Source organism: Daejeonella sp. AP26, assembly GCF_056680515.1.
The window spans coordinates 2420226-2477896 of sequence record NZ_CM155286.1; the positions used below are offsets into that span (position 1 = coordinate 2420226).

Sequence of the window (57671 nt, forward strand, 5' to 3'; positions counted from 1 at the left end):
TTCACGAAAGGTGGTTGGCGTTATTCCAGTATGTTTCTTAAAATAGCGGCTGAAGTAATTTTCATCATCAAAATTCAGCTCTGCAGCTATTTCCTTCATGCTTTTATAGGTGAGATGAATTAACTTCTTCGCTTCCAGGATCACTCTTTCCTGGATAAGCTCGGAGGGAGATCTCATAAACTGAATTTTACATTGCTTGGAGAATGAATTAGGAGAAATTCCCAACTGCTCCGCATAGAATGAAGGTTGACGCTCTTTGTTAAAATGAGTCTCCAATAAGTTCTTAAATCTCATGATTGGATTATTGATATTTTCATTGGCAATGGTATCAAGATCAGCTATTTTAATCTTACTGCTCAATGCCAGCACCAATTGCAGGTAAGCCCGAACGACTGCCTGTGAATAGCTATCTGCGTGACTTACCTCTTTAGACAGTTTATCAAAAAGAACTCGTATCTCAAAAAATTCATCCTCATTCAATGCAATAAATGGCTGCAGATATATGTTATTAAATAACAACCCATTGCAGGCGACTTCCTTTTTATGATACTCTATGCAGTAAAAATCACCATGGAATTGAAGGGTTAGAATGTCAAATGGCTCGTTAGCGTTAAAGCGTACAAACTGATACGGGGTAGTGAACAACAGGATCTTTCCGCTGACATCATATTCGGTCAGGTCAATCTTTACGGTTCCCGTTCCCTCAAAGAGAAATATGTTATAAAATGGATCAGACTCCCGCAGATTGATAGTATCCGTGTGATTGGTAAGAATACTGCAACTTCCCTGTGATTCGCCTTGGTTCATTATGTTATAACTTTAGTCTTTACCTGTAATAGGTATCAATACAAACATCACAAAATAATTATTAACCTTTGTTTTAATTAGAGATGAGGGAAGTTTAACCATCAATTTCCTTCCAGTTCTTTAATAATCCGGCAATTCAGTTTAACACAAATTTAGCTGTCTTCTGAACGCTGAAAGCTAATAGCTCTATTTCAAATTGACATTAATCAATGTCCTTTCTTGACTTAACTCATCGCCCCAGGCCTGCGGTTTTCGGCACCTTTGTATACGCTCAAAGCTACCGTGTTGCAGCTTCAACAATAACGGGGCAAATATAGATAGCTTATGAGTTCTTTAACGCGACATCAGGACGCTCCTGTTGCTCGCAGATTATTCTTACATAAAACCCAATTATCATGAGAAAATAGGAAAATAAGGTAGCCATTATTACAGGCGCTGCTGGCAGTATAGGTAAAATAACAGCGAAGCTATTTTTAGCCCAGGGCGCAAAAGTGTTGCTGGTAGACTTGAAAGAAGACGCATTGAAGGAAGCTGTGGAAGAACTGGGTAGTCCGGATGTGAGATACACCGCAGCGGATGTTACCAGCGCTGCTGACGTACAGCGGTATGTTGCGGAAGCGGTAAAAGCCTTTGGAAAGATTGACATATTCTTTAATAATGCCGGTATTGAGGGCGTAGTCAAACCAGTAGTAGACTATCCCGAAGACGTTTTTGACAAAGTAATTGCAGTTAACGTGAAAGGTGTATGGCTGGGTAATAAGTATGTTCTGCCGCAGATGAATGATGGCGGAAGCATAATCATGACCTCATCAGTAGCCGGTATTGCAGGTAGTCCGAACGTGAGCGCCTATATAGCCAGGAAGCATGCGGTGGTGGGCATAATGCGAAATCTGGCCATTGAAGCGGCGCCCATGAAGGTTAGAGTTAACACAATTAATCCCTCTCCGGTTGATAACCGGATGATGCGTTCACTCGAAGCAGGTTATGCGCCTGGCGGAGCTGAAGCAATCAAGAAGGAGTTTGAAAAAGCTATTCCACTTGGCCGATATGCGGATCCTGAGGAGATCGCACAGCTCGTACTTTTCCTTGCAGGCGATGATAGCAGGTTCATTACCGGTACTACCCAGGTTATTGATGGTGGTATGAATGCCTAGCAAAATAGAATATGCAAGCAGACTAAAAGATAGATTATGGGAACTTCCGGATGCAGTTTGTGCATTCGGAGCTTCCCTTTTTTTGCGCAAATATTGGTAAATGAATCTTTTTAGCCTTTTCGTTTTTAAAAATTCACTATCGGCGAACAGGTTAAAAGAGAAATTATTCTTCGAAGCATCAAACTTGTTAATTAAAAAGCTGTACTTATCTTGCTGCGCCGCTGTGAAGAAAGACGTGCATCGGTTTACAGGAAAATAAATAACAAGAATTAAAAATATGGCTTCAGGATTTTTTGCTTTATTAGATGACATTTCGGCTTTGGTAAAAGCAAGCGCAGCCAGTTTGGATGATGTTCCAGCCCAGGTGGCAAAAACCACCGGCAAGGTGTCTGGCATTGTGATCGACGATACCGCCGTTACGCCCAAGTATGTTGTAGGCCTCGATCCATCGAGGGAACTTTCTATTATTTTCCGGATTGCCAAAAAGTCCCTGATAAATAAACTGCTTTTCCTAAGCCCGGGCGCCTTATTACTTGGCTTCTTTGCCCCCTGGGCTATTACGCCGATATTAATGTTAGGCGGTGCTTATTTATGTTTCGAGGGTTACGAAAAGGTGCATTCTATGTTTACCAGGCACCCCGATGTAAAAGTTGAAAGTGAAGAAATAAAAAACATTACCCCCGAGGAGCTGGAAGAGGAACGTGTTACAGGTGCAGTGCGAACAGATATTATTTTGTCGGCAGAAATTATTGCCATTGCATATAGCCAGGTGAGCCATCAACCTTTGCTTAACCAGATTGTAGTGCTGCTGGCTGTGGCGGTTTTTATTACAGTGGCCGTATATGGTTTTGTTGGCCTCATCGTTAAAGCAGATGATATTGGGGTGCACCTGGCGCAGGATAAATTCCACCCTGCTACGCAGAAATTTGGCCGGGGCCTGGTATTATCTATGCCACACTTGTTACGTTACCTGAGTTATGTAGGTACAGCTGCCATGCTTTGGGTAGGTGCTGAAATTATTGCCCACGGTATTCCGTTTACCAGTCATCTGCTTCATGATCTGGAAGAAGGTTTAGCCCACATGCCAGCGGTTGCCTGGCTTGGCAAAGTGATAGCTTGTGCTATCGGCGGATTGATCGTAGGTTTTGTGGTAGAGAAAGTTGTGTTACTTATGAAAAAACTGTTTGGTAAGAAACATTAGAACGCGATCGGGCGATGCTGTTGTTCAGCCTTCAGTCAATGGTTTGTGTCCTTCAATAGCCCTTAAAGTCGCGACATGGTTTGTTATAGTATGATAGTAAAATCCTCTAACAAATTTGATGGTAGTTTATCGGTGAAGATCTTTTCTTGCTAAGCAGCCGAACCACCTCCGCCCTGAAGGGCCAGCGGAGGAAAGCAGCGGTGAGCGGCAATAGAAGGTAGAAACTTGGAAACTATCTGGATAAATCAGAGTTTATCCTTAGATGGAATTCAACCATCGTTCATAACTGAAAACCATTCATAGACGTTATCCTCAGCTGAGGAGGTGGCTGCTTCTATCAGCAGACGGAGGTGGTTTTCTGCCTTTTAAAAGAGATCAAGTTACCACCCCTGTTTTATCCTTCACCAATGATTTTAAAACCCGTGTAATAACCTATAACATTTCCTTCTCAAAGATCGTCTGCACCTGCCGGATCTGCTCAGCATAGATCGTTTTATTCCGGGTACCGAAATAAAGCGTGTTCTCAATAACCTTCCTGCCTTGCCACAATATTTTAATACCCCCGGATTCCCTTTCGTTTTTTGACAGGAAATCCGGAATGACCGCCAGGCCTGACCTGCCGCTGATACACCGCAGAATAGAACTCATATTAGGTACGATGAAATTCGGTTTAAAGTCGGGGCGTTTATTGAAATTCATATGCCAGAACCTGCGCAGGTGTTCCATATCGCCCGCAGTGCCATACCAGGTCTGAAGCTTCAGCCAGTCTTGTAACCCCGGCAGGTCTTCATCCTTTAGTAATGCTGCAAAATCCTTTGTATCAGTCTCTGCACCTGCGACCAAAACAATCTTTTCCTTAAAGAACGGCTTATAGACCAGGCCCTTATAGTCACCTTTTTGCGGCGTGATAATCAGGTCCAGAATCCCGCTATCGAGGTCATTCAACATTTGCGGATAGTCGCCGAACTTGATGATCACATTGAATGGCAGGGTGGGCAGGTAGGGCTCAAGTGTGAACTGAAAGGTCTCGAAACACATACCAATACTGATCGTTGGCACATCCTTTTCCGTGGTTCGGTGGAAATGTTGTTCAGCTTCCTGCAGCTTAATGATTGGTTCCTGGATATAATTATAAAGGATTTTTCCTCTTTCGGTGGCCACCATCTTTCGTGAAGACCGGTCAAAGAGTTTGAACCCTACGTAAGACTCCAGAGAACTGAGATGCAGACTGACGCCCGGCTGCGATACAAACAGGGATTCGGCAGCACCGGTTAGCGATCCGGTTTCATAAATCGCTTTAAATGTTCTGAACCATTCTAAGTTGACCATGATCTATCTATTATAATTATGATACAAAGCTATGATTTAAGTTATTTTAATAAGACTTCATCCGACCTTAAATTTGTGCTTAATCAAATGATATAAATACAATGGAAAATAAAAAAATATTTATCATCAACGGCGGACAGGTGTTTGGACACTCAGGAGGCCGTTTTAATAAAACGATCTTTGATAAGACGCAGGAGTTCTTTAATGACCACGAAGGCTTTGCGATCAGAGCTACCGATATCAACGAGGAATACGATCCTGAAAAGGAAGTAGAAAACTATGTATGGGCTGATGTGATTATTTACCACACCCCAATATGGTGGTTTCAGGTTCCCCACGGCTTAAAGAAATACATCGACGTGGTATTTACGGAAGGTCATAAAAAAGGAATTTATCATAGCGACGGTCGCTCATCACTGAATCCGGCTATTAACTACGGAACCGGCGGTATGCTGCACGGCAAAAAGTACCTGGTCACTTCTTCCTGGAATGCTCCTGCTACTGCTTTCACCCTGCCCGGCGAGTTTTTTAACGAGCGAAGTGTGGATGACGGCGCTTTGTTCGGATTTCACAAAATGAATGCCTTTACCGGTATGACTCCGCTGGAGAGCATCCATTTCCATGATGTCGAGAAGAACCCGAGTGTGGACACTAATCTCGAGCGCTACCAGGAACATCTTAACAACTTGTTTATTGTTAAGATGTTCAGCGAAAGCGAGCTGGCCTTTTGCAATCAGGAGCTATAAGCTACTGATAAAACGCATGCTTGGTTGCTCACAAATTTGGCAAACTCGCTAATTAAATGGCTTCGGCGTATAATCATTGATCATCTCGCTACAAATCGCAAATCTGAATGGCTTTTTGAAAAGACGAGATTTTGTCCTTGTTCACAGGAATAAACTCCTGAGCTATAAATCCGGTAAAACCTGTGGCAAGGATGGCTCTTACAATAGCAGGGTAAAACAACTCCTGACTATCATCGATCTCATGACGCCCAGGAACACCGGCTGCATGATAATGTGCATAATAGTGATGATTTGCCTGAATAGTACGAATAACATCTCCTTCGTCAATTTGCATGTGATAGATATCGTAGAGCAATTTAAAATTCTCACTGCCCAAACGCTTGCATAATTCCACGCCCCATTTCGAGTTGTCGCACTGATAGTCCGGGTGATCAATCTTACTATTTAGTAACTCCATCACCAGCACCACATTATGCTGCCGGGCGAGAGGCAAAATTTGTTGCAAGCCTTCTATACAATTTTGTAAGCCGGTTTCATCATCCATTCCGCGCCGATTTCCGCTAAAGCAGATCAAATTCCTATATCCCGCTTCGGCGACCTTTATGATCATGTCAGAATAATTTCTAACTAAAGTCGGATGATTAGCCTTTGTATTCCAACCATCAACCAGGTTTATCTCAGCTCCGTTGCACATCGACGAATAGAGTCCGTACTTTTTAAGAACAGGCCAGTCTTTGGGGCCCACGAGATCGATAGCCGTCATTCCTATTCGTTTCGCCTCTTTGCAAAGTTGATCAATAGGCATTTCGTCCAGGCACCACCGGCACACAGAGTGATTTACATTACCTTTCAAACTTCCTTCAATTTTATCATTGGCCATAGTATGCGACGTTAACTTTTCGGCCCCGGTAAGAGCCACCGCACCGACCATCCCTTTTATAATAGTTCTTCTATTTAATACATTCATATGTAAACACAACCAGGATTATTGTAATAGTTCTACGCTTAAGATCGATCGGGCTTAAGTCGCCTGGAATTAACTTTGCCCCGCCAACTCAAAGCCTGTGCCCTCACCGTTTGGAAAGCCAATCGAAAACATTCTCATCACCGAATATAGTTGTTGATAATTATAAAAGAATACAGAAAGAATAAATTCACCGTTACGGAGAACGATACAAAACCTGTTTATTCATGAGAATGTTTCTGATAAGGAGATGCAATTCTGCGCATAATCAGATGATGTCCTGCTCTTGCACAAAAGCTGCATTTAGCGTGATAGAAAATCTAACCTGTTGAAATAAGGGATTATAAGCCGGAATAGCGGGTCTTTAAGCTAACTTTAAAAAAAATCTCTATGACACCAATAAAAAATGTTAAACCGCTAAGTGCGGAAGCTTTGTTCGACCTGTTAAAAAAGGAGTTTGCCGACTATATTAACGGTAAACTGAATTCCAACCTTACTATTGAGTATGGCCATGTATACGATGTGATCAATGTTTTATTTCCGGAAGTTATTGAAGGCAATGCCTTTACAATAATTGTATCTGACGATGAGATCACTTTATCGAATAATGCCGTTGATTCAGACTATAATACAGAATTACTGGAACAGAACCTAGGGGATTTCCTGACTGAAAAGGCAGGATAAGTATCAAATCAGCCCCTGTAAATCTTATTTCAGGGGCTTTTGTTTTGAGCTCAGGCATCTTTATAGCTTTTTGTTTAAATAGCTAGCGGTATTTATTAACCTGCTGTATATCTCATACGACTATGAAATGTAGTTTTGAAATGAAATCAATAAAATAACAAGACTACACGGCAGTGACAATTGCTGTGGCTCTTTAAAATGGAGCGCTTAGATCTCAAAAAAACATGGTTTGAATACAAACCGTGATGTGGTTATGAAGTTATATTAAAAACTAGAACTTATGGAAGCAGTAAGAACAACAGCCGAAGGAGTGATTGCCGTTGAATCAAAAGAGGTAAAGGCTTTTGGTACAGAGGCGGCAGAGGCCTCCCTTAACCAGTTAAACATTCATCGCCGGACGCCCAAATCACACGATGTTGAAATTGAAATTATGTATTGCGGTGTTTGCCACTCAGACCTTCACACAGCAAAAAACGAATGGCACGGTACTGTCTACCCCTGCGTACCAGGACATGAGATCGTTGGTAAAGTTGTAAGTGTTGGTGATCATGTTACCAAATTTAAAGCAGGTGATTTGGCGGCTGTAGGCTGTATGGTAGATAGCTGCCGTGAATGCGACTACTGTAAAGAAGGCTTAGAACAATACTGTGAAGAAGGGAATACCGGAACCTATAATTCCCCGGATAAGTTTCTTGGCACCCAAACCTATGGGGGATACTCAGAAAGCATTGTCGTTAATGAAAACTATGTTTTACGCGTGCCCGAGAACCTTGACCTGGCGGCTACTGCTCCATTATTGTGTGCGGGGATAACAACCTATTCTCCTCTGAAGCATTGGAATGTAGGTCCCGGCAAAAAGGTCGGTATCGTGGGCATTGGAGGTTTGGGGCACATGGGTGTTAAGATCGCCAAAGCGATGGGTGCGGAAGTTATCGTATTTACAACTTCGCTTTCAAAGTTTGAAGATGCAAAAAGGCTTGGCGCAGACGATGTGGTACTCTCGAAAGATAAAGAGCAAATGAAGCGTTATGCAGGTAAACTTCATTTTGTTCTGGACGCCGTTTCCGCACAACACGACATCAATGCATACCTGAACCTGTTAAGGGTCGATGGCTCCCTGGCTTTAGTAGGCGCACCCGAACATCCACTTCCCGTGGCTGCATTTAGCCTGATCCCCTACCGCAGAAGCTTTGCCGGTTCGATGATTGGTGGCATTGCCGAAACACAGGAGATGCTGGATTTCTGTGGTAAACATGGTATCGTTTCCGATATAGAGATGATCAACATTCAGCAAATCAATGAAGCCTATGAGCGATTACTGAAGGGAGATGTTAAGTACCGGTTTGTGATTGACATGGCATCACTCAAGAACCCAAAACGTGAATAAGGAAACAACAGGATCGGTTCAAACCAATCAGTAAGTGCTTAAAGATCGATTTAGGAGAGCCGTACGTTTAGACTGAAAACTCTCCTATTTCAACACAATTGATAACTGACCACATTCAGTTCAATAAGGTCTTTGACTTATTACCGGGGAGGATCATTGTAAGGAATATAGTTTTGCCATTTCCAGGGAGTATACTTATCTGCGATAGCGATTTCGAGAAGCTCTTTGAACATGCTTTCACTGTTATCACTGTTGGTCATAATCACTATACCGGTGCCTGTTTCAGGGAAAATGATCGAGTAATGTTGAAATCCGTTTCCATGCCCTTCTTTAAAGGCGCCCCAGCCGTAAGGTGACTTCAGTAATCCCCAACCCAGGCCATAGCTTAACGAAATGCCGTCGTTAGCACTTGTGTCCCTGCGAGACAGGGAGCCCATTTGGCTCACAGAACGCAAGCGGAACTGTGGATGGAACATTTCCTGCCGCGACTCCTTTTTAAGCGCCTTACCCTCTAACAAAGCTTGGATAAAATTAGCATAATCGTCAAGCGTCGTCTCGAGCGTGCTAGCCGAACGAGCCTCATTGTCTTTGTCTTTTTCATAACTCTTCCCTTCCTCATTATAACCGAGCGCATAGTCGGCCTCAAACTTTGGCAGCCAGATGTAGGCCGAATTTTTCATATTAAACGGGACAAAGATCTTTTCGTCCATAAGATGTTCCAGCGACTTTCCGGTGAGCTTCTCAATTACAGTCTGCAGGTAAACCATCCCTTCTCCTGAATAACTATACCTGCTGCCCGGAGGAAACGTGATAGTTAGTTTCCCGTCCGGATTATCCCAGCGCCAGTTCGGAAATCCCGTTGTATGATCCAGACACATCCTGGCGGTGATCTTTTTGTGAAGCGTATCGGTCCGCAGATCACTATAATTATCCTGCCACTTGGTTTTCTGGGGATATTCATAAATGGGTTTCGGTAAATAGCTTTGCAGGGGCTTATCGAGTGCAAGGACACCCTCTTCTACCAGCTTCATCACAAGCACGGCAAATACTGCTTTACTCAAAGACGCGCCATACACATTCATCGAGGTGCGAAGAGGTACATTGGCATCGTTAGCAATACCAAATGCCTGTTTGTAAACCACTTTGTTTTTGTTGAAGATTGCCAGTTCAAGTCCCTTCACTTTTGCCTTCTCCATTAAGAATACGATCTTACTCTTAAGAGAATCAGGGCTGATCGAACTTCCATCCAGTCTTTTTATCTGCTGGCCTGCTGCTATTGGCGGGAATAGTAAGATGACAAGCGCAATAAACGCCAGCGCAACTGCAGCTTTTACTTTGTCTTCGTGTCCCATTTATTAAATTATGAGATGAATATAATTATGGCGCCTCTTATCATTCGCTCCATGAAGATAGTGTTTGTTGGGTGTTATTACATTCCCCTTCTATCAATTCAATAATTAATGGATGCGGAAGATTCAATAGTATAATGTTTCTCCGACTAATCTCCTTTCGATCTAACAGTTTTATCAAACCATTCATATAAATTCATGTAATAATTTCAATGGTTATTGGTCGTGAAAGCCTGCCGTTTCTAAGTAATAAAGGCAATAGAGTGTGGCCAATCATTTCAAAAGATTACTGTTTCTTAATATGCAGCTAATAAGCAAAGGGTTTTTTTGCTGAACATATTCTAACCTGATCCAATTGATATCGAGGATCGCTATTTATTAATCTATGCACAAGCCTGCAAACAATTGCTTACTTACTATTGCTTTTTGCGCCGTTATGTTCAGCTTTAATGTGACAAGCCTTAAAGCTCAGAATGTAGCCAACACTTCTAAACCCGGTAAAGTTCTTTTGCCTAACGGATGGTCTTTAAGTCCGGCTGGCCGGTCTTTGCCACTGGGCGACCTACCCTTAAATATCCAGATTTCAAATTCCCAAAAACTGATGGCTGTAAGCAATAACGGCCAGAGCAAACACAGTATTCAGTTAATTGATCCCAGAACAGAAAAAATCCTGCACGAACAGCCTATCAAGAAGGCCTGGTACGGCTTGAAATTTAGTGCGGATGAGCAGAAGTTGTACGTTTCAGGCGCCAATGACAATATTATTTTAATCTACCCTATTAAAGATAACAAACTTGCCGCCGCCGATACCCTTGTTCTGGGTAAAGCATGGCCTAATAAAATCGGTCCAACCGGTATTGAGGTAGATGATAAGGGCGGACGACTGTATACCGTTACCAAGGAAGACAATTCCCTGTATGTTTTTGATCTTAAAACAAAAAATCTGATCAACAAAACCACCCTGGGTCATGAAGCTTACGATTGCCTGTTGTCACCAGATAAAAGCATGCTTTACATATCCCTATGGGGCGGCGATAAAGTTGCTATATATGATGCCAGGACATTAAAACTCGTCAGAGAGATTGCTACAGAAAGCCATCCTAACGAATTGATTCAAAGTAAAAACGGTAAATTTCTGTTTGTAGCTAACGCGAACGACAATTCAGTATCAGTGATTGACACACGCACTCAGAAAGTGATCGAGGTTATTTCAACGGCTCTCTACCCAACAAAATTAACCGGCAGTACCACCAACGGCCTGGCTTTATCTGCTGATGAGAAAACGCTGTATATCGCCAATGCCAACAATAATTGCCTGGCTGTTTTCAATGTATCTACTCCAGGTAAAAGCACTTCAAAAGGATTTATTCCAACAGGCTGGTATCCCACCAATGTTCGCACCGCCGGTAAGAAAATCTTTGTATCTAACGGTAAAGGCTTTACTTCGATGGCCAATCCGAATGGACCTCAGCCCATTAAGAAAACAGATAATAGCGGTACACACACTGGCATAACCGAACAAAAGGAAGTACAATATATAGGAAGTTTATTTAAAGGTACGCTGTCGGTTATTGATGAGCCTAATGAAACCCAACTGGAAGAATTTTCTAAGCAGGTTTACAGTAATACCCCATACAATAAAGCTCTTGAAACAAAGACAAAAGGTGCAGAAGGCAACCCGATCCCTAATATCCAGGGAGGAAAATCACCAATAAAGCATGTGTTTTATGTGATTAAGGAAAACCGCACCTACGACCAGGTTTTGGGTGATATGAAGGAGGGAAATGGCGATTCTACGTTATGCATTTTTCCGGAAAGAGTTACCCCTAATCACCATGCACTTGCCCGAGAATTTGTATTGCTTGACAATTTTTATGTAGACGCCGAGGTTAGCGCCGACGGACATAACTGGAGTATGGCTGCGTACGCAACTGATTATACTGAGAAAACATGGCCAACCAGCTACGGTGGACGCGGCGGCACGTATGATTACGAAGGAAGCCGTAAAATTGCTTATCCCCGTGATGGTTATATTTGGGACTATTGTCAGCGCGCCGGTGTGAGTTACCGCAGCTACGGCGAGTTTACAAGCAATGGAAAAGCCACCACCAAATCATTGGAGGGACACATCTCATTGAAATATCCTTCCTACAACCTGGATATAAAAGATGTCGACCGCATAAGCATTTTTAAAGCCGATTTTGATTCCCTGCTTGCCATCAACTCGGTACCGCAGTTCAATACGATCCGTATCGGAAATGATCACACCAGCGGACAAAGGATAGGGAAGATTAGTCCGACAGCCGCAGTGGCCGACAATGACCTTGCCCTGGGTCAATTGGTAGAACACATTTCCAATAGCAGTATTTGGAACGAGTCGGCCATTTTTGTTCTTGAAGACGATGCTCAGAACGGTCCTGACCACGTGGATGCTCACCGATCCCCTGCTTTTGTAATAAGCCCCTACACCAAACGCAACTCGGTTAACAGTACCATGTATTCAACTTCCGGCATGCTCCGCACAATGGAACTAATTCTTGGCCTGCCCCCAATGAGTCAGTATGACGCAGCGGCGGTTCCAATGTCTGACGTTTTCACATCAACTGCTAATTTGAAGCCCTACAAAGTAATACCTGCTAACGTAGATCTCGAACAACGTAATGTGGTATTGAACAAAAGTGCAGAACGCTCGGAGAAATGGAATTTCGCCAGAGAAGATGCTGCACCTGACCTTGACTTGAATGAGGTCGTTTGGAAGTCAGTCAAAGGCGAAGATTCAGTTATGCCGGCACCACGAAGAAGCGGGTTTGTTAAACTGGAGGCTAAAAAAAACGAGGAAGAGGATTAAACCCTGCTGAATGTCTTTTAAATAAATCCGGGTTATTTACTAACCCGGATTTTTCAATTGTCGTCAAGACAGATTAAAACTAACTATCAATGAAACGTTTTTTACTCGTGCTGCTCTGCTCCTGCTTTGTTTTATCCGTAACTGCGCAAACCCTTAGGGGAAGAATCTATAATGAACGGACAGGAGACTCCATGGCGGGTTCCACGGTTGTTCTTGAAGGATCACAGATACGTAAAACTCTTTCAGACGCTAACGCGAACTTCGCTTTCACAGGTCTGTCAACGGGTAAATATATTTTAAAAGTTAGTCATGTCGGGTTTGAAACCTTCCTGGCCAAACTTGAGGTAAACGCCGCCGGGTTAAATTTCGATGTGCAGCTCAAAAGCATTTTCAGACAGCTTTCAGAAATACAGGTAGTGTCGGCTTCGAGGAGACAAACCACATCTTCAAATTTACCTTATGCCCTCAGCGTTGCCCATGACCCATCCCAATCAGCCACCTTGCCCCGCTCAACCCCTGAGGCGTTAACTAATGTTCCGGGCGTATTCGTTCAAAAGACCAATCATGGTGGCGGATCTCCATTCATCAGGGGCCTGACAGGGAATCAAACACTGATTATGATTGATGGCATCCGCATGAACAATTCTACTTTCCGTTATGGTCCGAATCAATATCTTAATACCATCGACCCTTTCACCATTCAGAAGATGGAAGTGCTGAGGGGAAGTGGCTCTGTCCAATATGGTTCTGACGCTATCGGTGGCGTGATACAGGTTCTCACAAAAGAAGCTGCCTTCACAGATCAAAAAGAATATAGCGGTAAACTAATGGGCAAGTATTGGAACTCCGATATGGAGAAATCCGGGAGCGGTGATTTTAATATGACAGGTCCCAAAATGGCCCTCATAGGCATCCTGAGTGTTAAGGATTTCGGCGACCTGGTAGGGGGTGATACGACCGGCAGGCAATCACCCTCCGGCTATACAGAAGCTGACGCTTACCTGAAAGCGCGGTGGAAACTCTCGGAAACATCCGAGCTTACGTTGGCAAACCAGTTTGTACAACAACGAAATGTGGATGTATATCACAAAGTAAAACTTGAGAATTATTCGCTGAACGAAATGGGAATACAAACAAGGAACCTGGCATACCTTAAATTTATGACCAGGAGCCAAAATCCTATTTTTCAGCAATTGAATATCAACGCTTCTTTTAACCACAGCCTCGAAGAAAGAAACAGCAGGAAAAATGCCAGCGTTACTTCAGGCCATGAAAGAGATATAGTAAATACATCGAATTTATCTGCCGAACTGTTTTCTCAGTTAAACTCTAACTGGACAGCAAATAGCGGTGCCGAAGTATATCGGGATAGAATAAACAGCAGCCGCGAAAGTATCAACAGCCAGGACGGAACACGGCAGAATCTGCGTGGATTATACCCCGACGGTTCCTCCTATTTAAACGCATCTGTTTATAGCATTCACCATTTAACTTATGGACGATTCAATATAGAGGCCGGGGCCCGGTACAACTGGCTAAAGGCATCTGTAAGTGATAAGGAATTGGGAAATATTGATGTAAATCCCGCGGCTTTTGTTTTCAATGCGGGGATTAGCTATAACCTCAAAAATCATCACATTTATACATCTTTTAACAGTGGTTACCGCGCTCCGAACATTGACGACATGGGTACTTTAGGAATTGTTGATTTCCGGTATGAACTACCCTCCTACTCCTTAAAACCCGAGAAAAGTTATAATACAGAAGCAGGATATAAGTATGCTTCAGATAACTGGAATGCGGGTGCAGCTTTGTATTACAACAAACTGAGTAATCTGATTACCAGAATCCAGACCGGGGAAGAAATTAACGGTTATAAAGTCTACATGAAAGAAAATACCGGGAAGGCTCTAATTAAAGGAATTGAAGGATACATCGAATGGCAGGCTAACAACCGTTTGTCGTTTAACGGATTTATTTCTTTTAACCATGGAGAAAATATTTCCGGTTTAGAGCCCCTCAGAAGGATTCCTCCATTAAACGGCAACTTTGCTGTAAACTACAAATGGACGTCCTTCTATGCGAACGCTGAAATTGCCTGGGCAGATGATCAGACCCGTCTGGCTAAGGGAGACATTGATGACAACCGAATACCCACGGGAGGTACTCCCGGCTGGAGGGTTTTAAATCTATATTCCGGGTATAATTTTAAGCCTTTCCAGTTGAGATTAAGTGCTCAAAACCTATTTAACCAGGATTACCGCACTCATGGCAGCGGTATCAACTCTACCGGCAGGAGTTTATGGATGAGCTTGCAGTATGAGTTTTAATACGGTTTGCTGGTCCGGCTGTTTTATTGTCACAAGGGTTTACGTCATTTCGACGGCCCCTTGGGAGGAGATATCTCACATATCTTAAAAAACCAGGTTGATTTTAATCGGGTATTTATCTAACTATTCCGACGTCTTTAGCAATTACAGAACGAAAGGTTCTCTGCGAGAGCCCCTGCTGATACAGATTTTCCCGGCCAGATGTACCTACCGCATATTAGCACCCTTGCTTTATCACTGTTGTGCTCTCTTCGCAAACTCGTGGCCCGGAAGGGAGATTTCTCCTCCAAGGGTCGTCGAAATGACGGGTTAGAAACTAATTCAATATGTTAATAAACACGGTGCTCACTCCGCAAACTACCGGCCCGGAAGGGAGATTTCTCCTCCAAGGGTCGTCGAAATGACGGGTTAGAAACTAATTCAATATGTTAATAAACACGGTGCTCACTCCGCAAACTCGTGGCCCGGAAGAGAGATTTCTCCTCCAAGGGTCGTCGAAATGACGGGTTAGAAACTAATTCAATATGTTAAGCAATTAATAAACACGGTGCTCACTCCGCAAACTCGTGGCCCGGAAGGGAGATTTCTCCTCCAAGGGTCGTCGAAATGACGGTTTAGAAACCAACTAATTCAATATGTCAAGCAATTAATGAACACGGTGCTCACTCCGCAAGCTACCGGCCCGGAAGGGAGATTTCTCCTCCAAGGGTCGTCGAAATGACGGGTTAGAAACTAATTCAATATGTTAATAAACACGGTGCTCACTCCGCAAACTACCGGCCCGGAAGGGAGATTTCTCCTCCAAGGGTCGTCGAAATGACGGGTTAGAAATCCAACTAATTCAATATATTAAGCAATTAATGAACGCGGTACTCTCTTCGCGAACTACCGGCCCGGAAGGGAGATTTCTCTTCCAAGAGTCGTCGAAATGACGGCTTAGAAATCCAACTAATTCAATATGTTAAGGAATTAATGAACACGGTACTCTCTTCGCGAACTACCGGCCCGGAAGGGGGATTTCTCCTCGAAGGGTCGTCGAAATGACGGGTTAGAAATCTAACTAATTTAATATGTTAAACAATTAATGAACACGGTACTCTCTTTGCGAACTATCGGCCCGGAAGGGAGATTTCTCCTCCAAGAGTCGTCGAAATGACGGGTTAGAAATCCAAGTAATTCAATATGTTAAGCAATTAATGAACGCGGTGCTCACTCCGCAAACTCGTGGCCCGGAAGGGGGATTTCTCCTCGAAGGGTCGTCGAAATGACGGGTTAGAAATGCTTGTCAAGAGGAAGCGCTGCTAGCTCCGAGGAGCTCCGTGTTTATAGAGATATGATATATACCGCCTTAGCTCCGGAGCTTCCTGATTTTTAACATTATCCCAAGCCGGGGAAATTTCATTAAAAACCATCATTGTATGTTAATCCTCACTTAACATCGCTTCTCTAGGTTTACCGCCTGAATACAACGTCTGGGTTTGTTTGAAATTCATGCACCTGGCTTGTATTCCTGGATTACTTTATTTAAAAACCATGATGAATTTGTTTAAAACTACACTTAGCCTGACACTCCTATCGGTTTTTTCTATCTGCTCTATTAATGCCGCGGCGCAGATTCGTGAAAACACCAAAAAAACGATTAACCTTCCCGACATTCCCGGGTACCAAACTTTAAAGTGTGACTTTCATATGCATACGGTTTTTTCAGACGGCCATGTATGGCCTTCTTTCCGGGTTAACGAGGCGGTTCGCGATGGTCTTGATGCTATTTCTATTACAGAGCATATTGATTACGAGGGTTTCCCGGATGAGATAAAGAAAGACTACAATAAAACGTACGAAATTGCATCGCAGGCAGCGAAGAATAAAAACCTTATTATAATTCCCGGAGTAGAGATTTCGCCACGGGTACCTCCTTATCATCATAACGCACTTTTTGTTAAGGATGCAAATAAACTCCCTATCGACTATATGAAAAGCGGTAAAAAGCAGTTTGTGATGAAAGATAATTTGACACGTGAACAGCTGATGGCACCCTTCGCGGAAGCAAAAAAGCAGGACGCATTTGTTTTCTATAATCACCCCAGCTATGCATGGTGGGATAGAAAAGATACAACGGTATTTACAGACTTTCACCACGAGCTGTTGAGCAAAAATATCCTTGCCGGAGTAGAGGTTGTCAATTCAGGAAATTATAATATCCTGGCTCACGGCCTCGCGATGAAGTATAACCTGACCATGTTTGGCAATACAGATGAGCACTATGACAATTCTCCTCGTTATGCAGATACCCACCGTCCCATGACCCTGGTATTCGCTAAAGAACGTTCCGCTGAGGGAATCAGGGAAGCCTTGATTGCACGCCGGACAGCAGTTTACTTTGATGATTTCCTGATAGCCCGGCAGCAGGAAGCGGAAGCTTTCTTTAAATCTGCCGTCCAGGTATCCTCTCAAAGAAAGAATCGGAAAGGTGAACACATTCTTGAGGTTAAGCTATACAACAACAGTGATATCCCGTTTAAAATAAAAGCCGCAGCAGATTACGATATCGAAAAATACCCCCTGGGTCAAATGGTATTAGCAGCGCGTGACACCACTACCCTTGTATTAAAAGCAATGTGGAAGTATCCTGAAGCGACACCCTTAAGAGTTGAAGTATCTAATATTATCGTCTCGACGACTGAAGCGTTCAAGACGGTTTTTAATGTTTCAACCGGAACCAGGGAAAATTAGGATCGATTGCAAAAACTGGATGTCTTTCAGACAATTGGAATCGCAAAAACCAGCAGATCGGTAGGGCACATCAAATTGCATCTCAAACTTAATAGTTCCTTAATCAGAATATCAGGTTTGAGTAATATCCCAACAGTTCCTTTGCGTTGTCTAAAGCGGGTTAGCTTTCACAAAAAATATAAGAATGTTTTCCAAATAATCTTGAGGAAGGAGGATAGCCCTAATGTTATAATTTGAATTTCCAGTCAAACAAGGCTTAAAATTAATCAGGAACGTGCGACCGTTCCTGATTCACAGCAATAAGCCGTCAGATTAACAAAATGATCGTTCAGAACAATTTATTAAATCCGTAATAAATGTATAAAAATAATACCAAACAAGCCGGTAATTCACCCTTTGCGGGCGTATCAAAGCTGGCAGCATTCAAAAAAATCGCAGTAGGTATATTGCTCACCGGCAGCTTTCAAACCTATGCTGCTACTTTTTCAGAAACAGGAATTCCAGGATCGGTTGAGAAAAACACCTATCCTCCCTTTGTCACCGCAGCACAAACAGTGGTCACAGGAAAGGTAACCGATGAGAACAGGGAGCCCTTACCCGGTGTGACCGTTAATATTAAAAACTCAAGTGTCGGAACAGTAACTGACATGGACGGAAACTATAAAATAAGTATATCAGGAGATGGTGGAATTCTTGTTTTCAGCATGATTGGCTATTCAACGGTTGAAAGACCGGTCTCCGGCACTACCTTGAATGTAAATCTGGTTCCAAGTTTTAATAGCTTGTCAGAGGTGGTCGTAGTTGGGTATGGTACTCAAAAGAAAGCCAATCTTACTGGTGCTGTTGCGCAAGTCACTTCTGAAGTACTGCAAAACCGGCCCTCCCCCAATTTGACCCGCATGCTGCAGGGTACTCTTCCCAATCTGAATTTGAAGATGGTTGACGGCAGCCCTACACGTGGCGCCTCCTATAATGTTCGTGGTACCACATCTATTGGTGCCGGCGGAAGTGCGCTGGTTCTGATTGATGGAGTGGAGGGCGATCCGAATTTAATAAATCCGAATGATGTGGAGAGTGTATCTGTTTTAAAGGATGCATCTTCTGCCGCCATCTATGGTTCCAGGGCGGCCTTTGGAGTGGTATTGATCACCACCAAGTCGCCAACCAAAGGGAAAGTGAAAGTAGAATTCAACTCAAACTACTCCCTTAACCAGCGTACAGTAACGCCCAAAGTTGTTACTAATGGCTATGAGTGGGCAAAAAACTTTGATGAAGCTTTCAATGCCTGGTATGACTATAATTCTCATCCAATTTCGGTAAATAACATCTATCCTTTCTCACTGGAATACCTTGATGCTTTGAAACAACACAACGAAGATCCAAGCCTACCAGAGACCGTATTTAATGAATCTAAAGGCCGATACGAATATTTCGGTAACACCGACTGGTATTCACTTTTATATAAAGACCAAATGCCAACCACGGAACAAGCTTTAAGTGTTTCGGGAGGTTCAGATAACGTGAACTATTACGTGTCTGGACGTTATTACTTTCAGGACGGAATTTTTAATCATAACACTGATAAGTTTAATAAATACAATGTAAGGGCAAAAGGTGACGTAAAAGTTGCTCCCTGGCTTAATATCCAGAACAATTTTGAGCTGTCAAACTATACCTATTCCTACCCAATGTTTGCGGACGGAGATGGTAACCCATGGCGACAATTTGAACACCAGGCCTACCCTATGGCGGTAATGAATAATCCGGATGGCTCCTATACCCATACCGGAGTATATTCCGGAATCGGTTCCTACATGGAAGGCAATAACGAGTCGAATCAGGCAAATGTATTTTTCAGGAATACTGCGGGATTTACTGCCAAACCGTGGAAAAACTTCTTAACGCTGAAAGGTGATATTACCTATTCCAAACGCAACGAAGAGGAAAGCAGAACCAACAACTATATCAACTATAGCAATGCTCCGGATCAGACTTCAAGATTCGGAAGAAGCCTGTTAAGACAATTCAACGATAACACCAATTACCTGGCGGGGAATTTTACTGCTGCTTACGAGGCCAAGTTCGGCAGCAAACATGATGTAAAAGGATTAGTGGGATACAATGTAGAATCTTCTAAATACGAGATTTTCAATGCCAGCCGCGATGGTATCCTTTTAGAAGATAAACCTGATTTCAACCTGATGGATGGCTTAAACTATACCATTACAGGAGGTGGAAATGAATGGTCATATGTAGGGCTGTTTTACCGTTTGAACTATGCGTTCAATGACCGTTACCTGGTAGAACTAAATGGCCGGTACGATGGTTCATCGAAATTCCCGGTTAACCAGCGTTACGGCTTCTTCCCTTCGGTGTCTGCCGGATGGAGAATATCTGAAGAGTCATTTATGGACGGCAGCAACTCCTGGTTGGATAACCTGAAATTGAGGGCCTCCTATGGTTCATTGGGTAACGGTAACGTGGCTCCCTACCGCTATTTAGAACAAATGGGTGTAAGCAAAGCCGGCGTGATACTCGAAGGTGTTCAGAAAAACTACACACAACTTCCGGGTGTGATCCCTGATGGATTAACATGGGAGCGCTCAACAACTCTCGACTTCGGTTTAGACCTTAACCTGCTGAATAATCGTTTCGAGCTAAACTTTGATTGGTACAATCGCAAAACCCAGGATATGTTTACAGCCGGACAACCATTACCCGCGACATTTGGAGCAGCAGTGCCTTTTGGAAACTATGCCGACCTTTCAACAAAAGGATGGGAAGTGACACTAGCCTGGCGCGATAAAAGCACCTTGTTCGGCAGACCATTCGAGTACGGTATCAATGGTTCATTATGGGACAGCAAATCTTTTATTACGCGCTTTAACAATCCGACCGGTACGTTAGGGTCAACTTACTACGTAGGACATGAAGTTGGCGAGATCTGGGGCTATGAGACCTTAGGTTTATTTCAGTCAGAAGCTGAGATTGCAACACATGCCAACCAGGATTTTCTTCAAAACTCCAACAACCGAACCTGGTTACCGGGTGATTTAAAGTTTGCTGATAAGAATGGTGATAATGTTATAAACGCAGGCGACAATACGATTTTCAATCCTGGTGACCGCAGTATTATTGGCAATAGCTCTCCACGCTATCAATTCGGGTTCAATTTATCCGGAAGATGGAACGGCATCGGCCTCTCCGCTTTCTTCCAGGGCGTGGCTAAACGCGACTGGTACTTTGGCTCTGAAGCAGGCCTGTTTTACGGACCTTATAACAGGCCCTACGGCTATCAGCCGCTTACCATGATCGAAGACCTGTGGTCAGAACAAAATCCTGACAGCTATTTTCCAAGATTCAGAGGCTATACAGCTCTTAATACCAGTCGCTCCTTAGGTGCTCCGCAGACCAGGTATCTGCAGGATGCAAGCTATTTGCGTCTGAAGACCCTTACGCTAGACTACGATGTACCCAAAAAGTGGTTAAACAGATTTGATGTTGCACGTGCTTCCATATTTGTTTCCTCTCAGAACCTGCTCACTTTGTCAGGATTGTTTAAGCATACCGAAAACTTTGACCCCGAAGTACTTGAAAACTCGATTGGCGATTTAACCAATGGCAGCGGACAAGGCTACGCTTATCCAATGATGAAAACGACTACCATCGGTCTGAATCTTACATTTTAAATATTAGAATGATGAACATGAAATTTAGTAATAAAAATATAATATCCATCCTGGCAATAGGCGCCACCCTCACATTGGGTGCCTGTAAGAAAGATTTTTTGAACAAGGAACCTTTCGACAAACTGGTGCCTAACTCCTTTTTCAATACCGAGAAAGATCTGGAGCTTTACACCACTTCATTCTATCAACGAATGCTTCCCACAGGGTTAGCAGTTGTACAAGCCGATGAAATGGGCGAATATACTTCAAAGAGCAACTCGTCGAGCTTTATTGCTGGGTCTTTCACTTCCGTTAACCAGGGAAGCTGGTCGTTTACTAATCTTAGAAACATCAATTATTTCCTGGAGAAGTTTGATAACCCGGCTATAAGCCAGGAAGCCAGAAATCACCACGAGGGCCTGGCCCGTTTTTTCAGGGCTTACTTTTATTTCGACAAGGTGCAGACCTACGGCGATGTGCCCTGGTATTCGAAGGCGATGAGTGTTGATGATCCTGACCTGTATAAGCCAAGAGATCCCCGGACATTGGTGATGGACTCTGTACTGGCGGATCTTAACTTTGCAACCGAGAATATTCGGGACGTAAAGGATAATTCCTCTTCTACAGTAACCCGGCAGGTAGCACTTGCATTTAAATCAAGGGTCTGTTTATTCGAAGGTACCTTTCGTAAATATCATCCCAGCCTGAGCTTAACAGGTACCGCTAATAAATGGCTTGAAGAATCAGCTGATGCAGCGAAAAAAGTCATGGATGCCGGGAAGTATAGTGTCTATAGTACCGGCAAACCTGCCGCTGACTACAGGGCACTGTTCACGAGCGAAAACCCCGTTTCAAATGAAATAATGTGGTCTGTAGTTTATAATAATGCTTTCAGAAAGTGGCATGAGGTTACCTGGAAGTTTAACAGCGCTACTTTTGGTTCCCGCTGGGGGTTAAACAAGCAGTTTATCAATACCTATTTGAATAAAGACGGCTCCCGGTTTACAGATATCGCCGGATATGATACAATCCAGTTTGTGAGAGAAGTGAAGGACAGGGATCCCCGCCTATCGCAAACCATTCGAACATTGGGATATAAAAGAAGCGACGGCAGTGCCGCTCCTGCAAACTTCGGATATACTTTTACCGGGTACCACATATATAAGTTCAGTTTAGATGATAAACGCCTGGATGGGGTTACAGAATCAAACAACTCTATTTCCCTGGTCCGTTATGCCGAGGTACTATTGAATTATGCGGAAGCAAAAGCTGAGTTGGGGCAAATGGACGCCACTGTGTGGGGACAAACAATTGGCATGCTGCGCGCCCGTGCCGGAATCAATAATGCACAGCCGGTTTCAGCAGATGCCTACCTGCAGCAAGTTTACTTTCCTGAAATCAGTGATCCCTTCCTATTGGAGGTCCGTAGAGAAAGAGGGATAGAACTTGCCTATGAAGGTTTCCGTTTCGAAGACCTGCTCCGCTGGAAAAAAGGGCACTTGCTGGAAATGCAGTGGAAAGGGATTTACGTTCCCGCCAAAAATCTTCCTATGGATCTTGACGGTAATAACACGCCCGATGTAGCCTTTGTGGATGCTATTCCAGCCAGCAAAATACCCGGCGTGGTATATTATGTGGTAGATGGCAAAGCCGCCCGCCTAACCGAAGGATCGAAAGGCCATATCACCTGGAGAGATGATGAAAACAGAAAGTTCGACGATAAGAAATATTTCAAACCGATCTCTAATGCGGATATCGTAATCAACCCGGCTTTAACCCAGAACCCTGGCTGGGAATAAATAATATTCTTTACAGCTTACTTAGTAACAAAAAGGCACTCTTGGAGTGCTTTTTTTGTTACAATAGTAAATGCTGGTCGCCTTTCTAATATCATCCCGTAAGAGCTTTTAAAGGATTTATCACAACAATATTTCCCTCCATTTATTCAACCTTAATAATCGTCGCCTGCCTTGCTATAATGCTCCACTTTCCATTTACATTTTGCCAGACGTTGGTAAATCGGCGGGTTACCAATTTGCCTGCATTGTGCTGCTTACCCTGAGGTTTGATCTTTTCTTCACCCATCACAACCGCTACATTATCATGGAAAGTGATCTTTTCAATAGTTCTTTCAAACGACTGATACTTCAGATTACCGGTTCGTAACGCAGCTTTCGTTCCTTCAACATTTCCAACAAAGTTTTGAGGTGTATTTATTACCATCCCTGGAGACCATAATCCATTAAATAAGGCCGTTGAATCACTGTTCATAACCGCCTTTCTTTCTATGTCTTCCAGTCGTCTTATTTCCGACTCCCTGGCGTCCTGGGCAGCCACCTCCTTTGGGATGTATATCATGAACAGGAAAATGGCGAGTAGTGTTACTGTTGTCTTCATAATCTTATAGTCTAATGGTTAGAGGTAAGCAACTTACAGATCCAGGCACCCTTATGTGCGGTTATTATTTTGTCCGTCACGGACAAATCTCGTTGGTATGGCGTGCAACTACCTGCCATTCATTTGTTGTTCTGTCCACCGAACATCTGCCGCCGGGTTCGATTTTGTTAGGGGAATACAGCATAATCAGGTTAACAGAATGCGGAATTTTGCATAGGCTGAGTATAAGTTTTCCATAAGTTACTGTTTTAAAATAACTTACGCAATTATGAAACATCCCCGAGCCAACGTTTCAATACAAATCTAAAAGGTTTAAGGAGCCCGCGAAAGCATAAGCAAGACCAGCTTATGTCAAGTTGATTAAATCGTTATTCGAGCACGATTTTGAAAGCAGAGCGAATTAACGATCAGCCAGTAACCTCACTATTCATTCAACCGGGATGGAAAACCAAAAAGTAGGCCTCCGCCAGTATTGTTATTTGCGCCCATCTTCCCACCGTGACGTTTGATAATTTCGTTTGATACATATATCCAATTCCCAGCCCCGAGGTCTTAAGGTTATCCTTATCAGCACGGTAATACCGGGTGAAAATAAATCTGACCCGATCGGGCAAATTATTTATTTACGATATAAGGCGACCTAATGTATCCGGTTTCTCAGCAATCTAGACTTTTACTTCGTGAGGTAAGGTAAACCAGAAAGTAGAACCTTCGCCCACCACGCTCTCCACTCCGATTTCTCCACCATGTTTTTTGATGATTTCAGACGAGATATACAGGCCAAGACCAAGTCCGGAACCTTGCTTCTCACCTTTCTCAACCTGGTAGTAGCGGTCGAAAAGGTGTGGAATGTCAGCAGTGGGAATTCCATTTCCACGATCTGTTACCGAAATCTTCGTTTTATGTTCCAATGGTTCCACCGCAATGATAATCTCTTCAGAATCAGGAGCATACTTCACCGCATTGTTCACCAGGTTAACCAGTATCTGGTCAATCTTATGGCGATCGGCAAATACTACCGTAGACAAGTCTCCTGAATGAGAAACGTAATGCTTGCGGCCAAGCCGGACGTAATTACAGCAGCCGTCGATTACATGAGATAGCTGAAAATTGATCCGGTGAAGGTGAAGTTCGCCACGCTCGTACTTCGACGTATTCAATAAATCTTCCACCAGGTGAATTAATTTACCAGTATATAACTGCGCTTCCGCAGCCAGGTTGGTTATTTTCTCAGTGATGGTCAACTCTTTTTTCAACATCCGGTTTAACAGCTGCAACACGGCCTTCAGACTGGTGATCGGGGATTTAAGTTCGTGACTGGCAATACTTAGAAATTCTTCTTTATGCAGGCGCAGGGCTCGTTTTTCGGTGATGTCTTCGATAACAGTATACCCCAGGGAATCACCCGCGTCAGGGAATAGTATAGAAGTCACGTTAACCCAGATAGTTGAGCCATCCTTTTTGATCAGTATGGTTTCCAAAGAAAAGGAAGGTGTGGCCTCCTCCCACAATTTCTTTTGCAAACCCATCCAGCGCTCATGATGGTCTGCTGGGGAATAATCAAGGATCTTTGTTCCTAAAAGATCATCTTTAGATTCGTAGCCGAGCAGCGAAACCATTGAAGGATTGACCTGAATGATCTTTAAATCAGGCGAGATGACCTTGTTGCCTAATTTAGACAACTCAAAGATGGTACGGAAACGGACCTGGCTTTCCTCATATGCCTCCTGGTCTTCATCCCGGTTTCCGCCGGATTTCAATTGCTGGATTTCTTTCCTCAGGGCAGAGTTTTCATCTTTTAAAGTATTAATAATTGAAGTATTATTAATTAGTTCCTTCTCTTCTTTAGCTTGCATATTTCAAGTTATCATCGTTCCCTATTCCATTAGCCGGCCTCAATTAATTTTCTAGGAAAAGTAATTATAGCTGCGCCGGATATACTTGCATATTAGGCAAGTATGAAGCCATTTCAAACTAAGTGGCGACAAGTATAAAATTATTCTCCGGTATTTATTCTTTACTACTGTCATAAATATTAATGATTTTGATGGTCGGAGAGCATTCCCAGCAACCTATCGGAAAACTATCAAGGCCTTCAGAGTTATCTTATTTAATTCATCCTTGCCCGGTGTCAAAGCCGACCAGATTAAACAGGCCAGGTAACCCGACGAACCAGATCTTCTGGTCAATTACTTCAATGAGGAAAATTGTTATAGTCAATAATCTCAGTTTCTAATTACTTTGTGAGCGAGATTATGATTTCGAAAAATGATCTTTGCATCAAGCAATAAAACATGAGCGAAAACAAAAACAAAGCTGACATTTTCGAAAGGATGCTTGCCGGCGGAATCATCCGGAATGATGACCCTCAAATGCCTAAAGCCTGGAAGATTGTGGCCAGAACCATAAAATTATCCGCAGCGCTTAATGTTGCTACAGACATCACCCAAATCAGGGAACGTTTAAGTGAAATTACCGGAAGTCAGATCGATAGAAGCACCATCATATTTGCCCCTTTCTACACCAATTTCGGTAAACATATAAAGATTGGTCAAAAAGTATTTATCAATCATGCCTGCAGCTTTCTGGATATGGGCGGAATAACCATTGAAGATGATGTGCAGATCGGACCAAGGGTTAACCTGGTTACCGAAAACCACCCGGTAGATCCCGCTCGGAGAAAAGACCTTGATTTGAAATCAATCCTCATCAAAAGAAATGCATGGATAGGTGCAGGAGCCACTATACTTCCTGGCGTAAGTATCGGCGAAAATGCAATTGTGGCGGCGGGGGCAGTGGTTAACAGAGATGTTCCTGACAATATAATTGTCGGTGGTGTTCCCGCCAAAATAATACGGTCAATTGAGAAAGAGACCTGGCATTAAGCGGCAGGCGTATTTTTCGTAAAAATGCTGCTCTGGCGATCGTTTGGAATTTATTCATCAAAGTCAATCATTTACCTGCCGGTAAATTACCGATGCCCCATGTATAAATCAGTTCTCGGGTTATACAACTGTGGGAAACGCACTACTCGATTTCACTAAAACTCTCACCTTCAGTTTGTTAATTGTTATTTATGAAAATAAGCGGGGATATCATGCCAAAATCAAAGACCACCGTACTTATTCACGGAAATTTTGTGAATAACACCAGTTGGACAGAATGGAAACGCTACTATGAGCAGAAGGGTTATAAAGTGCTTACGCCTGCAAACCCCGGACACGAGGGTAGTCCTGCTGAGCTTAGAAAAAGCGTTCATCCCGACCTTGTTAAAACCTGGTTCATTGCTGTTGTAAACAACATCAGTAAATTAATAGATACCCTCACTGAAAAGCCATTGATTATTGGACACTCCATGGCCTGAATGGCGACGCTGAAATTAGTAGAAACGGGAAAGCAACAGCTGGCGTAAGCATTGATGGAGCACCACCGAAAAATGTATTTCCTTATATTTCAGACTGGTATGAAAATCTGTGATCCTGTCCACATCTAATAATTTTTGAAGCCATACACCGCGGCTAACTCATAGACGTCCGATTGTACCGCTTTGTTTAATTCTCCCATAACCTTTGCCAGATCGTCAGGTTCCACCACCGCCCTCAGGCGTTATGATAACATGTGAACTGATCTTAGGATGGAATGGCGAAGCTAAAAGGCAAAATATCAGCCCTGATCCTTTAAAAAAGCTTTAAACTCCGTTCCCTTACCTGGTGTTGAAAATACTTCTATGTAACCCTGATCTTTTTCGATCATCCTTTTTATCAGACTTAAGCCGAGGCCGGAACCTGTCGATTGATCGGTTAGCCTTTTGAAGGGTTTAAAAAGCTTGCTCATGTTTTTAGTCAGGTCAATACCTATCCCATTATCCCTAACGCTTAGTACAGTATAGCTCTTTTCTCTCCGGCTGTTAATTTCGATAAGCAAAGGTTTTTCTAACTGACGATATTTAATGGCATTGGTGAGAAGATTACTTAAAAAACTATCGATGTGAGCGGTAAAATAAGCAATTTCCGGTGCATCACTGAAATCCACATTAATTTCTCCGCCTATTTCCATTAACATATCCCGATATTCTAACAGAACCACTTCCAGGCGTTCATTCAGGTTAACAAGTTCGACTTTGTCGGAACGGTCCTTATTAGTATCAACCAGGGTGGTTAAACCCTTCAATAGTTCTCTCAGTTTTCCGGACGACTTTTTAATCTTTAACATAAAGTCAAGCTGCTTTTCAGGAGACTTTTCCTTCAAAGCCATTTCCGAGAGCAAACTGATGGTTGTTAGCGGAGTTCTGAAATCATGTGACACCACATTTACAAATTCATCCAGCTCCTGGTTTAAAAATTCAAGTTCTTCAACTTTCCTTTTTAACATATTTTCTGAATTGATCTTTTGTGTCACATCGTTAAGCAGCAAAAGATAATGCGGCGAGTTTTCCTCCAAAACCATCTGAGAAATATTGATCTCTAGAAAGTGGTCATTAACCTTGATGATCTCGTGCAATGGGATACTATTATCTTCCGAGACGGAAGGAAATCTTTCAGGCGGAAGCTGGTCGGCAAACAGATCATTAAAAGTAACCTTGCCCAGTCGGTTTAGCTGCAGGTTAAACATTTGCTTAGCCTTGAAATTGGAATCGATCACCACCCGGTCTTTATCAAAAATGATCGCGCCGATCGGAGCGTTCTGAAGAAAAACACCCAAATTCCGAAACGAAACCTGCCGCGATTCCGGTGCAGGGTAAACTTGTTGTTTACTGATCCGTGTAAAGCTTTTTCGCTGGTTAGTCCGTAAAATGGCTGTATTTAGAACAGCCGTAATGTCCTTATCTATATGATACGAAACGGAGACTACATTTTTACCAATATTAAATGCAAATTGTATGGCCTGTTTTACTTTGTGAAATTGTTCGGGAAATATGAGCACGACAATCGATATCTGCCCGTTTTGCTGGCTGGCCCGTTGGATCTGCCGCACCGGATCGATGACATAGGGACCTATTAAAAAGACGTCACCATCCTCCAGTTCCTTCTGGTTTACATCTGAACTAAGTTGCAATATCTCAATAAAGTCTAAAGAAGCATTGGAATGCAGGTTCTCGATGGTTTTCACCAGTTCCCCGAAACCAATATGTAATATTTTCGACACCGGCGATCTCCTGTTAATCTGAAAAAATAGGTTGATCCAATATCACCCGGCCAATCCAGGTATATAGCAGGTCGGAGGTAGGCGACATCACATGCGAGGCCCTGGCATCCCGTAAAAGCATTCCCAAATGCGAATTGTTTTTATAGCCAATACCGCCCGTTAAAGTCATAACTTCATTTACAACCGTTACACAACATCCGGCTACCTCGGCTTTGGCACTTAAAATGCCTAAAAGCGCATTGGGGGCATTTTTGTCGTAGGCTTTAGCAGCGTAATAAATCAGTCTCCTGGTTCTTTCCACATTTGACCAAAGTGTTCCCAGCCGGTGCTGAAGCAGCGAAACCTGTGAGAGCGAGCTGCCATTATGGGCATAATTTCGTTTCGATAGGGTGGCTTTGGCTTCGATAAGAGCAGCTTCGGCTATACCCAGATAAGTTCCGGCCATAGACATCAAGAAATACGGAGCTACCACATTGAATACATACCATAACTGATCTCCCTTATTGCCCAGGATTTGTCTCCCCGGAATATGAACATCATTTAAATGCAGGGTTTTAGATGAGTTTCCCCGCATTCCCAAGCCATCCCATTCCGCACCCCATGCTATTCCGGGAGCATCTGCGTCAATAATAACGCAGGAAAACTGGTCGGGTTCTGCTTCCGCGCTGGCTCCTAAAGTAGAAACCACATATGAATCTGCATGCCCGCCATTGGTAACGAAGCTTTTAACACCGCTCACCAAAAACTCTTCCTCGGTTAAGGCAATTAATGGCGTCTGGGGAAAATAAAAATGAGCACCCGTACCTGCTTCGCTCAATGCGAGCGTAGTAACATGTTCGCCGGCAGCAATCGCTTCCAGGTATTCCTTCTGTTGCCATGCTGTAGCTTTTGCTGCAATTACGGCCGAGCCTACGCAGTGCATGCCAAAACATAATCCCGCCGAAGAATAAGATTTGCCAAGTTCTTCACAGATTCTAACCTGCGCGAATAAACCCTGCCCCAGGCCTCCATAAGCTTCAGGCACCACCAGTCCGGTTAGCTTGCTCTGTTTTAAGGCCTCCATCGTTTCTTTCACCCAGGTGCCGTTTTTATCTGCGGTAAGAGCTTCGTTAGCCGCAACATTCCTGGCAATATCGGAAGCTGTGTTTACCAGGGTGTTAAAATTCATTCTGTAGATATAGTTAATGATTTTGGAAAACGGATAGAATATTTTAAAAAGTAAATACAACCCTCTTCAAATGTTGTTTCAACTTTTCAAAACAAACCTTTTGCATAAATCAGGCCATGAAAAAATGGGAGTTAAGAATGAGGAGTTGGGAAAAGGGATTAAGTCGCCCAAACATAGGACGATCGACAATTCGCAGTATCTGATTGAGTTCTTTGAATTAAAGCTATGACAGATAAAGCGATCACAGTCGTTGCAGAGCCCATGATTTATAGTCCACCCTTAATTAAATTTAATTAAATCTTATAAAATATGCAATTGAATTCCTTAAAAGTTCTCGTTTTCTTATACTCAAGTTTATCGAATTTCGAAACCTTAAGTGTTGGCAGCTAATAGTCTTCTGAAGTGCGTGCGGGGGCATCCAAACGTTCAGAAACCAATTCATTGCCAGACAGACAGCACTTTTATGTTGGCGCACCTGACGTCACCTCTCTTCCGCATCGTTTGTTGGGGGATATACTGGCCAAGCCAACCTACTAATTTCCATAGCAAGAAACGCAGCGGCGGGCGTTCATTCAATTTTGTCTATTGTTTTTTATAGGCATGAATGGTCTCCCTCCCGTCGTCATTGCTTAATTTTTTGTCTGCAGAAACTGAGCAAAGCGACCTCTTGAGTGCCTTAAAACAAACAGAAAATAACGAAAAAACTAAGCGCAGAGTTCTCCTGAATGCCTTTAAAAAACTAACTAAAACAATGAAGAAAAAGTAAGACCTGCGGTAGCGAATGAAGAAGATAATTTACAGACCCAAATTTTCTTACGCATTACCCGAAGCAGCTTTCATCGGTTGGAGATTGCCACGGCTCCTTCCGCTCTCGGCGATATACCAAAACCTGGATGTTCTTCAGAAATCCCGAAGCCTCGCAATGATGGCATTATGATAGGCTATCGTTCGAATCGCAGGGTCCCCTGCGAGAGACCCTGTTAAAACAGAGCAGTAGTGCGTTTAAGCTAATACCAATGGGAAGTACAAGTATTTCACTAAACAGAATTAAATAAGTTGATTGGTATACTGCCTTCATAAAAAAAGAAATAACCCGATAAAAGAGGAACCCTAACTACTATATAAGGCCTTCAGAAAACCTCTCCGTTCCGCTCTCTTCCGCATTGTTTGTTGCGGTCGGCACAGGCCAAGCCAACTTACTGACTTCAGAAGCAACAAACGCAGCGGCGGGGTTTTTGGTTACTTTTTTTCCTGAAGAAAAAAGTGACACCCGCGGTAGCGGCTGAAGAAGATAATTCACTGACTTAAGTTCTTTTTTCTACTGCCTGGAAAGCAGCAGGACCTATAGAAACAAGACGTCTCATTTCCCGTTAGGAACGGTACTGCAAGAAGAGAATAGAATGTCAAGCATTGATTAAAGTCGGGCTCATAGCCGCCCGATGGCCTATTTCTTTTCCCTTGATGGAAAAGAAACAAAAGATCAAGGCTTCACAGCCTGGAGCTAAAAGTCCCAAAAACAGCTATCTGCAATTTGAAGCCGTGGGAGTGGAAGAAGAAGTTCTACCGTTTCTGCACCACTTCGCCAAATTGCTTTTTGCAGTAGTAGAATTGAAAAGTTTCTGCATGCAGTTTTCAGAACTTTCTTAACGCTCCATTCTGTGATGCCGGAGAGGAGACAGTTACAAGCCAGAAGGCCTTTTCAAATCTTGAAAAGACACCGAAAGTTGGAGCTTATGGCTTTTTGATTTTGTACGATCTTCTTCGAACGTCCTGGCCTACTAAGTTGATTGTTATACTGCATTCATAAGAAAAGAAATAACCCGATAAATGAGGAACCCTAGCTGCTATATAAAGCCCACTGACAACCTCTCCGTTCACCTATTTCTCCGCATCGTTTGTTGCGGGATGTACTGACCAAGCCAACCCACTAACTTCCATAGCAAGAAACGCAGCGGCGGGGTTTTTTGCTTACTTTTTTTTCCTGAAGAAAAAAAGTAAGACCCGCGGTAGCGAAAAGAGAAGATAATTCACTGACTTAAGTTTTTTGTTTCCAGCAGAACAAAACGCACTACCCCTATAAAACTTAGAAGAAGCTTTTTATCGGTTGGAGATTGCCACGGCTCATTCCTCTCCACTATCGGCGATATATTAGAACCTTTATATCCTTTAGAGACCTCGAAGCCTCGCAATGACGGCGTGATGATAGGCCATCGTACCAAAAAATCCGACTTTTGTCCAGTCGGGGTCTCCCGCAGGGGACCCTGACTGCCAACCGATCACTTTCCTGGCAATCGGAAGGCAGGGTCCTCTGCCAGAGACCCTGCTAAGACAGACCCTAACCCTCACTCACACCCACAACATTATCATCCCTCCTCACATCAATCATCAGCGAGTTCGGATCAATACCACCGAGCGCAGGCTTTCGGGGAACCGTTACTTTGATAATCTGCTCACCCGAGCGGATGCGGTGCATTCGCAGATAAAGTGGCTTGTCTAACCCCTTGCCTTCCTCATACAGACCGACTTCCAGCCAGTCATTCATCGGCACTTCCTTTTCAGCACCCGTAGGATCAACAACCACCTTTTGAGCCTGCACCTTCATCGTCACCTCCCACGTGCCTGCTTTAGTTCGCTCTGCCGTCATTTTCTTTGTTTTGAGGCGCCAGTACGTATTCTTCTCAAACAGGTCGTCCAGCAGGTATTTGAGGGAGTCAGGGGTCACCTTTTGGATCTCCTGGTAGAGATCAGGGGTAGTCGGCAGAGGCAGCTCTCCTGAGCTGTGTTTTTCGAGCAGACGCCGAAGCGCGCCATTAACCTTGTCTTTACCGATGTACTTACTCAGGGCATACATGGCGAGTCCGCCCTTGCGGTAGTACAGAAAAGAATCATTCGCCCTGATCAGGGAAGGTGTCGCGAGTGAGCGCGGCATTTCATAGGAGGAATGCAGATAGTTTACGTACTGCTGCAAATGACCGGCACCATATTCCTTTTCCAGAACCTGCATGCCGGAATAAACGGAAAGTCCCTCGATCAGAACGCCGGCTCCTTCTACGTTTGCCGGACTTAACCTGGCGAGTCCCCACCACTGGTGGGCCACCTCATGAGCTAAAATATAGTACGGAAGATCAAAGCCCGTCGGACTGTCATCGGGCGTCATTAGCGAATATGTTTCTCCGTAATAGATCATGCCCGCATCCGCACTTGCACCACCCGTGTTACCTGCCCGCTCTATCACCGTGAAATACTCGTAGGGGTACGGACCAAATTGCTCCGTAAAATACGTCAACGACGCTTTCACGCTCCGGAGTATCCGGTCGATATTTGCAGCATGATCCGGATGATAGTAAAGCCTGATCGCAACCTTATTCCACCTGCTTTCCTGGACCGCATATTTCGCTGAAAGAATGGAATACTCGCCCCCGATGGGAGCATTGGTTTTATAGTGGAAGTAGCGACGGTTGGAATGGGTCCAGCTCTTTTGCAAAATGCCCGGTGCAACGGCAACTTCATCATTTGCGGTACCGACAATGGCTTCAAAGGTAACCTGATCGGTACTGAGGGGCTTTTTTCGCGCAACAGAATCATCAAGAGAACGTATCGCAGGACGGGCAGCCAGCTTATACTTTTTCCGAACGACCGCATCATTGAGTTCCCGGTAGCTTTGGTAGCCAATGGATGGCATCAAATCATAATTTGAGAATACAGTGCCATTCCTGACCACCAACGGGTTTGTGCCGTTATGTTCGAATCCCTCCTGCTTATAGCGAACCACAAAGTTTAATTGCAGTGAGTCTCCCGGCAGCAGTGCCTGCTCCAATTTATAGATGTTATGACTTAGTTTTTCGTCTGTCACTACAGTCGATGCAGGCCGGTTAAACTTCACGTCAGCAGGCGCTATGCCCGAAAGACTGCTCAGATGTATGGAATCTATGGATACCCTATGCCTGTTTACAAGTGTATAAGCTGCCCGGATCTCTGCTTCCTGCCGCTCCGGATAGATCTCCACGTGCAGCTTCGTAGCCGTCAGTTGGGGTTGCAGGGTATTCCGGTACCGGCCGTAAAGTCGTTCGTATTCAGCCTTCCGCTCATTGATTTCGGAACCCGTCTCGTACTCGTTCAGCACATTGGTATTATAGAATATGAAGCTGCCCATGGTCAGTATCAGCACGGAGGCTATAATTGCAAGTCCGATTGTTGAGCTGGTGAAACGGCGCTTTACTAACTGAAGCCGGTATTTCAAACTCTGCTCTCTTCCCCGTACCCAGAGCAACCTTGCCCCCACCGCAAGCAGTAAAGCCCATGCAATCCAGTACGCTTTAAACCAGAGCCACGGTCCTATTGTAGTTCCGAAGCCACGCATGTCGGTGTACCACCATCCGGGGTCTTTCCCAAAAACGAGCATACTGTGCTCGACCTGGAACGTGGACGGAAAGGCCATAAAGCCGAAAACCAGGAGCACCACCAGGTGAGCTATAGCTTTTTGATTGACCAATACGTGTACCACAAAAACGAGAACGGCAAAGAGCAGGTAGTTTACGAGCTGAAGTCCGAAGAGAGCTTTCATATACAGGCCGATCTCCAGATTATCATAGTCCAGGCCCAGCTGCATCGCCACACCTCCTGCCATCACCAGGGCCATCCATACCATGATGATCAGCCCTAATCCCAGGAACTTACCTGTTAAGAGTACCCAATCCGGTACCGGGGTGGCATCAGTCAGATCACTCACGCGCGCATCCCGTTCACTCCAGACCAGCTCTCCAGCGAAGTACATGATGAGCAGCGGAATAACCACCCATTGGCTACCAATGTTCCCTACCGAGGGAGTCAGGAAGGATATAACCTGCTGCGTAGTTGGAAGCAAGGGAATGCCAAACTGCGTCATGATCCGGGAGCCAAACACCGCAGAGACGATGGCAATAATAGCCACCAGCGTAAGTCCTACCGGGTTGCGGACTATCTTGCCAAAGGATGCCCATGCAATCCGAAGCGTCTGCCGAAATCCGGTTGCAAAGCCGAAGCTGCGCTGAACCTGGGGAATAGCGATTGCCTTTGATCTCAATACTACAGTGTCCGCAGTCGTTTGAGCCTGTAAGCTGGACCGCCGTTTAAAGCGGGACCACCAGCTGTTCGTTACCGGATTCGCAAAGTTAAAACGGAGGTAGGTAAGCCACAGGCACCCGATGGCAACACTAAGCCACAAGATTCGATTCCAAAGGAACATTCCTTCCAGCGTAATTAGTCGTGTGTTTTTTTCTGTTGGCGTCCATGTTCCCAGTTCGCTGCTAACTATACCGGCAACACCTATCGGATCCAGTAATTTAACAAGGTCCCAGTTACCGAAGAGCTTCGCCACCGTCACCGCGATAACCTGGGCGACAATGGCCAACAGCAGGCTGGCCAGGTAACTGGCCATCACCTGGCGGCTAAGCGTTGCAAAGGTGAATTGCAGGGCTGTTGCCAGGAAAACAGTCGGTAATGCTATCAGGAAGTAGACATTCAGGTAAGGCACTACCCTGAACGGCCCTAATTCACCCTCACCCATCCCCGGCATGTAGAAGGAAAGAAGAATACCCACGGGCAATGCAAGTATCAAAAGCGCATTCACCGCAAAGGCTGCAAGAAATCGTCCGCCCAGGTAGTCAAGCTTGCTAACCGGAGTGATGTAGGTAAGGGGATGCATACGCGTCCTCAAGTCGCGTGCCGCTGCTTCCCCGGCTATGGCGGCGCCCATCACCAGCCAGATCAGGCCGCCAATAACCGTAATCCCTATGATGTGAAATGTATTGTTAACGATCACTCCATCACCCGGTGTGATGAGCACGCCCATACCCAGTGTAAATAATAACAGGACTGCTAAATAAAGCCAGGTGGAGATGCTCCCTATGTGATAGGCGAACTCAAAGCGAAAGATGGTCCAGAGCTTCATCATACAACCGCAGGCTTATAATTTCCCATATGACCTGCCATGGTGCTGAAATAGACATCTTCCAGGTCAGGGACCACGGGTTCAAAGCCATTGCCGGGATTTTCTTCACTGTAGATATGGACTACTGTTTTACCGCTTAGCAGTTTGTTTGAGATGATCTTATGCTCGCGCTCCAAATCTGTCAGCATACTTTTCTCAACAATGCGGCGCCAGATCATTCCTTGCAGTGACTCCACTGCTTTTAAAGGCTCAGCTTCCTGCAGGATCTGCCCCTTATTGATGATCGCCATCCGGGTGCAGAGCTCGCTCACATCTTCTACAATATGAGTAGACAGGATCACGACGCTGTTCTCACCCAGTTCGCTCAACAGGTTGAGAAAACGCACCCGTTCAGCAGGATCCAGCCCTGCGGTCGGCTCATCCACGATCATCAGAGTGGGATTTCCCAGCATGGCCACTGCCACGCCAAAACGCTGCTTCATACCACCCGAGAAGCCGCCAAGTTTCTGCCTGCGCACGTCCCAAAGGTTGGTTTGTCTCAGTAAGGCTTCTACCACTTCTTTTCTGGAAGCCCGGTTGGTGATGCCTTTAAGCACGGCGAAGTAATCGAGCAGGTCTTCGGCCTTTGCTTTAGGGTAGAGCCCAAACTCCTGCGGCAGGTAGCCCAGCGTCTGGCGCACCTCCTCTTTCTGGTTGAGCAGGTCCAATACGGTGCCTGTCGAAGTATCCAGGTGAATACTTCCGCTATCCGGTTCCTGCAAGGTGGCCAGAATCCGCATCAGCGTAGATTTACCGGCACCGTTAGGTCCCAGCAGGCCGTACATGCCATTCGGAATAGTGAGCGTCACGTCCCGTAGCGCCTGAACACCGTTGGGATATATTTTGGAGATATTGGTAATTGTTAGTGCCATAGAATATCAGTGAATACTGACGCTAATGTAATATATGGTACTATGTATTGCAAGCTATTGAATGAATTATCGACGAAAGCGCCTTTTTTATCTATGAACCCGTTGATAGTTCAAATTCAGCAAAGGCGCCTAACATTCTGACTGGGGCTGGGAACATTGGTACAGGGCTGCATTCGATTTAAGCCGGTAGCTAACCAGGATATAAAATTCGTACGTCAAAGAACTATCGATTCCATTTTGAGGTGGAATCTTTAAACCAGGTTTCAAAAAACCTCCCAACACCGCTTTAGACTCCCAGACCTCCTTTCTGTCAAAGCCACCAAATGCTAAAGCAATCCATTAATTAGAGGCAATGCTTCCTCTCAAATAAATATGAAATACCATTCTAGCTAATTACCGGGGATGGTATGAGTTGGTAGGTCGGAAGATATACGCAGGAATTTATAACAACACTGACTGAACACCGGATACCTCCGATGAAACAGCTCTGCGATACCCTACCTTAACCTGTTCCTGAATTCTCGCGGTGCAATCCCTAATATTTTTCTGACATACCGGGTAAAAAACGACCGGCTTGAAAAATTCATTTCGTCTGCAATCTCAGAAATGTTCAGATTTTTGTTCCGTAGCAAAAGAGTTAACCTCTCTCTGACGTAACGCTGTATCCATCCGGATGCGGTGATACCGGTATTCTGCTTGCATACATAATTCAAATACTTAGCGGTAATATGTAGCCGCCCGGCATAATATTGTACCTCACGTTCTCTCATACAATGCTCCTGCGCCAACTGCATAAACCGCTCGTAAAGTGAGCCGCTTTCTAAAGTTCGTTTGTGGCGGTCGTATTCATTGGCAAACGTGTGCCACATTTCAAAAATGAATAGCTTCATCTGCAATTTCAGAACTTCATCGTAAAAGCGATGTTGTGTTTCTGCAAATTTATGGTGAAGGAGCTGAAAGTTTGAAAGCACCCGTTGCTTGTCGTTTTTATCGCCCAGGTGCAATACCGGGTTTTCTTTAGAGTGAAGTACAGCATCAATACTCCAGCTTTGATCCGGAATATTTTCATCCAGAAAGTCTCTTTCGACAAATAATACGGTTGCTTTGAATTTTGTTGAAAAGCTCAAATCCGATACCATACTATCTGCAAACCAAAACACAAAGTCACCGGCTTTACAGATATAGGGCCTGTCATTAAAAACGAACTGCATACTTCCTCTCTGGCAGAAGAGGTGCGTATGAAAACGATTCAAAAAATCACCCGCGAATTGCGCATCACCCGATGCTTCAAGCAAGACGATCCTATCCTTTCTTTCTATGTTCATTACAAGTTTTTGCTCTCCTAAATATACGTAATATTTACCATTATATGCGTAAGAAGTGTAACGGATGGAACACGAGTGCATGGTATCTTTGTATTATGAATAAGATGGAAACGAACGAGACAAATATTTTTCAGCGACTACTGAACGGAGAGCTTGTTCCACTCAGTGATGCGGATTACTCCAAAATTGGTGATGCCTGTAACGATACCCGCCAACTGCTCGTAGAGTTGAACAATGAAGCCGATTCGGACAGAATAAGAAAATTGCTGGGTCAAATAATCGGTTCTGAAGTTGATGCTACTACAACAGTTTTCCCGCCATTCCAGATCGATTACGGGAAGAATACTAAAGTCGGTGAAAACGTATTTATCAACTTTGACTGTACAGTTCTGGATCTGGGTGGTATTACCATCGATGATGACGTCCTCATCGCTCCGAAAGTTAGCTTGTTATCCGAAGGCCATCCTGCTTCGCCAGAAGACCGGCACTCATTGATCGCTAAGCCAATTCACATAAAACGCAATGCCTGGATTGGCGCCGGTGCCACCGTGCTGCAGGGTGTTACCATTGGTGAAAACTCGATCGTAGCAGCTGGAGCGGTGGTGTCACAGGATGTTCCGGACAATTCAATAGTCGCAGGAGTACCTGCAAAAATTATCAAAAACTTATAAAACGAAATTTTATGAAACGAATATTAATAATTGCAATGATGGCACTCCTGACAACGGGAGTATCCAATGCGCAGAATAAACAAAAAGAACAGTCGGATAAGAAAGTAGTTATGGAACAAATATCTCCGGATGCATATACCACTTTTAAGGTTAGCAACAACGTTACGATGTATAAGGTCAGGTTTCAGAACCAATACAGAATGACCGTTGCGGGACATCTTTTCATTCCGAAGAGTTTAGGAATGAACAGTAAACATTCGGCCATCATTGTAGGGAATCCGATGGGTGCGGTGAAAGAGCAAAGTGCTAACGTGTATGCCTCGAATATGGCTGAGCGGGGGTTCATAACCTTATCTATTGACCTGACCTTTTGGGGTGAAAGCGGAGGCGAGCCGCGTAACGTGGTTGCTCCGGAAATGTATGCAGAAGATTTCAGCGCAGCGGTTGATTTTTTAGGCACACGTTCATTTATTGACAGGACCAGAATTGGTGTGCTTGGCGTGTGTGGCAGTGGCAGTTTCGTAATCAGTGCAGCGAAGATCGACCCGCGCATGAAAGCAATCGCGACCGTTAGCATGTACGATATGGGGTCAGCCAGCCGGAATGCACTGAACCATTCTCAGACCGTTGAGCAGAGGAAAAAGGCTCAGGCGGAAGCTGCCGAGCAACGTTATGCCGAGTTTAACGGTGGTCCAATAAAATACACAGGTGGCACAGTGCATCAGTTAGATGAAAACACACACCCTATTCAACGTGAGTTTTACGACTTTTATCGTACTGCAAGAGGAGAATACACTCCAGCCACAGGTTCACCTGAACTGACAACTCACCCTACACTTTCAAGCAATGTTAAGTTCAACAACTTTTATCCGTTTAACGACATCGAAACAATCTCGCCCCGCCCCATGCTTTTCATCACAGGAGATATGGCACACTCAAAAGAGTTTAGTGAAGATGCTTACAAACGGGCATCCGAACCAAAAGAGTTGGTCTACATCCCGAATGCAGGTCACGTTGATTTGTATGATAAAGTAGATTTGATACCATTCGATAAGTTGACCGCCTTCTTTAAGAAGCATCTCAACTAATAAGAATAAAACTTTAGCGTTATTCGAAATCAAAAAACATTAATTAAAACCACAGATATGAAAACATTATTCATAACAGCGATCGCTTCTTTAGCATTGCTAACAACAAGTTGTATGGAAAATAAACCGGAAAACAAAAAGACTGATGTTGAAGCTATTTTTCCAAAAGGCGAATTAGGTCCGGCTCAGAACTTTACCGGAAATGCGTGGAATACGCCACTGGTTGCAGATGACAGTACGTACAATACGGTTATTGGAAACGTCTACTTTGAACCGGGAGCCAGAAGCAATTGGCATAGACACCCTTCAGGTCAGATACTGATCATAACAGACGGTGTAGGTTACCATCAAATTAAGGGACAGCCAAGGCAAACAATTAAAAAGGGCGATGTAGTAAAATGTCCAGCCAATGTAGAACACTGGCATGGTGCAAGTCCTGATACAGGCATGCAACAGATGTACGTTTTACCAAAAACACAAAAGGGCATTGTAACCTGGTGGCAGAAAGTAACAGACGAAGAATATACTAATTCGAAGTAGATTCATTAGAACAAAAGCTCCACCCAAACACCGGATAACGATCAACAATGAAAAGTTCAGTTCTCAGTATTATTTTTCTGCTTTCAATAATCACCAACTGTGCCGCCTGTGACAAAGGTTCCACTGAGCCCGGTACCGGAAATGCAGAAAGTAACCAGGATAGCTCAACCAATAATTCGCCAAATGAAATGGAAATCAAGATCGGTTCTTCTACGTTCACCGCCACCCTCTATGACAATCCAACTGCTGCAGCTTTTAAAGCGCTGCTACCCATGACCATCAACATGGCAGACTTAAATGGCAATGAGAAATATTTTGATCTTGCTAACAGCCTGCTTGTAAAATCTGTAAATCCTGGAACAATACAGAGCGGTGACCTGATGGTTTACGGTTCCAAAACCTTAGTGCTTTTCTACAAATCATTTGACACATCCTACAGCTATACCAAACTTGGACGTATCAATGATCCTGAAGGGATTGCTGCAGCGCTCGGCAAAGGCAATGTGACCGTCGCTTTTAAACTTTGATATGCTTACGAGGGCCCCGGGTCCACCCCTGCTGTCGCCATCAGGTTGGGATTTTCCAGCATGGCTACTGCCACGCCAAAGCGCTGCTTCATACCACCCGAGGAGCCGCCAAGCTTCTGCCTGCGCACGTCCCAAAGGCTGGTTGTTTCAGTAAAGCTTCTACCACTTCCCGGTTCGTGATGCCCTTGAGCACAGCGATTAATCCAACAGATCTTCCGCTTTTGCTTTAGGGTAGAGTCCAAACTCCTGCGGCAGGTGGCCCAGCGTTTGGCGCACCTCCTCTTTCTGTTTCAGCACATCAATGTCGCCGAGGTGAATACTTCCTTGATCTGGTTCCTGCAAGGTGGCCAGGATCGGCATCAGCGTAGATTTGCCCGCACCGTTAGGTTCCAGCAGACCGTACATGCTATTTGGAATGGTGAGCGTAACGTTCCGGAGCGCCTGAATTGTTAGTGCCATAGAATATCAGTTGAATATTGATGCTGCCATGCAAATGTGGGTAAACGGCTAACATTCTTACTGCCCGTTGAGGCCAATGGTAGAAGGCCAAACTTCCTAACTGATAGAGACCCACTAAATAAAACTCGTGTCAAAGAACTATCGATTTCATTTCCATTGTGTTGGTCGAACTTCTTCACCACAGCCACAAAAAGTTTGCGTAGCAGCTATTAAATTCTTTTGCTAGATTGGAAGAACTTATTATTATGAAAACGATCTTTCTATTACTATGCATACTACATTTATCAACCAACAGCTTTAGTCAAACAAGTCGTGAGTACCGTGATTCTGGAATTAAAAAGGTAAAAATGAAGGATTTTGCAGGTGCTTTGTATGATTTTAACAAATCAGTGGAGCTTAACCCAAAATATGATGGTGGTTATATATTAAGGGCGATGGCTAAAAAAGACCTTCACGATTTAAAAGGAGCTTTAAGTGATTTTAATAAAGCAATTGAGATAAATCCGAAAAACGAGAAATTCTTTGTAAGTCGAGGGATGGTAAAAAGAGATCTTGATGATTATAAAGGTGCAATATCTGATTTTAGCAAGGTAATTGAGATTAATCCTAGAAATGAACATGGATATCTTTGGAGAGGTAGATCGAGATTTCATTTAAAAGACTTTAAGGGAGCTTTTGCAGATTGCACCAGGGCGGTAAATATTAATAATGAAAATGCAGATGCTTATTATTATCGCGCAGCTGCAAACGCCCAGCTTTCAGGAACTCGAATAAGCGTATGTCAGGACCTGAATAAGGCACTTCAACTAGGATCACAAGATGCTCAGGAATTAATAGATGTTGCTTGCAAATAACTTTGTCACAAAATATCTAAGAGTTTTTCTTTACTGCAATCCATTGAATGAGGATTAAGCTTTAGAACTGGCTCCAAAATTGACTACCTTGTTGATCTCCATCTAAATCGTCATTCCAGTTAGATGTGTAGGATTTAATATCATCTTCAGAAAAGTTTCTATCTACACTTTTTCTGACATCTTTTTCCAAAAGGAGTGATATTTCTGATAGTAAAGAGCCATCTTTCAAAATGTATAAATCATCACGATGATTTGCAATATATTGATCGCCTACCACTCGAGAATACTTTATAAAGTTGATGTTTTTTAATTCCTCTGAAAACTCATGAACTCTTGATTCAATAATTGGGTGATAGTTGTATTTATTTAAGTTTGCGTTGCCTACTGCGAAACTGATAAGCTCATTAATTTTATATTTCTTTTCTAGGAGCGACGGGAGTAGATAGAAATCCTTTACTTCTCTTATGGCCCATTCAAGATACTGTATGTTATTATTAATTAGAAAAGTACTTTCATGAATGTCAATATGATCATTTAGGATAGAATTCCTCGATACTTCACATAAGCTTTTGAAGTTAGATGTTAAACTTTTGACAATTATTACTAAAAGCAAAATAAGGGTCTTGTCTTGCGGATCTTTTGAACCGACTATTTCAAAACTATTTTGTGTTAATAAGAATTTTACTTTGCCTTCGTTTAATCCCTCATCAAACCCCTTTAAAATTGATTTGCTTATATTAAATGGAAGCAATATTGATTGTTTAAACTCTTTGTTAGTCAAAAAGTTGAATAACGTATTTATATAATTCTGAAAAACATGGGCACCTAAGTATTGTAATTTGCCATATATAACCTCATCGAAACTTTTGCCTTTATATTTTCCGAAATTAAAAACTGGTTCTTTTGAAATTCTTTTAAGAATTGTTTTTTTTACTATCTCTCCGTTTTCAATTTTCAAAGCAACATAATCGGAATATATTGGATAATATTTCTGAAATTCATAAAAGGGTACACCCAGTCCAATTGCAATGTCACCTGTGAACCAATTAGCTGGGACCGGCTTAAGTGTCTTAAAAATCTCCTGAAGTGGCCAATTATTGGATTCTCTATCGGCTACATAAAGCTTTGCACATTTTATGTCGGAAAGATGAAGCCTATTTTCAATAATCTTCCAAGTACCTTTATAGCCAGAAAAATTTGTCATAGTTACCCGCTCAATGCGAATCTCAGGCCTCGTGGCTAAGTAGCTCCGCAACGGACTTTCTGAGAAAAATCGCCATTTCCCATCATAAAAAATTGTTTCCTGTTCTTGAACTGAGAATGACATATAATTGAAGGTATAGTTTAGCAAGGTATTAGCCTTATCCGGCGGCTTCATTTAAAATAAGTCTAACGCTTCAATTGGTATGACGCCATGATTTTCTGTATTATGAAAATTTTCCATTCTATCAGCACCGGTAACTGCAACTCCTATAACATTTGATTCGCTATCAAATATAGGACTTCCACTATTGCCGGCAATTAAAGGTACACTAACTAACATCCTTCTAATTCCAGATACCATCCTAAATCCGGAAATCCTTCCAGTGTTAATGACTCCCGAATCTCCCAACCTGTAATTCGGGAATCCTGCTACAGCAATAAAATCCTGTTGTTTGACATCATCCGTTTTGCCACTTTGTAGGCTGCAAAAATCTTCCATACTAACTATAGAAATTACAGCCAAATCAATAATCTCATTTCTTTTAATAACTTGTATATCGTACTTTTTTGTGATCTCGGATGGTCTAAATGCTCTTGTTTTAGAACCAAGTACATGTTCACATGTTACGAGACCAAATCCACTCAAATAAAAAGCAGTGCCTTGCTTCGATGTTTCCTCGCATTCAAGAACCCATAAAGCTGAATTTATTAATGAAGTATTAAGCTGGGGCGATAACCTTTCGAGTTTACGTTTCTCGATTTTATATAATTCGGGGATGAGAATATTATCTATCCAAGGACTTAATGTTGCAACTATAAATTTCCAAGCTTCCTCTGCTATTTCCTTAGAGTTACCGTTTTGAAAAGGGCCAATAAATAAAAATTTATTATAGGAGTAGTATTCATCCCCAAATGAATTATATAAAGTCGTAAAATCAACATTAACTAATGAATTTACTCTTGATTTGATCGAATCAACTTTATTTGGCTCCATTTTTTTAAGAGAACCATTTTTATATTTAAAGTCTTGTGAAAGTGAAATAATCATTAAGTTATCTTCATTATAGCTTTCTACAGCCCAACCGTTTGAGAAAGGCAGTGCATTGTTTAATTCAGGTAAATGTTCTCTAATTATATCCCCAATTGTATTGATAATATGAGGGCATATCAAACCAAAGGAATCTAAAGTGCATTTTGAATCTACGGTTATCATTTTATTTTAGTTAGTGACATTTAAGCTTTCTTCGAACTGTTGCAAAATTAACTGTGTTTCTAAAATTGTATATTAATAAATCCTAGTCTTTGATCCTTAATGATAGAGTAAGAAACCGTTATTAATTCAAATTTACCCAGTCTTCCCTTCATACAACCACTTCTGAAACCCAATAAACATATCCCTGATCACCTTCACCCCACCCAACGTCTGCGCTCCATCATTCAGAGAATGATACTTCAACTCCAACAGCTTAGGCAGCTTCTCTTCATCCAGTTCCTCTACCCCGGTTTCGATGTATTTGGCTAGCACAAACTCTAAAAACTCCTTTTGGTTATCATTCAAAAGAGCAAAGATGTTCGACTGAGCGTTTACAACCCTGTTCTCTCTGGATAACGGGGTGAAGTTGCTGTTGTACACATACTCAAGCACATCAAACAGATCGCTTTTTTCAGCATTGATTAACTTTTGAACTACTGTTAATTCTTCCCTACCAAAACCTGCCTCATCCAGTTTTTCAAGCAAGGTTCTGCGGGTCAAAGGGTTCGACCATATATTGCGTAGCTCATCCTCATCTTTAAACAGTGCGGGTAAGGCGCCGAATAGATTATCTAAAAACTCCTGTGCAGAAATTGGCCGACCATCAGCACTCCAATAGGAAGTAGACATCATGTGTTGTATTTCCCGCTCTTTCCCGTCCCGGAGCTTGATCTTGATCTTTTGCTTTGCTGGAGCTGGTGGTTCCCCTCCGTCAACCGGAGGTAATGGTGGACCAACTGGCGGACGAGGTGTTGGCGCTACAGGTTCTTCAGGTTCACCATCCCATTCCGGATCTGCGAAATGTTTATACGCATCCACAAAATCGTAGATGGTGAAAAACTTCTTACCGTCAAACAAACGAGTTCCTCTTCCTACTATTTGTTTAAACTCGATGATATCCCGTATAGGGCGAAGCAAAACAATGTTACGTACGTTGCGTGCGTCAACTCCTGTAGATAGCTTCCGTGAAGTTGTTAAAACCGTAGGCAATGATTTTTCATTGTCCTGAAACTCCTTTAAATATTGATCTCCTAAACCGCCATCATTGGCGGTTACACGAACACAGTAATTTGTGGCTGTTGATTTCTTATTCTGGTTAATCAGGTCCCGGGTTAAGGCAGCGTGACCCTGACTGGCACAAAAAACAATCGTTTTTTCTTTCTGATCAACCTCATCCAGGTAAAGCTGTACCCGTTTCCGTTCCCGCTCTTTAATTTCTATGGTCACATTGAAATCCTTTTCAGTATAAGTCTTACCATATTCAACCTCTCCTTCCATCAGGATATCATCACTGGTATAAGTGTAATCATCTAATGTGGTTTGAATACGCTTGACCTTGAATGGCGTTAAGAAACCATCGTTGATACCTTGCTTTAAAGAATAGATGTAAACCGGTTCGCCGAAATATGCGTAGGTATCTACGTTATCCTTGCGTTTAGGTGTGGCGGTTAGACCAAGCTGAACGGCCGGAGAAAAGTATTCCAGAATTCCTCGCCAGTTACCTTCTGCATTTGCCCCGCCGGTATGACATTCGTCAATAATAATCAGGTCGAAATAATCTTTAGGGTACTCTCCGAAATTTGGTAATGGATTACCGTCGTTATCCGCGCCCGACATAAAGGTTTGGAAGATGGTAAAGAATATGCTTCCGTTTGTGGGCACTCTTCCGTTCTTTTTAACTTCCGCAGGATTGATCCGAACCAATGCATCCTCGCTAAAAGCGGAATAAGCAGTGAACTCGCCAAAAGCCTGATTGGCTAATATATTACGGTGAGCCAAGAATAAAACCCGTGGTCTGCGACTTCCGTCACGTTGCAGATTCCTGCGGGTTTGAAACAGTTTCCATGCGATGTGGAAGGCTATGGTTGTTTTCCCTGTTCCGGTGGCGAGGGTCAATAATATACGTTGCTGGTTTTTTGCAATAGCATCAGTTACCCTGGTTACGGCAATTTCCTGGTAATAGCGTGGCTTCTTCGTTCCGCTAATATCAGGATAGGAGATCGCATCAAACTGATCTCTCCATGTATTCTGATCGCCAAAGGTATGATCCCATAATTCTTGTGGTGTGGGAAAACTGCTGACTAAACCCTCTGCACCTGTCTTCATGCAGATGCGGTAAATCTCTTTACCGTTTGCCGCAAATGTGGTATCCAGTTGAAGCTTCTCTGCGTAATCTTTAGCTTGCGCAACGCCTTCACCTACTTCCAGAACATCGCTTTTAGCTTCAACGGCCGCAAGCTTGCGGTCTTTATAACTTAAAACATAATCGGCTTTTAGCGGCATCGCCCTACCGCCACCTGCCTTTATCTTTCCGGCAGTGATGTTGAACTCCCTGTGTACTTTACTTCCTTCTACCAAGCCCCAGCCCGCTGCTGTTAATTGAGGGTCTATTAATTCGGCCCTGGTTTCGGATTCGTTCATTTAGGGTTGTTTTTAATATAATCTTTGTTTTCGGGATGATTCACATTGTAAACTCGTTTAAACTCCATACTTCTTGCTCCAAAGTTGATCAATAATCCAATTGGTAAACTGTACGCCTGACAATAGTTCATTGCTTGCGCTAAATGGACATCTTCTAATTTGATTAGAGCTTTCAATTCAACCATAATATTATTTTCCACAAAAAAATCTACCCGGCGAGTGCCAATATCAATGCCTTCATAATAGATCGCCATTTCCATCTCCCGTTGAAATAACAAACTTTGCCTGCCCATCTCAATTGCCAGGGCACGCTGATAAATGACTTCCTGAAAACCATTGCCAAGAGTAGAATGCACTTTCATGGCACATCCTATAATCTTGCGGGTAGTTTCTTGATATTTCATTCTCTTTCCTTTTTTGATTAAGATAGACTTTGTTCCTCATTTGTCTGAATTAGGATTTTTAAGATGAATGGATTCTAAGATTATAGCCTCCTTTTTTAATCCTTTCATCCTAAAATCCTATAAATCATAATTCAGACAATTAATCCTGCAAATCCTAATTCAGACACTTTCAGTTCGCCTGCAAAGGCCTTTTGTAAAATGGTTTTCTTTAGTTCTTCGAGGTTAGTCAGTTTGTGAACGTAGATGGCTTGGAGTTCTTGACTTTTTCTATTAATTTGTTGAAGACAATCTACAATTCCGATTTGCTTTTCAACAGTGGGAAAAGGAAATTTTTCATTTTCGAATGTCCCCATATTGATATTATCTTGAGCACTTCCTTTTCCTTTTGCTTGGAGTCTTGTTTTATACGATTGCAATAAATATTCAACGTAATTATTAATAGCCATCTTCGGATTTACAACAATTCCAATCACACTATCTGGAAAACAAGCACCGAAATTTAACACACCTGTTTCTGCAATATTTGCAGCTATGGTTATACAAATTGTACCTTTTGGCCAAAGTTTGCTCTGCGCCAAGCCTGCTTCATTATATGTTTGAGTAAAATTATTTATGTAATGATTGGAATTTCTAATATCGCCCGTTTGGATAAATGGATAGTCACCGCCATAAAGCTTTTTGTCGTTTCTTGGCCTATGTCTTGATTTACCACGACCAAACATAAGAGCGATATCTTTCAATGTTCTGTCTTCCCAACCTTCCCCTTTATTCTCAAACACACTTTGCAAATACGTTTCAAAAAGTTCTTTAGCGTTTTGGAGGTTTTTTTCTGCGTTTTGTTTTGCGATGGCTATGGCTGTAAAGGCTTCATCTAAAATAGTGACGATGCGTTGTTGTTCGGGAAGAGATGGAAGGTGAATTGATATCTGCAACAAATCGGATTTCACTAGACTAGGTCTTCCAGAACCTTTATTGAGCTTTTTGAAATCATAGTTCCTACAGAAATAGAACAGAAACCTCTTGTTTAAACCATCGAGAGCATGTAGACCAAAAGCTGTGTCAACATTCCAAAATTTTGCCTCTATAAAAATCGGATTGTCAATTGTTCCCTTTCTTCCAATTATTGTTGTTCCTTCATCACAAATATATTTATCTGCAAATCCCATAACTTTCCCGGCACTGCCTAGAATGGGATACTTCCCATTAGGTTTTTCAACTTCCTGTTGATTCTTACCATTTCGGATCTCAAGAACATCCTTCCACTTCTTTATTTCCCAACCCTCTCTCATATCAATTCCATTATCCCCTTTAAAATCTCAGCACTTTCCTCGTCCAAAGCCTTCATTTCTTCCAATATTTCCTGAGGCTGGCGCAATGCGGTTACTTCCTTCTTAAAAGAGTTTTTTGCAGATAAATCCCAGGTAGAACTATCAAAGTCTTTCGCATCAACTGACCAGGAGTTTTCACTGTCTGCTTTAGTTCGTTGCAGGTTTACAAAGTCCGCAAGATCTGCTTCATTAAGAGCGTTTGTTTTCCCAAGGTTTCGGCTTAGGTTTAATTGGTAATACCAGACCCTTTCAGTTGGTGTGCCCTTTTCAAAAAACAAGACCACTGTTTTAACACCCGCACCGGTAAACGTACCGCCGGGTAAATCCAAAACCGTATGCAGATTGCAGTTTTCTAAAAGCTGTTTACGCAAGCTTACAGAAGCGTTATCTGTATTAGAAAGGAAGGTGTTTTTTATAACAATACCCGCTTTGCCGCCAGCTTTTAAAATCTTAATAAAATGCTGTAAGAAAAGGAAAGCCGTTTCGCCGGTTTTAATCGGGAAGTTTTGCTGAACTTCTAAACGTTCTTTACCACCAAAAGGTGGATTAGCCAAGACTACATCGTAACGGTCTTTTTCCTGGATGTCCGCAATGTTTTCGGCAAGGGTGTTAGTGTGTATAATATTTGGAGCTTCTACGCCATGCAAAATCATGTTCATGGTGCCGATAATGTAGGCCAGTGACTTCTTCTCTTTGCCGTAAAAGGTTTTCTTCTGAAGGATTTCAATATCCTTTGTCGTCAGGTTTTTTGCAGAACGCAGGTAATCAAAAGCCTCCACCAGGAACCCCGCACTGCCGACAGCCCCGTCATATATCTTATCACCTATTTGAGGAGCAACCACCTTAACAATGGTACGAATCAAAGGACGAGGGGTATAATACTCGCCGCCATTACGGCCGGCATTACCCATGTTCTTTATCTTGTCTTCGTACAGGTGGCTCATTTCATGCTTCTCGGCATGAGTACGAAAACGGAGTTCATCAATTCGGTTTATTACCTCCCGCAGGTTATAACCGCTCTGCAAACGGTTTTTCAGTTCGCTGAAGATCTCCCCTATTTTGTATTCAATGGTGTCGGCACTTTCTGCATCTGCTTTAAACTTTTTCAAGTATGGAAAGAGCTTGTGATCAACAAAGTCTTTCAGGTCGTCGCCGGTTAAAGCTTTATGATGATCTATTTTTCCGTCTGCCAGCTTAGGTGCTGCCCAAACGTTCCATTTATATTCATCGCCTATGATCGGCTTGTAAACCTTGCCGGATAATTCGGCAGCGGTTTGTTTGTCGGCCTCTAAATCTTCGAGGTATTTTAAGAAAAGTATCCAGGAGGTTTGTTCTACATAATCAAGCTCACTACCGCAACCGGCATCTTTATGTAGAATATCGTCTATGTTTTTAAAAGTTTGTTCGAACATTAGAAGTTAATGATTTAAGAAACGCTCTAAAAATACTTTTTTAAAACCAATAGAGATGTTTGTTTGAGCGGAAAAGGGTGAACGGTAGATATTATTGTGTAAACGGTAAGGTGGAACTCTTATAGGAATGTTAGCACCTAAAATGTAAGATTGTATTATGATCTCAAATAACCCCTTGATAGTACAGCTCGAATCAATTCCTGATAAAAAATTTACTATCTACTTACCTGTAGTAACCCTTGTAAAAAATGGTAAACACATTACCGGCTCAGGCCATCTTTTCCAAGAGGAAGAAGGCTTTACGCTAAATGTCATCAATAATCAACCACCCTCTAAAGAAGAAGAAACGCTCGCTTTTCTAAATTCCGTAGAAAGGCCTATGAACCTTGGTAAGGTTTTATCTCTTGATGCATATTGCTTTGAAATGCAAGGAACAGATATATATGGTAACTTGTATAGTTGCAAGTATTTAGATGCAGGCGCAGATTATATAAGGACCTTATATAGTTGTGTCGTTAAGGCCGATATTTTTATTAAGTCGGAAAAAGAAATGGTGTCTGAAAAATGTTTTGTTTCAATTGCTCTAAAGAACAATTACAAGTTTGCCACAACTGATCAGTTTTTTCAAAATAGCCATGATACTCTTAAGGAAGGTTATTGGATTCCCTATTGGAGGGTTTCTGTTGACTCACTGTTGGTGTCACTTTATGAAAATTCTAATAAGTTAAAACTGGATATTGAGAGTGAGGGCCTAGTCGTTGATCAGAATCAAATTCAGAGGGTTATTGATTCGTTAGATTTCGTAATGGGCGAAGAACATAGGTATTATTACACAATAATTTATAGTACGTATGAGGATTTTAGTCTAAAGATATCTGCCAGCTCAAAAGCTACTCTTAAATCTACGCTCACGCCTCCATATCGAAAAAATGGTTCACAAGGGGACGAGGCTGCTGAAAATGCTAAGCTCTTCACTCGAATCTATGAGTACATAAAAGTTCATCCTGAAACAATTTTGGTTAAACTGAATAAGCGGCTTTACGATTCGGGTACAGGTTATTACTACAAACATGGATTAGTAATAGGAATTTCCATCGAGAAGATACTTAAAACTTATTATCCCAATTTACTTCAGAGCTCTCAGTCATATGATCCCTCAGATCTTGAAAAACTAACAAGCATCATCGACGACCTTGAAAATGAAACACTCAAAAAAAGGGTCCAGGGCTTCATTGTTACATTATCAAAACCATTTGATTACAAACCTAAATTAATGTTGATTCAACTTGAAGAAAGTGGAGTTGTTGGTTTAGGTAGCGTCCAAAGCTGGGAAAAGCTTAGACACGCCTATGCTCATGGTGACGATTATAATGATGATATGCGAAAAGCTGTTAAATTGGTCAGGATCAACCTAACTATATATTACGAGCTTATTTTCAATATTATTAAATATGACGGGAAGTATGAGAGTTCCTCTGCAGATGGCACTCAATTAAAAACCTATGAATTAAAATCTTAAAGCTATTAAATATTAAACCCGATGTTCTTGTCTTATCCAGCGAAAGGAATCGGACGTTCGGTGAACGATAGGGATTATTGAGGGAACGGCAAATTCGCCGCGAATATTACATTTAAATATCTTCAATTTGCCGGGCCTCTTCGAAACGCAACAAGGAATCTTTAGATTAAACCTTCATCCAGGGGTATTACTTAAAATTATTAATTTCAAGCCATGAGAAATTTACTGATAGCCCTGGTCTTCGTCATTTCCTTAACCGGATGTATGGAGGGAGAATACACCGATAACCGCCCGGCGGAGCAGGCCCGGTTCATCAGCATTGTTCGCGAATGGAGGGATACGGTAAATGCGGCTGAAAAGAACGAGGGTTTGCGCAGGCAGCTCCTTGAGAATGGGGTTGATTCAGTAAAAGCACACATCGTGGATAGTCTGCAACTTCAATTCAAAGCATGGGAAGCGCGGGTGCTAAATATTGCCCCGGACCCGGCTGACCGCGACTATATCGTTGCCTCTTTTGGAATGAACCTGGATGCCGGCCCCATGACTGAGAAAAACCGCTACCAATCTGTTGTATTTACAAGTCGCACCTCAGAGGCACAACCGGCTTACGCAGCCCTGAAAACATTAACGGTCGGCGACATCGCCCGCATCGATGGCCAGTTCAAAACCCTCCAAAAAACCATCAACATCGATAGCTACAATGATCTTTCCAAATCGAAAAATGTGTTGGATAACCCCGAATTCAGGATAGAGATGGAGAAAGTGGAGAATCTCTGATTTTACAGTATGATAGAACGATTGAAACTAGCATGTGATTTGGTATTCCATCTAACAAATCTTTTAGACACCTTTTAGAATTCATCTTTCTTAATCTGTGTATCTGTGCTGAAGCTTCATTTTTGCCTGCCTCGGTGGTTAGCTTCTTCGTTTTCATTTACTATGATTCTGGAATTAGTGGCGCAAATAATATCCTGGCCCGTATGGGAGATTTCTCCTCCGAAAAGTCGTCGAAATGACGGAAATAAGGGATTTAATGAAATTGCTTTTTCTGTGTAAATCTTCTTATTTATGACGTAGCGACAGAGGCTGCCGAAGGAGTAACAATTTGAAGAATCAGTACTCATAAGAGAAATATTTCTCCGCCATGCAAATTTCAACACTTGAAAATTATCCACAGATCCAGCATAATAAGGTACTTGCAAATACACATGCGCGCTTTACAAAACTGCTTAATGAATTAAAGAGAAGAACGTTAGCGGAGGAAGTGATTAATTCAATTAACCGGGATATTGAGCAGGCTAATGCTTTTGAGGGGACAGATAAAGAATTAACAAATCGGCTTAAAAAATCTCAAGCTTCCGTCATGAAGCTAATCGAGAAACAACTGAATTTGGTACCAAAAAAGCATTACCAAAAGCTCTGGTTGGCTCTCGGGCTGGCCACATTTGGAATCCCGCTTGGTTTCGCCTTTGGCCTGGCTTTCCACAATATGGCCTTCTTAGGGATGGGCTTTCCTATTGGGATGTGTATCGGTGTTGCTGTCGGTGTCGGCATGGACAAAAAGGCAAAAGCCGCCGGTAACCAACTGAACTTTGAAATCTAGATACTTTCCCGATCAAAAGCGGAAATTGAACAGCATTACCCCTTTTAAGCCAGGTTATTGCAGTTACAACAACAGCAATGCAATGTCTTTCAATTCTATAAAGTCTCGCTATGCAGATTTAGCTCAATCTGGCATCGTCGCAAAATAGCAATCCTTCTACTCTTGCTTTACCCCTGTTCGTGTCAGGCCGTCAAATTGACGGCCTGACACGAACAAGTCCGGAGCCAGACCCGAACCAGGTGGCTGCTTGAGTTGGTCCGGATTAAGCCTACTTGCCTGGAATTTTCCAAGGATACCGTCACCTACGTTTGACTAACCTTTCCAGAGTTGAATAAATTCAAGCTTACATCCTACTAAAAGATATGCTAACAATAAGCTCACAGGTTACTTACTATATGATCACAGCTTCGCGATATAGCTATGACATAATAAGCATATAGGTAGTTTCTCTCGCCCTTATTTCAACGAGAATGCAATAGAACTACAATTATTTCTGAAGACGGACATATAAACAGCCGATACTTGCCTGGTGACAAAAGTCTTTGCTGTTTAAATTGAAGGCGTGATAATGACCCCTACAACAACAACAACCCATTTTCTTTCAATTCTGTAAACGTCTCGCTATGCAAGAACTGTTGAAAATTCCCAGCTCCGGAAGCATTAAAAGATTGTTCAACTTCAACAAAAGAAGATACCACTCCCCGATTCACCGAAAGCAGGGGCAAGGTTACAACAAGCCATCGTCCCCATGCTTCCTTTGTGTGTATCACAAAGACGTCTTTTTTATTGTGAAAAGTTAAGGCCGCCATGTTTACCGGATTCTTTTTTCCTTTTTTAATATAGTATTTAATCGCAGGAATACTGCCTAACCAAACTACTTTGGTGCTTGGCTTAATGACTTTAGGTTCAGGCGAAGCCAGTGCTTGTTCGATGAACTTCGGAGATATGGTGGTACGGGGCACTTTAAAGTCAAACCATTTATCGAGACTAAACTCAAAACAGATCCCGTGCATGTAATTAAATAAAGACTTACGCAAACCTTCGCTAAAGAGCTCGTGATTGGCGCCGCTTTGATCAATATGCTCCAGATCATTGTTGGCAAAAGTTCCCAAGCCCTGCGTGACGCGTTTTACGCCGAACTGATCCGGATTTAAGCCCACAGGACTGTGAGCGGTCATGGCAAACTGGTGCCAGAAGCCGGATTGCAACACACCATTCTCAAAAAGCTGCCGGACAACTTCTAAAGAATCAATTGTTTCCTGGGCGGTTTGCGTAGGGAAACCGTACATCAAATAGGCGTGCACCATTATGCCGGCCTGGGTTAAGTTCTCAGTCACTTTAGCTACCTGGGCAACCGTTACCCCTTTATCGATCAGTTTCAGCAAGCGGTCGGAAGCTACTTCCAGTCCCCCGGAAATAGCTATACAGCCCGATTCCATTAAGAGCCTCGCCAGATCAAGGGTAAAGCTTTTTTCGAACCGGATATTTGTCCACCATACGATGGTTAGATTGCGACGAATGATTTCCAAAGCCAGGTCCCGCAGCAAGGCAGGAGGAGCAGCTTCATCTACAAAATGGAATCCGTTCTGGCCTGTTTGCTTAATGATCTCTTCAATACGATCGCACAGCAAAGCGGCCGTGACAGGTTCATATCGTTTGATATAGTCTAATGAGATATCGCAAAAAGTACATTTACCCCAATAACAACCATGTGCAAGGGTTAACTTATTCCACCTGCCGTCGCTCCACAAACGATGCATGGGGTTAGCGATTTCAATAACCGACAGGTATTTATCTAAAAGCAGGTCAGAATAATCCGGAGTGCCTACATCCCGCTGCGCATAGTCGAATTCTTTCGAACCGTTGAAATAAGTAACAACGCCGTTTTCCAGGGCGAAGGTTCTTTTCAGATCGGCTTTCATGCGTTCGCCTCTTAAATATTCTATGAGGTGAAAAACAGGTGCCTCGCCGTCATCCAGCGTGATATAATCGAGGTAATTAAAGACCCTTGCTTCCTGCAATGACCTTAGTTCGGTATTCGCGTATCCCCCACCTAAGGCAACTTTTATGGATGGATGGTTTCGTTTGATCCATTGTCCGCACTTAAAAGCACTGTATAAGTTGCCGGGGAAAGGGGCAGAAAGACAAACCAGATCTGGTTTTACCTGGTCAATTTTTTCTCTTAGAATATCAATTAAAATGCGGTCGATAAAGCTGTCCAGTTGATTGAGAACCGTATCCAGTTCATCAAACGTAGATGCTGACCGTCCCAGCCTTTCTGCATACCGGCTAAAGCCAAAATGCGGATCGATGGCCTCAATGATAAGATCAGAAATATCTTCCAGGTAGAGAGTGGCCAGATGCTTCGCCTTATCCCGGGTACCCATTGTGCCAAAAGCCCACTCCAGATCATACAGCTGCGCAAACCTGGATGCCTCCGGCAAGTAATTACCCTGACAGATCAGGTGGGCTAAGGTTGGGTTATTGTCCTGCAAAAAGTTAATGACGGCATCTATAGTTTTAATGTACTCCTTCTGAAGATGAACAATCCGCAGGCTATTGTCGGACAGGGAAATTTGCTTTTTAGCTACCTCTGAAAACAGGTTGCTTAACCCGGCAGATGAAAACAAGGCTAAAATCACCTCTATACCCAGATCCATCTGATAAGAGGGGATGTTTTTTGTATTCAGGAACCCTTTCAAATAAGCTGTTGCAGGATAAGGCGTATTTAACTGGGTAAACGGAGGGGTAATAAAAAGGATTTTCGGACTCAATTTTAAAGACTTTATGGAATTACCATGCAAAGCTACCCTAAATTTATTTTGGATAGAATGTGTTTAGGCAAATCGAGACTCTGAGTAAAATGATTACAAGATTAAAGTAAAACATATATGCTAAATTTAAGGGTGAGTCCACCACAGATTGCACAGATTTACACAGATAGTAAGAGCCTTTGTCTCTTTAATCGTGCTTTATTTAAATCATGGATCTGTGAAAATCTTTTCATTCTATCTGTAGGTAGGCTCACCACAGATACACAGATTAGGTAGCTTTCTGCCAGTGAACAGTTTAATCGAGCCAGCCAATTTCTTGCAAAAAAAAATCTGTGAAAATCTTCTTAATCTGTGGTGCTCTAAAAAAAATTCTATCTGTAGGTAGGCTCACCACAGATACACAGATTAGGTAGCTTTCTGCCAGTGAACAGTTTAATCGAGCCAGCCAATTTCTTGCAAAAAAAAATCTGTGAAAATCTTCTTAATCTGTGGTACTCTAAAAAAAATTCTATCTGTAAGTAGGCTTACCACCAGATACACAGATTAGCTAGCATTCTGCCAGTGAAAGTTCTAAACGAGCGAGGTAATAACCTCTACCGTCCTCGTTTCCAACGAGGATGCAAGAGCATCGCGATTCTATCACCCACCTGTTCCCTGTGGCTTTAATCTTCAGGAATCAATCTCCAGCTTATATCCTTTCCCGTGAATATTAACGAGCTTCACTTTAGGATCACCTTCCAGCTTTTTTCTGAGTTTTGATATAAATACATCAAGGCTACGTCCAACAATGATCCCCTCATCTTCCCATATTTCTTTCTGCAGCCTGTTTCTGTCTATGATTTCATTAGAAGTGCTTGCAAAAATGTATAACAGTTTGGATTCTTTATGGGTCAGCTCAATTTGTTCATTATTATAGACCAGGTATTGCTTGTCGTTGTAAAATTGATATTTCCCAATTGGAATGAAATTATCGGCTACGGTCCTGCTGCCGTTATCCGCGGTACGTCTCTTTTTGTAATAAATATTTGCTCCTGAAAACACTAGTACCAACGCAAAGAGGCTTATCCCTGCAGTAACGTACTTGTTTGGCAAACCCAAAAGGCTGTTATCCTGGAATGATATATTGATTAAATAACAGCCTTTAGGTTGCTGCCGACCTTTACAGGGTATGATATCAGTCTGCTCGGTTTGTAGTATTGCATACCCAAATATCGTTTCATTGCTTGCGCATTCTTTTACATTGACAATGTAGTCGGAAGGAAGCTGGTTGGCTTCGACCGTCCGGTGAATGATCTTTACAAGTGAATCAGGTTTAAAGGTAAACTGACTTTCAAATTGAATTTGATATTCATTTTCAGCAAGCTGCTTTACGGGCAAAACTCTGGATGTACTATCTCCGGAATGAAGCAGTATTTCGTGTCCGATCTGCCTCATAATGATAATTTCTTTCGCCTCTTCAAATTTCGTATCATTCAACTGGCTTCCGCTGACTACATAGAAAAGGGTAAGCAAAGAGGCCGTAATTAAAATGGACAGGTACT

General features: G+C 42.9%; 41 protein-coding genes (2 of these 41 cut by a window edge). 21 read left to right on the top strand and 20 right to left on the bottom strand.

The window, feature by feature from the left end; translation table 11 throughout:
- Positions 1 to 807 carry the 5' portion of a helix-turn-helix domain-containing protein gene (locus tag AC1MCB_RS10415; RefSeq protein WP_479968689.1) on the bottom strand. The gene continues 39 nt to the left of window position 1, outside the view, so the window shows 807 of its 846 coding nt (coding positions 1-807); the start codon lies at positions 805 to 807; the stop codon falls past the left edge of the window.
- Positions 808 to 1262: 455 nt separating this feature from the next.
- Between AC1MCB_RS10415 and AC1MCB_RS10420 the strand changes: the two genes are divergently transcribed.
- Positions 1263 to 1961 carry an SDR family NAD(P)-dependent oxidoreductase gene (locus AC1MCB_RS10420; protein WP_479968731.1) on the top strand — a complete coding sequence of 233 codons (699 nt, stop codon included), beginning with the start codon at positions 1263 to 1265 and terminating at the stop codon, positions 1959 to 1961.
- A gap of 277 nt (positions 1962 to 2238) precedes the next feature.
- Positions 2239 to 3162, top strand: coding sequence for a DUF808 domain-containing protein (locus AC1MCB_RS10425; RefSeq protein WP_479968690.1), 924 nt, complete (start codon positions 2239 to 2241; stop codon positions 3160 to 3162).
- 432 nt (positions 3163 to 3594) lie between these two features.
- Here the strand turns inward: AC1MCB_RS10425 and AC1MCB_RS10430 are convergent, their stop codons facing one another.
- On the bottom strand, positions 3595 to 4491 hold the full coding sequence (locus AC1MCB_RS10430) for a LysR family transcriptional regulator (protein WP_479968691.1): 897 nt from the start codon (positions 4489 to 4491) through the stop codon (positions 3595 to 3597).
- Between the two features lie 101 nt (positions 4492 to 4592).
- Between AC1MCB_RS10430 and AC1MCB_RS10435 the strand changes: the two genes are divergently transcribed.
- A complete protein-coding gene (locus AC1MCB_RS10435) occupies positions 4593 to 5237 on the top strand; it encodes an NAD(P)H-dependent oxidoreductase (protein WP_479968692.1) in 645 nt (214 codons plus the stop codon).
- 88 nt (positions 5238 to 5325) lie between these two features.
- Here the strand turns inward: AC1MCB_RS10435 and AC1MCB_RS10440 are convergent, their stop codons facing one another.
- Positions 5326 to 6204: a hydroxypyruvate isomerase family protein gene (locus AC1MCB_RS10440; RefSeq protein ID WP_479968693.1), complete on the bottom strand. Its 879-nt coding sequence runs from the start codon at positions 6202 to 6204 to the stop codon at positions 5326 to 5328.
- Between the two features lie 387 nt (positions 6205 to 6591).
- On the opposite strand from AC1MCB_RS10440, the gene AC1MCB_RS10445 reads away from it, so the two are divergent.
- Together AC1MCB_RS10445 and AC1MCB_RS10450 are read left to right on the top strand one after the other, a co-directional pair.
- Positions 6592 to 6885, top strand: a complete 294-nt coding sequence (locus AC1MCB_RS10445) for a hypothetical protein (protein WP_479968694.1) — start codon at positions 6592 to 6594, stop codon at positions 6883 to 6885.
- A 280-nt stretch (positions 6886 to 7165) separates the two neighbouring features.
- Positions 7166 to 8272: an NAD(P)-dependent alcohol dehydrogenase gene (locus AC1MCB_RS10450; RefSeq protein WP_479968695.1), complete on the top strand. Its 1107-nt coding sequence runs from the start codon at positions 7166 to 7168 to the stop codon at positions 8270 to 8272.
- A gap of 140 nt (positions 8273 to 8412) precedes the next feature.
- Here AC1MCB_RS10450 and AC1MCB_RS10455 read toward each other — a convergent pair whose 3' ends face one another.
- Complete coding sequence (locus AC1MCB_RS10455) at positions 8413 to 9624, bottom strand: serine hydrolase domain-containing protein (protein WP_479968696.1); 1212 nt, start codon at positions 9622 to 9624, stop codon at positions 8413 to 8415.
- Positions 9625 to 10006: 382 nt separating this feature from the next.
- Here AC1MCB_RS10455 and AC1MCB_RS10460 point away from each other — a divergent pair, with 382 nt between their 5' ends.
- The 5 genes from AC1MCB_RS10460 (at position 10007) to AC1MCB_RS10480 (ending at position 22999) form a co-directional block, all read left to right on the top strand.
- On the top strand, positions 10007 to 12469 hold the full coding sequence (locus AC1MCB_RS10460; protein ID WP_479968697.1) for a bifunctional YncE family protein/alkaline phosphatase family protein: 2463 nt from the start codon (positions 10007 to 10009) through the stop codon (positions 12467 to 12469).
- Positions 12470 to 12558: 89 nt separating this feature from the next.
- Positions 12559 to 14799, top strand: a complete 2241-nt coding sequence (locus AC1MCB_RS10465; protein ID WP_479968698.1) for a TonB-dependent receptor — start codon at positions 12559 to 12561, stop codon at positions 14797 to 14799.
- 1533 nt (positions 14800 to 16332) lie between these two features.
- Positions 16333 to 17532: an Sb-PDE family phosphodiesterase gene (locus AC1MCB_RS10470; RefSeq protein ID WP_479968699.1), complete on the top strand. Its 1200-nt coding sequence runs from the start codon at positions 16333 to 16335 to the stop codon at positions 17530 to 17532.
- 356 nt (positions 17533 to 17888) lie between these two features.
- A complete protein-coding gene (locus AC1MCB_RS10475) occupies positions 17889 to 21221 on the top strand; it encodes a SusC/RagA family TonB-linked outer membrane protein (protein ID WP_479968700.1) in 3333 nt (1110 codons plus the stop codon).
- A 17-nt stretch (positions 21222 to 21238) separates the two neighbouring features.
- Entirely contained in the window at positions 21239 to 22999 is a 1761-nt protein-coding gene (locus AC1MCB_RS10480; RefSeq protein WP_479968701.1) for a RagB/SusD family nutrient uptake outer membrane protein, read from the top strand.
- 142 nt (positions 23000 to 23141) lie between these two features.
- Here the strand turns inward: AC1MCB_RS10480 and AC1MCB_RS10485 are convergent, their stop codons facing one another.
- A complete protein-coding gene (locus AC1MCB_RS10485) occupies positions 23142 to 23597 on the bottom strand; it encodes a nuclear transport factor 2 family protein (RefSeq protein ID WP_479968702.1) in 456 nt (151 codons plus the stop codon).
- 665 nt (positions 23598 to 24262) lie between these two features.
- Positions 24263 to 25453 carry an ATP-binding protein gene (locus AC1MCB_RS10490; RefSeq protein ID WP_479968703.1) on the bottom strand — a complete coding sequence of 397 codons (1191 nt, stop codon included), beginning with the start codon at positions 25451 to 25453 and terminating at the stop codon, positions 24263 to 24265.
- 438 nt (positions 25454 to 25891) lie between these two features.
- Here AC1MCB_RS10490 and AC1MCB_RS10495 point away from each other — a divergent pair, with 438 nt between their 5' ends.
- Both AC1MCB_RS10495 and AC1MCB_RS10500 read left to right on the top strand, forming a co-directional pair.
- Entirely contained in the window at positions 25892 to 26482 is a 591-nt protein-coding gene (locus AC1MCB_RS10495; protein WP_479968704.1) for a DapH/DapD/GlmU-related protein, read from the top strand.
- 191 nt (positions 26483 to 26673) lie between these two features.
- Positions 26674 to 26961: an alpha/beta fold hydrolase gene (locus tag AC1MCB_RS10500; protein WP_479968705.1), complete on the top strand. Its 288-nt coding sequence runs from the start codon at positions 26674 to 26676 to the stop codon at positions 26959 to 26961.
- Between the two features lie 299 nt (positions 26962 to 27260).
- On the opposite strand, the gene AC1MCB_RS10505 is transcribed toward AC1MCB_RS10500, so the two are convergent.
- A complete protein-coding gene (locus AC1MCB_RS10505) occupies positions 27261 to 28742 on the bottom strand; it encodes a PAS domain-containing sensor histidine kinase (protein ID WP_479968706.1) in 1482 nt (493 codons plus the stop codon).
- Between the two features lie 13 nt (positions 28743 to 28755).
- Complete coding sequence (locus AC1MCB_RS10510) at positions 28756 to 29910, bottom strand: acyl-CoA dehydrogenase family protein (protein WP_479968707.1); 1155 nt, start codon at positions 29908 to 29910, stop codon at positions 28756 to 28758.
- Positions 29911 to 31371: 1461 nt separating this feature from the next.
- On the opposite strand from AC1MCB_RS10510, the gene AC1MCB_RS10515 reads away from it, so the two are divergent.
- Positions 31372 to 31557 (top strand): hypothetical protein, encoded by a 186-nt coding sequence (locus AC1MCB_RS10515; RefSeq protein ID WP_479968708.1) that lies wholly within the window; start codon positions 31372 to 31374, stop codon positions 31555 to 31557.
- 688 nt (positions 31558 to 32245) lie between these two features.
- Here the strand turns inward: AC1MCB_RS10515 and AC1MCB_RS10520 are convergent.
- The 3 genes from AC1MCB_RS10520 to AC1MCB_RS10530 form a co-directional block, all read right to left on the bottom strand.
- Entirely contained in the window at positions 32246 to 35842 is a 3597-nt protein-coding gene (locus tag AC1MCB_RS10520) for an ABC transporter permease/M1 family aminopeptidase (RefSeq protein WP_479968709.1), read from the bottom strand.
- Complete coding sequence (locus AC1MCB_RS10525) at positions 35839 to 36750, bottom strand: ABC transporter ATP-binding protein (RefSeq protein ID WP_479968710.1); 912 nt, start codon at positions 36748 to 36750, stop codon at positions 35839 to 35841. The genes AC1MCB_RS10520 and AC1MCB_RS10525 overlap by 4 nt, the downstream gene beginning before the upstream one ends.
- Before the next feature lie 497 nt (positions 36751 to 37247).
- Entirely contained in the window at positions 37248 to 38075 is an 828-nt protein-coding gene (locus AC1MCB_RS10530) for a helix-turn-helix transcriptional regulator (protein WP_479968711.1), read from the bottom strand.
- Between the two features lie 44 nt (positions 38076 to 38119).
- Between AC1MCB_RS10530 and AC1MCB_RS10535 the strand changes: the two genes are divergently transcribed.
- Genes AC1MCB_RS10535 through AC1MCB_RS10550 form a run of 4 tightly spaced genes read left to right on the top strand, consistent with a single transcriptional unit; the run spans position 38120 to position 40901 of the window.
- A complete protein-coding gene (locus tag AC1MCB_RS10535; RefSeq protein ID WP_479968712.1) occupies positions 38120 to 38746 on the top strand; it encodes a sugar O-acetyltransferase in 627 nt (208 codons plus the stop codon).
- An 11-nt stretch (positions 38747 to 38757) separates the two neighbouring features.
- Positions 38758 to 39834 carry an alpha/beta hydrolase gene (locus AC1MCB_RS10540; RefSeq protein ID WP_479968713.1) on the top strand — a complete coding sequence of 359 codons (1077 nt, stop codon included), beginning with the start codon at positions 38758 to 38760 and terminating at the stop codon, positions 39832 to 39834.
- A gap of 57 nt (positions 39835 to 39891) precedes the next feature.
- A complete protein-coding gene (locus AC1MCB_RS10545) occupies positions 39892 to 40374 on the top strand; it encodes a cupin domain-containing protein (protein ID WP_479968714.1) in 483 nt (160 codons plus the stop codon).
- A 47-nt stretch (positions 40375 to 40421) separates the two neighbouring features.
- Positions 40422 to 40901: a cyclophilin-like fold protein gene (locus tag AC1MCB_RS10550; protein ID WP_479964683.1), complete on the top strand. Its 480-nt coding sequence runs from the start codon at positions 40422 to 40424 to the stop codon at positions 40899 to 40901.
- A gap of 198 nt (positions 40902 to 41099) precedes the next feature.
- On the opposite strand, the gene AC1MCB_RS10555 is transcribed toward AC1MCB_RS10550, so the two are convergent.
- The gene (locus AC1MCB_RS10555) at positions 41100 to 41360 is read right to left on the bottom strand and encodes an ATP-binding cassette domain-containing protein (protein WP_479964684.1); all 261 of its coding nucleotides are present in this window, start codon (positions 41358 to 41360) and stop codon (positions 41100 to 41102) included.
- A gap of 347 nt (positions 41361 to 41707) precedes the next feature.
- Here AC1MCB_RS10555 and AC1MCB_RS10560 point away from each other — a divergent pair, with 347 nt between their 5' ends.
- Positions 41708 to 42214, top strand: coding sequence for a tetratricopeptide repeat protein (locus tag AC1MCB_RS10560; RefSeq protein ID WP_479964685.1), 507 nt, complete (start codon positions 41708 to 41710; stop codon positions 42212 to 42214).
- Between the two features lie 61 nt (positions 42215 to 42275).
- Here AC1MCB_RS10560 and AC1MCB_RS10565 read toward each other — a convergent pair whose 3' ends face one another.
- The 6 genes from AC1MCB_RS10565 to AC1MCB_RS10590 form a co-directional block, all read right to left on the bottom strand.
- Positions 42276 to 43541, bottom strand: a complete 1266-nt coding sequence (locus tag AC1MCB_RS10565; protein WP_479964686.1) for a hypothetical protein — start codon at positions 43539 to 43541, stop codon at positions 42276 to 42278.
- A gap of 51 nt (positions 43542 to 43592) precedes the next feature.
- On the bottom strand, positions 43593 to 44630 hold the full coding sequence (locus tag AC1MCB_RS10570; RefSeq protein WP_479964687.1) for a S1 family peptidase: 1038 nt from the start codon (positions 44628 to 44630) through the stop codon (positions 43593 to 43595).
- Positions 44631 to 44762: 132 nt separating this feature from the next.
- Complete coding sequence (gene hsdR, locus AC1MCB_RS10575; RefSeq protein WP_479964688.1) at positions 44763 to 47090, bottom strand: EcoAI/FtnUII family type I restriction enzme subunit R; 2328 nt, start codon at positions 47088 to 47090, stop codon at positions 44763 to 44765.
- The gene (locus tag AC1MCB_RS10580; RefSeq protein WP_479964689.1) at positions 47087 to 47494 is read right to left on the bottom strand and encodes a GxxExxY protein; all 408 of its coding nucleotides are present in this window, start codon (positions 47492 to 47494) and stop codon (positions 47087 to 47089) included. The genes hsdR and AC1MCB_RS10580 overlap by 4 nt, the downstream gene beginning before the upstream one ends.
- 131 nt (positions 47495 to 47625) lie before the next feature.
- Positions 47626 to 48783 carry a restriction endonuclease subunit S gene (locus tag AC1MCB_RS10585; RefSeq protein WP_479964690.1) on the bottom strand — a complete coding sequence of 386 codons (1158 nt, stop codon included), beginning with the start codon at positions 48781 to 48783 and terminating at the stop codon, positions 47626 to 47628.
- Positions 48780 to 50234, bottom strand: coding sequence for a class I SAM-dependent DNA methyltransferase (locus AC1MCB_RS10590; RefSeq protein ID WP_479964691.1), 1455 nt, complete (start codon positions 50232 to 50234; stop codon positions 48780 to 48782). Before AC1MCB_RS10590 ends, AC1MCB_RS10585 begins: the two co-directional genes overlap by 4 nt.
- 157 nt (positions 50235 to 50391) lie before the next feature.
- On the opposite strand from AC1MCB_RS10590, the gene AC1MCB_RS10595 reads away from it, so the two are divergent.
- From AC1MCB_RS10595 to AC1MCB_RS10605, 3 genes are all read left to right on the top strand, one after another.
- Positions 50392 to 51753, top strand: coding sequence for a hypothetical protein (locus AC1MCB_RS10595; protein WP_479964692.1), 1362 nt, complete (start codon positions 50392 to 50394; stop codon positions 51751 to 51753).
- Positions 51754 to 51966: 213 nt separating this feature from the next.
- Positions 51967 to 52530 carry a hypothetical protein gene (locus AC1MCB_RS10600; RefSeq protein WP_479964693.1) on the top strand — a complete coding sequence of 188 codons (564 nt, stop codon included), beginning with the start codon at positions 51967 to 51969 and terminating at the stop codon, positions 52528 to 52530.
- Positions 52531 to 52897: 367 nt separating this feature from the next.
- Positions 52898 to 53356, top strand: a complete 459-nt coding sequence (locus AC1MCB_RS10605) for a hypothetical protein (RefSeq protein ID WP_479964694.1) — start codon at positions 52898 to 52900, stop codon at positions 53354 to 53356.
- Between the two features lie 575 nt (positions 53357 to 53931).
- Here AC1MCB_RS10605 and AC1MCB_RS10610 read toward each other — a convergent pair.
- On the bottom strand, positions 53932 to 56130 hold the full coding sequence (locus tag AC1MCB_RS10610; protein WP_479964695.1) for a B12-binding domain-containing radical SAM protein: 2199 nt from the start codon (positions 56128 to 56130) through the stop codon (positions 53932 to 53934).
- 669 nt (positions 56131 to 56799) lie between these two features.
- Positions 56800 to 57671, bottom strand: the 3' portion of a protein-coding gene (locus AC1MCB_RS10615; protein ID WP_479964696.1) for a winged helix-turn-helix domain-containing protein. It continues 10 nt past the right edge of the window; only the last 872 of its 882 coding nucleotides appear in the window; its start codon lies beyond the right edge, outside the window; its stop codon occupies positions 56800 to 56802.

Bases quoted from the DNA above. Each gene is read 5' to 3' on its own strand.
- AC1MCB_RS10470 (WP_479968699.1), top strand. From the start codon at position 16,333: ATGATGAATTTGTTTAAAACTACACTTAGCCTGACACTCCTATCGGTT.
- AC1MCB_RS10590 (WP_479964691.1), bottom strand. From the start codon at position 50,234: ATGTTCGAACAAACTTTTAAAAACATAGACGATATTCTACATAAAGAT.
- AC1MCB_RS10525 (WP_479968710.1), bottom strand. From the start codon at position 36,750: ATGGCACTAACAATTACCAATATCTCCAAAATATATCCCAACGGTGTT.
- AC1MCB_RS10490 (WP_479968703.1), bottom strand. From the start codon at position 25,453: ATGCAAGCTAAAGAAGAGAAGGAACTAATTAATAATACTTCAATTATT.
- AC1MCB_RS10450 (WP_479968695.1), top strand. From the start codon at position 7,166: ATGGAAGCAGTAAGAACAACAGCCGAAGGAGTGATTGCCGTTGAATCA.
- AC1MCB_RS10555 (WP_479964684.1), bottom strand. From the start codon at position 41,360: ATGGCACTAACAATTCAGGCGCTCCGGAACGTTACGCTCACCATTCCA.
- AC1MCB_RS10540 (WP_479968713.1), top strand. From the start codon at position 38,758: ATGAAACGAATATTAATAATTGCAATGATGGCACTCCTGACAACGGGA.
- AC1MCB_RS10520 (WP_479968709.1), bottom strand. From the start codon at position 35,842: ATGATGAAGCTCTGGACCATCTTTCGCTTTGAGTTCGCCTATCACATA.
- AC1MCB_RS10500 (WP_479968705.1), top strand. From the start codon at position 26,674: ATGAAAATAAGCGGGGATATCATGCCAAAATCAAAGACCACCGTACTT.
- AC1MCB_RS10605 (WP_479964694.1), top strand. From the start codon at position 52,898: ATGCAAATTTCAACACTTGAAAATTATCCACAGATCCAGCATAATAAG.
- AC1MCB_RS10460 (WP_479968697.1), top strand. From the start codon at position 10,007: ATGCACAAGCCTGCAAACAATTGCTTACTTACTATTGCTTTTTGCGCC.
- AC1MCB_RS10480 (WP_479968701.1), top strand. From the start codon at position 21,239: ATGAAATTTAGTAATAAAAATATAATATCCATCCTGGCAATAGGCGCC.
- AC1MCB_RS10565 (WP_479964686.1), bottom strand. From the start codon at position 43,541: ATGTCATTCTCAGTTCAAGAACAGGAAACAATTTTTTATGATGGGAAA.
- AC1MCB_RS10530 (WP_479968711.1), bottom strand. From the start codon at position 38,075: ATGAACATAGAAAGAAAGGATAGGATCGTCTTGCTTGAAGCATCGGGT.
- AC1MCB_RS10580 (WP_479964689.1), bottom strand. From the start codon at position 47,494: ATGAAATATCAAGAAACTACCCGCAAGATTATAGGATGTGCCATGAAA.
- AC1MCB_RS10430 (WP_479968691.1), bottom strand. From the start codon at position 4,491: ATGGTCAACTTAGAATGGTTCAGAACATTTAAAGCGATTTATGAAACC.
- AC1MCB_RS10550 (WP_479964683.1), top strand. From the start codon at position 40,422: ATGAAAAGTTCAGTTCTCAGTATTATTTTTCTGCTTTCAATAATCACC.
- AC1MCB_RS10595 (WP_479964692.1), top strand. From the start codon at position 50,392: ATGATCTCAAATAACCCCTTGATAGTACAGCTCGAATCAATTCCTGAT.
- AC1MCB_RS10600 (WP_479964693.1), top strand. From the start codon at position 51,967: ATGAGAAATTTACTGATAGCCCTGGTCTTCGTCATTTCCTTAACCGGA.
- AC1MCB_RS10570 (WP_479964687.1), bottom strand. From the start codon at position 44,630: ATGATAACCGTAGATTCAAAATGCACTTTAGATTCCTTTGGTTTGATA.
- AC1MCB_RS10485 (WP_479968702.1), bottom strand. From the start codon at position 23,597: ATGAAGACAACAGTAACACTACTCGCCATTTTCCTGTTCATGATATAC.
- AC1MCB_RS10495 (WP_479968704.1), top strand. From the start codon at position 25,892: ATGAGCGAAAACAAAAACAAAGCTGACATTTTCGAAAGGATGCTTGCC.
- hsdR (WP_479964688.1), bottom strand. From the start codon at position 47,090: ATGAACGAATCCGAAACCAGGGCCGAATTAATAGACCCTCAATTAACA.
- AC1MCB_RS10435 (WP_479968692.1), top strand. From the start codon at position 4,593: ATGGAAAATAAAAAAATATTTATCATCAACGGCGGACAGGTGTTTGGA.
- AC1MCB_RS10475 (WP_479968700.1), top strand. From the start codon at position 17,889: ATGTATAAAAATAATACCAAACAAGCCGGTAATTCACCCTTTGCGGGC.
- AC1MCB_RS10510 (WP_479968707.1), bottom strand. From the start codon at position 29,910: ATGAATTTTAACACCCTGGTAAACACAGCTTCCGATATTGCCAGGAAT.
- AC1MCB_RS10515 (WP_479968708.1), top strand. From the start codon at position 31,372: ATGGAAAAGAAACAAAAGATCAAGGCTTCACAGCCTGGAGCTAAAAGT.
- AC1MCB_RS10455 (WP_479968696.1), bottom strand. From the start codon at position 9,624: ATGGGACACGAAGACAAAGTAAAAGCTGCAGTTGCGCTGGCGTTTATT.
- AC1MCB_RS10545 (WP_479968714.1), top strand. From the start codon at position 39,892: ATGAAAACATTATTCATAACAGCGATCGCTTCTTTAGCATTGCTAACA.
- AC1MCB_RS10440 (WP_479968693.1), bottom strand. From the start codon at position 6,204: ATGAATGTATTAAATAGAAGAACTATTATAAAAGGGATGGTCGGTGCG.
- AC1MCB_RS10425 (WP_479968690.1), top strand. From the start codon at position 2,239: ATGGCTTCAGGATTTTTTGCTTTATTAGATGACATTTCGGCTTTGGTA.
- AC1MCB_RS10585 (WP_479964690.1), bottom strand. From the start codon at position 48,783: ATGAGAGAGGGTTGGGAAATAAAGAAGTGGAAGGATGTTCTTGAGATC.
- AC1MCB_RS10465 (WP_479968698.1), top strand. From the start codon at position 12,559: ATGAAACGTTTTTTACTCGTGCTGCTCTGCTCCTGCTTTGTTTTATCC.
- AC1MCB_RS10445 (WP_479968694.1), top strand. From the start codon at position 6,592: ATGACACCAATAAAAAATGTTAAACCGCTAAGTGCGGAAGCTTTGTTC.
- AC1MCB_RS10535 (WP_479968712.1), top strand. From the start codon at position 38,120: ATGCGTAAGAAGTGTAACGGATGGAACACGAGTGCATGGTATCTTTGT.
- AC1MCB_RS10560 (WP_479964685.1), top strand. From the start codon at position 41,708: ATGAAGGATTTTGCAGGTGCTTTGTATGATTTTAACAAATCAGTGGAG.